The organism is Desulfobacula toluolica Tol2 (genome assembly GCF_000307105.1).
GTDB classification, from domain to species: Bacteria; Desulfobacterota; Desulfobacteria; order Desulfobacterales; family Desulfobacteraceae; genus Desulfobacula; species Desulfobacula toluolica.
Window position 1 is genome coordinate 3,528,601 of record NC_018645.1, and the last position, 56,825, is coordinate 3,585,425.

A 56,825-nucleotide genomic window follows, 5' to 3' on the forward strand; every position below is an offset into this window, starting at 1 on the left:
AAAATGCTATACGGACATGAGTTGGTACCATTGACAGATCCCTTGATTAAAAAACTTGTTCAAGAACAGGGGATGCCCGAAAAAGACTTAAAGGATTTACAAGCACAAGGGGCAAAATATTCCCCTGAACGAAATTCATTTTTCTTCCCCCCGGAAATGGAATGGTATGATTGAATTTTAAATGGCGTGGGAGTGTGCAAGCTCCCACACCAAACTTAACCACCTTAACGACACTAAGGAGGAAAAGCATGGACAATATAATATCAAAATTTGATTTTGAAAAGAAACTGTTTACCTGTGTGTGCGGGGATACCCGTCCTTTTGATGAAACAATTATTATTAAATGCCCTTGTTGCAACGAGTATATTTTTTCATGTGATAATTGCCAAAAAAATTATAAGGTGCCCCCTGAAATTTTACCGTTTGCAAAATCGCAATCCACAATGGATGCAGAAGATGAAATTTTAATCATTGAACCTTATGTTCCCCTACCCGCTTCCAAGGTTGCTTGATCAAAACATTTTAATTATCCAAACGGCAACGGACATTTCCAAAACCCGAGGCTTTTGCCCGGCTTGGAAATGTCCGTTGCCATTGTTAACTATTCAGGTTCCAACAACCGGATAAGATCGTGGTTCGTTCTTCACACGATCTATCCTTATTCGTTAGCCATTTTTATTATCCTCTATCAAATCGATTTGTTTGAGAACTAAACGGCCTAAAGCTGTAAGATCTCTATACGCAACCGAAGGTTTTCCAGTGAATTTATCAAATTCCGGAATTTTTGTGTTTCTATCAAGTCGGTAATGTGATCGAATTAAACCAATTCGCTCTAAATGTTCCCTATAGCTATTCTGCAATGCAGCTTTCTTAATTATTTTTTCATCTGTTGTCCCTAAAGTGACAGGTATCGGATCGAGAACATTCCTATGTTTATTGCGGTATTCTTCGTCACCACCCATTGTTGGAAAAAGATAGAACCTTAACCAAATGATTTCCTGATCGTTTAGCTCCTGAAGTAGCTTCAACACATACTTGGATTCAGAATATGTAATCAAATTTTCATCAAGGCCGTTCCTGACTACCGACGCTATTTGAGCTCTTCTCTCATCAGTAAGAGCTCTTGATGCCTGTACAAATCCTTCCTCAAATAAATCAATACATTCATCATTCCTTAGAAGATTTCTGAGTTTTTCAGTTGACAAATCTGATAGCTTATTATCCAGTTCCACGACGTATTTTGAAAGCCTATCAATTCGTTGATTTGGTATTAAATTGCCCACAAGTTCTGAAAGTAGAGGACCAGCAAATGGAACAGCACCAAGAATTGATTTTGCCGTAGATGAAAGAAAATCCGCTTTATTTTGATCAAGTTCATTTCCCATTGCGATCATCACCCTTTTTTCACAGTTAATGTTTTAGCTCACAGACTTGCCCTTGTGCATCGTCTGGGCTAATAGACACCCGGCGATTTTTCCGGGTGTCCTTGTTAAGCCCGAGATGTTATGTTACTTTTTTACTTTGTTCCTTTTTTAGTTGACTAGCCTTGTAATCAAGCTCATACAAAAAATTCATTAAATCTTCACTTACTTCAATGGCAAGCTTTAGATTTCGCCGATTTGGTGGGTTCAATTCATGGAGAGCTTCATTTCCCATGAATCGAAAGCTATGTAAATTTTCAACTATATTTTTCGGCAAAATCGATGTCAATGCATCAATTTTTTTTAGCAAATTTGATCCCGAGATTTTTTTATCGACACAAATACCTTCGATCAAAGCTCTCAATCCACCTGCGCAAAGAATAAGCAATTTATTATTATATGCATCAATGGATTCTTTATACAGGCCATTAAGTTTTTTGGGAAGATTACGAAAACTTTTTAGCGGAATATGTTGTTGTTTTCGTGAAGGATGGTATGTGTAGTCATATATTTGATTGTCATATTGGTCAACCATGTTATCCATTGTGTAGCAATACTCCAAAGTTCCCTGATCACATCCAGCACAAATCCAAAACCTATAAATAATATCTTCCCAATAAAGAAGGCGACCGTCATCTTCTTCATAGAATCTCGAAGAATGCTCACCTTTTAAAATATGGTTTGTCTCATTCTCACAACTATTGCAATATATTCTTTTTTTATCAGGTAGATTTCTTGATTTTTCTGACATGTTTTTCCTCTGATTAAACATAACAACTATGTTCTACAGTTTTTTTCTGTCTACTATTCAAATTAACAAACAAGATAACACTTCTGCTGGTATCAAAAATTTTTGAAAATCACAATGATGTCTTTCAAAAACAGTGAATTTCTAACAGTATAACATTCAATTAGTTATGATAAACTGAATTCCGGGATCTATAGCATATGGAAATTAACTTTACATAAAAAATCAAATTAAAAATTATCAAACAAATCAAGTTGGATCTCTTGCCTTGAATTGTTTTCATTATCCCGAAATTCAAAATCAAATATGCTGAGTTTTCCTCTCATTGGATAAAAATCAATCATGTTGGGTAATTGCAGGACAAACCCGTATTTACCATGAAACCAGGGAGACTCATGCTTTTTTACACAATCAATCATATTGACATGACCGATTATTCCACCTCTTTCATTTTTTGATTTTTCGATGACGGCTTGATATTCGGGCCGAAGTTCTAATATCAATTTTGCTCCCTGAAGGTCAAACCCCTTGCTTGCATGAATGTATAAAAGCCCCCGATAGTAAGTGAACCAATTCCGATTTTCAATATCTTTGATTCCTTCCACAATTAGGGATGCCCACGGCTGCTTAACACTTATCGCTTTCATAATATCTCCTTTATCTGTTTGTCCAGGTTTTCAAAACCTGGCCCCCGGAGGGATAAAAAAACACTTTCCCATTGAATTTTTCCTCCTGGGGTCGCGTTTTTTAAAAGGTCAAAAGCGGAGGGAAGTCAAGAAAACAAAACGGAGGGTCCGGAAAATATTTTTCATATGACGCTTTTCTTTTTTTAAATATTTTTTGTTGAACCGATAATTTTTGATTGGAATAAGGAAAAATATTTTTTGGAAACCGTTTTTTTTCTTTACTTCCTGTAGTGTTGACCTATACGCGATCGACCCCCAGGAGGATAAATCAAATCTTGCAATAATGTCCAGCTCTGCTTTACCTGTTTGTCCAGCTTTTCAAAAGCTGGCCCTCGGAGAGCCCCCGGAGGGACCCCCGGTAGGGCCGTCGGAGACTCTTCCAGGAGCGCAGCGAATGAATAACTCATCTCTGATGAGTACCCGTTATACAATTTTTAATTTTTTGTCTATTTTTAGGGGACCAAAATAAACTCTATAATCTTTATTAACAGGCTTTTCAATGTTTTAAAATCAAGGTTGAGTGCACCTATATTTTTTTAAGGTTGTTGCAGATCCGGGGAGGACCGGAGCGCACGGACGCGCTACTGCACGGCACGGCGCACCGGACCGGACCCGGATCTGATTTACGCCAGGAGGAAAAATAAAATTCTCTTGGAGAGCCCCCGGAATATACGTGCTTTTTTTAACTTGATTTATATAGAACAACTGTCACCTTTTCCTAAAGGTATATGAATGCAGCCTTTTGCGAATTTTGAAATTCAAATCTTTCCGTTGCATGTTTTTGTGCAAGTTGATTATTGCTGTTCATTTTGAGTGTTAAATTATAGAATATTTTATTTGTATTAAGATTAAAAATGATGTTAGTTAAAAACAGAACAACAAAAAGCTATTTGATAAAATTAAAAACCAGTTAAATTTTGATTTGTCAATAAAATAGCCTTTGCACACCCTCAAGGGGAGAATGACAAAAGGAAATTTGACTTTTTTTTATTGCGGTGATTGATTCTTGGCTCTATTGCTCATAAAATTTGTAATTTATTTCTGATTTGTTAATTTATGAAAAGTTCTAATATCCTAAAAACTATTAAAATTATTTTTTTAATTTCCTTCATTGGCCTTTTCTTGATTTATTCCTATCTGATATTTACCGGTAAAATGTTCGACTTAAAAATAGTAAAAGAGCTATTTGATAAACATACCATTGCCATTACGAACAATATCCCATTTTTGTATAAACGACCGGAAACAGCTATCAAATATCAACCGATAAAAATAAAGCCGTTGATTATCAATAAAAAACCAGCAAAAAGAAAAAACGAAAAGCTAATATATTCATGGGTAGATGAAGATGGAATAAAACATTTTTCAGATTTCCCTCCATCAAACCCAAATATAGATTTTGATTCCCAAGTTGCAATTGTTTCCCCAAAAAATAAAAATTATCTGAAAGAAAGGGTATTTCGATCAATAGCAAATGAAATTGAGACGCAAGCTCTAATACAAGGAAATTCAGTTTTGGTTCCAGTAAAATTGGGATATAGAGGAAAAGAAATATCGACCTGGTTGATATTCGACACTGGTGCAACAACAACTTCAATTCATAACGACATTGCTGATAAAATTGGCATTATCCCTTTTAGCCTTTCAAAATCAACTACTGCTGATGGTAGTGTAATAGACAAAAAGAATGCCCTTCTTGATTATATTGTGGTTGGTCCATATAGAATAGTAAATTTTCGAATATCAATAATTGATTATAAGGGCAATTCCGGCATTTCAAAGGGATTACTTGGAATGAATTTTTTGAAAAATGTTAATTATAAAATCAATTTCAAAAGAAAAACGATAAAATGGGCTAAAAAATAATTTTTTATAAAAATTTACATCTATCCCCTCTCATAGGTAGAAATTCCAAACAAAAGATTACCCATTGTTAACTTTTTGTTGACTTTTTACTTTAAAAGTGAAAAAGGTATCATAATGATAACTTTTTAGATTGGATCTCAAGTATAAAAATGCGAGAAGTTATAAATTTTATCGACATCCCAGAAGAATACAAACAAGCAATAGGCGCGCCTGACCCTGGGACTAGATTATACAGACAGTTCGGTCATGATAAAGAAAAAGAACTGTGGTGGGATGCAATTCTTTCAATAACAAAAGAACGAAATGTTGTTTCGCCGGGCGGAGCTTCTAGTTTTGTCGGAGTTTCAAGAACAGCGGTTCACAAAAGGATAAAAGAAGGGAGATTAACAGCTTTTGCTTTCCATACAGTTGAAGAAAACAAATTGTTGAAAAAGATCAATATTTCGTATGAACAATTGGCCGAATCAGGATGGCCTCAAATACTTTATATCCCCTGGAGTGAACTAAAGGATTGGCGAAATTATATCAATAGTAGAAAACAAAAAGCTTCATTACGCAAAAAAAATATGGATGCTGATCATACCGATGATAAATTTCTGAAAGGCAATTTAGCATGGAAGAACAAAAAAAGGAAAAATGATGGTTGACAGATAAAAATGCTCAAGGAGGTGCTGCAACACCTTCCTTGAGCAAAAATGTTCCAGAGAAAACAATGAAAGGTATCAGGCAATCATGTAACCCAGAACACTGTTTATAGTATATCTTTAAGCAGTTATTTGTCAACCAACCTCTTTGGAACATTGAATACATTAATCAGTATTTAATTTTCCAAGGAGGTTTTTTTATGGACAAACAAAAGTCCTCATTTAAAAAATGCCCCAATTCAATTGGTGCATTTTCTGGAATAACCATCGACGGTAAAAAAATAGTTGCCGGTACTCTCCCGTGTAATTCATGGCATTGCCCCAGCTGTCAAAAACGACTGAAAAAAAAATTATACAGACGAATTCTGCAAGGTGCCATTGGTGATGATCTCACCTCCCCTTATGCATTCAAATTTTTAACACTCACTTTCGGTGGAAAGGAAGCCAGGGCTCAGGCATCCACCCAACTTAAAGAACATAATGAAAATTTGATACTTGAGAGAAAAGAACCATTAACATTGAAAGAATACATTTACGATATAATGGTTCACAATTTCCATAAACTTATCCGAGCGTTGAAAAAAAAATATGGAAATTTTCATTATTTTCGTGTGGCTGAATTACACAAAGACGGCATTCCGCATTTTCATATACTATTTGCAGGAAATGCCATCATCCCAAAAGGGATATTAGCATCCATTGAAAATTTGTGGAGATCAAAATATGGCATGGGCTTTGTAAGAATCAACTGTGTAAAATTTAGAGATAAAAAACACGCTATCCGATATATGCTCAAGTATATCACTAAAGATATCCAAAAAATTGGGAAATGGAAAAGAATCTTCTCTGCAAGTAGGGGTTCACTCGTAAAAATTTTTAAAAATGATTGGCTGGCCGTTAATGTTCATGTTGGACATGTTACGGATAAAGGGATTGAAGAAATGATTCTTGATGAGGTTCGGATACGAGAGTCAATCATTCCTGATCTTAGCCCCCTCAGTAAATACGCTATTGATGCAATGAGACAAATGTATACCCGAATGATAGCATCTATATAAAAGGCTTAGGATCAAATATTGACTTACATGCCACCGAAATATAACAATCAATTAAATTCAACTTTAATTGGAGAGGTGTGCATGAAAGGATCAATTTTTTTTATGCCGGATCGTGGGAGGTGGGCCGTTTCCTGGTATCACAAAGAACCTGGACAAAAAAAAGGCAAATACTATACTATAACCCGGTATCAAGGCCAGTTCATGCCCTGCACCCATTATCAAATGAAAAGAGGGAAAGTTCGGCTTGATGAAAAAGGCCGGGCCATACCGGATAAAAGCAGGTGTCAGGGATATGCCATTGCAGGAAAACTCAGAGCTTTAATGCAAGGCAGATGGGAACAACATCAAAAAGGGATTTTGCAATTCCGGATGGATGAATTTACCGGCAAGGGATGGACAGACGTTTTAGAATTTTATGAAACCTGGATGAAAGAAAAGGTTGAACAGGAATGCAAAATAGCTACGATCAAGGGCTATTGGTCTTATTACCATAACTGGATATCACCCTACTTCAACAAACATCCAATACGATTACATGAAATCAAATCCGATATGCTTTTGTCCCTTCTCAATTTTATTAAGACAGGATTGAAAAAAAAGAACCCCAACGGAAACTATGGAAAAACTGCCCGGAATATCATGGGTGCATTTCGAACCTGTCTTGAATTTGCAGAAGAATGTGATCGCATTCCAAAAATTCCAACTTTTCCGAAGAAAAAATCTTATAACCTGAAAAAGAAACCTATTGAATGGCTAACTGATGAAGAATACTGGAAGGTCATTGAAAAAATACCGAAAATAAACTGCCCCCCTTTTCTTTGGCTTTATTATCATTTTAGACGGCCTGGTGAAGCTTGTGTTCTGAAAAAATCAGATTACGATATGGTCAATGATGCCTTTTGGGTTCAACGGGCATTGTCTGCCAGGGTTGAAACCAATTCGACCAAAACCGGTGAGGTCTTTTTGGTTCCCTGTGATCCTGATTTTAAGAGTATCACCAAAAGGCTGATCAATGAGAATCCCAAAACCCCTTACCTTTTTGTGAATCCCCGGGCCAGAAAAAAAGGCAAGCGGTATTCCCTGGAAAGTTTACGAAATATTTGGTATGCAGCCTGTGATAAAGCAGAAATTAAACGGATATGGGTTTACAAAGGAATGAAGCATACAAGCTGCACCAATTATCTAAATAAGGGTGGTACTGTCGGAGATCTGGAAATGATAACCGGCCAGACAAAAGAATCCCTTAAAAAGTATGCAGAAATCACCTTGCAACGTAAAAGGCGGGCTATGTCAAAAGGACGTGAGAATATCCTGGATATCAGGGAATTACATCAAAAAAATGTAGGTGTATTGTAAGTGTTTAAAATTATAGAAAATATAAGCAAAAGCAGCAAAAAACACCTACAAGCTAACCTCTTGAATTTACTACCTTTTCCTTCTATTATGGTGCTGGTTCGATTCCCATGCACTTCCGCCAATTCTTTTTTAAATTCCCCAAAATTTCAAAGTGTTAAACTACTGCCCTTTTGTGTGTATCTCTCTGTAAAACATCTACAGAACATCCACAAGCTATTTTGTCCAATATTACATACATACAATACTCATAAAAATACAATTCTATTTTAATCAGTTACAGGATATTAACGACTATTATCCAGGATAATCTCATATTTTCTCACTAATTGTATTGATTTGATTTTATTATTGCAATTTTACTGTCATTTCTTAAATATCGAATTTAATATTTAAGAAATGACAAGGATTTGTGAGTTATATCTATTGACAGCCATAATTTTGAAATATCATTGATATCAATAAAATCAAGAATCAGTCAGATATCAAAATCCGCGTGGCAATTATTTAAAACCTTTGTAAAACAAAGAAACCCGGCTCATAAGACCAGATTTTCTCTGTTTGAAATAAAACCACAAAACGAATCAACAGCGTACTATTCTTCAAAAAAATGGTTATTAAACATCACTCAACGATTTCCAAAATAACCCTTTTTTGTTCTTTTGCAGATGCACACGACAGAATAGTTCTCATAGCTTGGGCAGTTCTGCCCTTTTTCCCAATAACTTTTCCAAGATCTTCTTTTGCAACCCGCAACTCCAACACAAGGGTCTGCTGAGCCTTAATTTCCTGAACATCGACCTGATCAGAATTATCAACCAGCGCCTGAGCAATATACTTAATCAACTCTTTCATAATCCATTCTCCTTTTTTTCCTGTCCGATGATAGAAGAAAATATAATATGGGCTACTGCAAGTATTGCTATAATTATTGATTTTTTTGGGGAAATCATCCCAGAAAACTTTACGATATATGATATCACAGCGTATAATAATCTCAAGTATTTTTTATTTGTATTATTTATCAGCCCAATTTACAAGTATTTGTATTTTTTTTATCCTTAACCCAATTCAACCTGATATAAATAACAATTATAGACCAAACGATTTATTCACGAATCAAATGATCAATATCACCATGATAGATCGCAACAAATGATATGTTTTATCCATTTTGCTTGACATAAAAAAGAAATTCATTATTTTAGGATACATGTTTTATTTTTAATAATAGAATATTTTATTATCATGCCCGGTAAAATATTCTTTTTGATCAGGGTTAAATGAAGGAATACGCGGTGGTTACAGAAATTACATCATCTGATGCAGAACGTAAAATGCTGTCAGATGCAGGATATGCTAATCCGGCAATCAATTATTATCTTGAAAAAAAATATATGGGTCATATTGAGAATGCTGATCAGGTGTCCGAAAAAATAGGATCCTGTGGTGATACGATGAAGGTTTACCTTAAATTTGACGAACATGATCTCATTGATGATGTCCGGTATGAAATCACAGGTTGTGCCGGAGCAATATCTGCAGCAATGGCAGCTGTTGACCTGGTAAAGGGTAAAACAATTGATGAAGCATTAGCCATCAATGACGGAGATGTTTTTAAAGTCCTTGGAAATATTCCTGAAAAAAAACATCATTGTATTCAGCTTGCTGTTAAAACAATGCACAAGGGCATTCAAGAATACAAAACCATAAAAGCATTTTAAATAAAAACCAGGACAGATTGAGCTGCCACAACAAAACATGAAAGACATTTGATTCAAACAGGTTAGAAGTCTTTCGCATAAAATCACCCCTGAAATTATTTTATTCATTTCAGGGGTGATTCATAAAAGGAAAAAATTATTTTCAATCCTTTTCTGAAAAAAATTCTTAATTTCACTCTTATTTGTTGTTTTTTATTATTCGGATGCACAGGATCTTCTAAATTTAATATCAAAAATCTTGCCAAAACAAATATTGATCTGGTTTCTGAAATCCACATGAATCAGGTAATCAATCTTTTAAAAGCCCTGACTGAAAAACTTTACAAAAAAAACCCCAGTGAATTACAAAAAATTGAAGGCAGGACAATTGAGTCCAGCATAGACCGAATATTTAAATGTCCTAGTTATGAAAAACATAAGGAACTGGATTTCAAGGACAGTACAGATGCCATTTTACTGGGATTTGAACCCGAATTCAAAGGGGACCGGATCTTTGCAATGATGTATGGTTTATACACCATGATTCATAAATCCTATAATAATAAATGTGAACTTTTCATGCTGGATTATTTGAATGAACAAAATCTTTATAACAGTGCCAGAAATATTGAAATTTTTGTCTGGCGGCTTAAAACCCGTCATATGACTAACGGCCGATTGGTGATCCTGACCAACAGTTTTGAAGATGACGTCAAGAATCTAAGTTATGAACGTATTTTCGGAAAGCTTATTTCCCTTCAGGATACTATGGCATTAATAGTTGCCGGCAGGAGCGGCAGGGTTATAAAAGAAGTGATTCAAATAGCGGGGATGACATTTTTCCCCATCAGCATTTAAAATTCAGGGATTTAACATCTTTTCAAATCGCTGCAGCTGACTGTCATAATACTCTTTTTTATCTTTCGAACGCTTACGGGCTTCTTTTGCTGCGTTTACCGCGTTCGGGATATCATTATTCACAAACAATGCTTCTGCATAAGTGTCTAAGATAAAGGCTTCTCGTTTTTGTGCCAGGGCTTTTCCCGCATATTCCAGGGCTTTTTCTCTGTTCCTGTACTCTTCTTGCGGACAGGTTGCAAAAAGCCAGGACAAATTATTTAATGCATGAATATTTTCAGGATCAACCCTCAAAACATTTTCATATGAATCAATGGCTTTTTCATAGTTTTTTTTATTGTAATAATAATCACCGACAACCACATATAAATCAGAATTTTCAGGATCAAGGTCCATCTGCTGAAAAAGAATATTTTCAGCTATAAAATTGCTGAATGATTCCTTGGCCACACCGTAATTAATTGAATATCCAAACCCAAAAATTACCATAATCAGGATAAAATATCCGATAATCATTTTTTTAACATATGAGTGATGGGCTTGTATCAAAGCCGGGCTTGATTGACATTTTTCCAGAAATCTTACTCTTTGACCGATACTGTAATGGTGCCAGTTAGGTCTTTCAATGGATTGCCTTGAAAAGGATGCGATCTTATAGAAAGTTGAAATAAGAGGGGAAGCATCAGGGGTAAAGCGATAGACATGAAGATCTGCCTGACGTTCAAAATTTCTCATAAAAAACCCGAATACAAATCTGAAATACAAAACAAAAAATCCAATCAGTGTCGAAATGATCAGGATCGAATGAGCAGCCCCCTTTTCGATACCAATCATAGCAAACAGGTCGTATACCGGTTCCAATATATATAACAACAGCATAATAGGTTCAAAAAAAACAAAATTACAGGCAATAAATCCTAAAAAAAAGAAAAGGTAAAATAACATGTGATATTTTTGGACATGACCTATTTCATGCAGCATAACAGAATCCAGTTCATCATCATTCAATGAATTGAGTAATGCGGGTGTAACAAGAATATACCGAAACCGCCCGATAATTCCCATCACCCCGGCAGTGATCATTGTCCCGCCAAACAATTCCCATCTTAAAATTTGCGAATATTTTAACCCGGCTTTTTGACAGAGAGTTTCGATCCGGGTTCTTGCATATCCAGGCTCCAGGGGGTGACAATTCCATACCATCCTTATTAACACAGGGCCGAAAACAGCAATGGTGATAAGGAACAGGACAATGTAGCAGATTTCACCGGCAGGGGTCTGTAAGAACGTTTTAAAAGGCTGCCAAGGCAAAAAACCAAGAATATCTGCAATAAGTGACAGGCAGAACCAGGGCAGCAGAGCCGGCAATGAAAACGAAAGATTGGATAAAATAAAATTTTTTTTCGACACTTTGCTTGAAAAATATTTCTTTTGCACATGATATGCCGCATTCCAGATAATCATGAGATATAAAAGAAAAAGCCCCAGAAAAAGGATGGCTTCAAATGTTGGAACAGCATCAAAAAAAACTATCCCGCTGAAAATACGATTTAATTGAAATCCATAAATATTTATGGCAAAAATCACCAAAGCAATCACAGACAACCTTGAGGTATAAGTGTCTATGAGATGATCAATGTTTTCATAAGGATTTTCAACAGATTTTTTTTCCAGCCGTTTAAATGAAACAAAACAAATAAGCACAAATAATGCACTGACTGCAAGACCGTCAAAAAGATAAACAGGATCAAAAGTTTTGTCAGTATCAAACAGGTCAGAGGTTGTATATATGACCAAGGCAATAAGAAAATATAAAAAATTAGAAAACATTTAAATTATCCCCTGCGAGGCGAAAGTATTCAAAACAATCCAGAGTTTCACATCAAATTTAATTTTGTTGTCACATATGATATCCGATGCCTGTTTTCTGGACAACATCATAACCTCAATATCCTCGGATGCTTCATTGAAACTGTTTGTGGGATGGCCTTTGCATTCAACAAACATCATACTTACGGATTCATCCGTCATACCGGAAGATGAAAAAACAACAGGACTTTTTTTTAATATTTTTGTTGCTGTCAAACCGGTTTCTTCAAACAACTCTCTTTTTCCTGCCTGCTCAACAGACTCGTCCTTATCGACAAGTCCTGCAGGAAATCCATATTGATAACCGCCAATGGCAACCCTGAACTCTTTTATCACCACCAGTTTTTTTTCTTGTATGTGATACGGAACAATAACAACCGCATTTGGTTTTGTATAATCTTGTTCAAAGGGATTTAACCTCTCTGATCTTGATGCAAAAATCCATTGTTTTTCATGATTAACCCGATCATTGTAACAAATTGAAAAAAGATTCAGATATTTGCAATCCGTTATTTTTTTAACAGTATTTATTTTCATATTTACTCCTTGTTAAATAATAAGCATGCAAGAAATAAATACTACCCAATATGATTCGTTTTTACAATGGCACCGGCCAGATGGGATATATCATCTACAAGTTTGATGGAGATTTTTACACACATACGCATGTCGCCATACATAAACCCTATTTCTTTTAAATTAATATTATTTTTTATAATTACAAATTACATTTTTTTGCCCTGATCTGCTTAGCAAAACCAAATATCGCCCAATAAAATTCTTGAAAAATATTGCAGATATGCTAATAGTCCCAAAAGCTTTAGGAGCTTATTGCAGATAACTTCAATGGGCAGACTTACTCTTTCTCCCGGATTTGCCCATAACCAGATTTAACCACAACAAAAACTGAAAGTCACTGTGTGAGTTTTTTAAGCCAGAGTCTTCATTAGTTTTTTTGGTGTAAAATGAGGATAATTTAACAATGAACATATTAAAAGGAGACCTGATTCAATTGGCCCTGGCCGGACGATTTGATGTCATCATCCATGGCTGTAACTGCTTTTGTACTATGGGAGCGGGGATTGCAAAATTAATCAGAGATGATTTTCCCGAGGCATACCAGGCGGATCAGGAGACAAAAACAGGAGACAAAAAAAAGCTGGGGACATACTCTTTGGCTCACATTGCAAGAAACGGCAAACGCTTTACCATTGTTAACGGTTATACCCAATATGATTTTTCAGGCCCTGGCCCTCTGGTTGATTATGGTGCCGTCCAAAAACTCTTTGCCCGGATAAAAAAAGAGTTTCCCAATCAGAGAATCGGCTATCCAAAGATTGGTGCAGGACTGGCAAAAGGAGACTGGGATGTGATATCAGGTATTATTAACACGGAACTGAAAGAAGAAGATCACACACTGGTAGAATACAGCCATTAAAAAAATGAAGTTTGATTCAAAAAAAAAATTGATTCTTGAAAAAAATTAGTCTATTTGCTAAGCAAAAGACTTTTAAATTGTTTCAAACAAGAAGGAACCATATGATCAACGTAGGCATTGCAGGAGCATCAGGATATACAGGAGTTGAGCTTGTCAAACTGATTTCCAATCATCCAAAAGCAAAATTGTGTGCTGTCACTTCCAACAGCTATAAAGGCAAATCTTTAACAGATATTTTTCCTTCAATGAGAGGGTTTGAAAACCTTATTTGTGAAGACTTGGATATTAAATCACTTTCAAAAAAAATAGACGTCATATTTTTAGCACTACCGCACAAAGTCTCCATGCAACATGTACCCACAATGCTGGGAAATAACATAAGAGTTGTTGATTTATCCGCTGACTACAGATTTACAGATGTCGCAGCTTACGAGTCAGCCTACCAGACACATACCTCAAAAGACCTTTTAAAACAAAGCGTCTATGGTCTCAGCGAATTATACAGAGACAGAATCAAAACATCAAACCTTGTGGGCAATCCGGGCTGCTATCCCACAAGCATTCTCTTGCCACTGCTTCCTCTTTTAAAGGAGGGATTAATCCAGCCTGCCGGCATTATTTCAGATTCAAAATCAGGTGTAAGCGGTGCAGGACGTTCCCTGTCGCTTTCCGCTCATTTTTGTGAAGCCAATGAATCCTTCAATCCCTATAAAATTGGGAATCATCGGCATACACCGGAAATCAATGAAATTTTAAGCCTGCACTCACAGCAGCCGGTTTCCATAACCTTTGTGCCTCACCTTCTGCCCTTGACAAGAGGAATGATGTCAACAATTTATGCCCGGGTAACTGACACTGCAACCCAGGATAAAATAAGAAAAACCTATGACACCTATTATGGCGATGAACCTTTTGTAAGGCTTCTCAACAAAGGCATGTATCCTGCAATTTCTCATGTTAAAGGGACAAATTGCTGCGATATCGGCATTCACTTTGATGAAACAAGTCGCCAACTCATTATGGTTTCCGCCATTGACAACCTTTTAAAAGGAGCTGCCGGACAGGCGGTTCAAAATATGAACATCATGTTTGGCCTGGATGATGAAACTGGATTGAATCGGGTTCAAGGGCCTTTGTAATGATTATTGTGCTTGACATCTAAAAAAATTCTAACTAAGAAGGGCATAATGAGAAAGGCTATTAAAATATGGTTTCATTCCGGCGACACTTCTGATATCAGGGAATTTTCTATCCGCAAATCAATATTCGGGGGGCTGCTTCTCATTATACTTTCTACAATCGCAGGAGCAGCCTTCATTGGATACGACTACTGCCGATTGAAAAATATCTCATGGAACAACACTGTTTTAAATCACACCATCATAAAACAGGAAAATGAAATCAAAAGCCAGAGAAGTCAAATTCAGACCTTTGCAGGTGAAATAGAAATTTTAAAAAAACAGGTTTGCAATCTGTCTAAATTTGAAGATAAAGTAAGGCTTATAGCCGATATCAAGCAAACCAGTGATTCCAGCGGATTAATCGGTATCGGTGGCATCCCCGAAGATGAGCTTGACCCGGATATTCCGTTGGAGCAAAAACATACCAGCCTGATACGTGAAATGCACCGTCAGACCGACCAGACAAATCTGGCTGCCCAGAAACAAGCGCTTGATTTTGAAAATCTGATTAAATTGCTGGAACAAAAAAGAAACCTTCTGGCATCTACGCCTTCCATAAAACCGGTTGACGGATGGATCACTTCCAAATTCGGATATCGGACATCCCCTTTTACCGGACAAAAAGAATTTCATTCCGGAGTGGATATCTCAAACAGAAGCGGGACAAACATCGTTGCAACGGCTAACGGCAGAGTTTCCTATGCTGCCCACAAACTGTATATCGGCAATATGGTTATGATTGATCATGGTCATGGTCGGGTCACCAAATACGGGCATTTGAAAAAAATTCTGGTTAAACAGGGCCAGGAGATTAAACGAGGGGAGGTCATCGGTATTTTAGGCAATACAGGAAGAAGTACAGGTCCCCATGTACATTATGAAGTCCGACTTAATGGCACGCCTGTAAATCCCTTAAAATACTTTCTGAATTAGTCCATATTATTTTTATTCTTTATCAAAACACAAAATTAATTGAAATTTTTTGTTTTAATTTACCCGATTAATGCTTATATGTTTTCATATGAAACATATAAAAACATATTTTAATTATAGGTAACCCATTAAATGCTATTCAATTTTTTTACGAAAATATTTGGCTCCAATAATGACCGGATTTTAAAAAAGCTCCAACCGGTTGTCGAACAGATCAATCATCTTGAACCTCAAATGCAGCGGTTATCTGATGAACAGATTGCACTCAAAACAATCGAATTCAAACAAAGAGTGCAAGCCGGAGAAACACTGGATGATATTTTACCAGAAGCATTTGCCCTGGTCAGAGAAGCATCTGTCAGAACTCTTGGACTGCGCCACTTTGACGTTCAGCTGATTGGGGGTATTGCACTTCACAATGGAAGCATTGCTGAAATGAAAACCGGTGAAGGAAAGACATTGATGTCCACCCTTCCAGCCTATCTTAATGCCTTATCAGGAAAAGGGGTTCACATTGTTACGGTAAATGATTACCTGGCCAAAAGGGATGCCGAATGGATGGCTAATATCTATAATTTCCTGGGATTAAACGTGGGTGCAATTCTCCATGACATTGACGACCAGGAAAGAAAAACAGCCTATAGTGCGGACATCACCTATGGCACAAACAATGAATTCGGGTTTGATTATCTCAGGGATAACATGAAATTCGACAAAGACTCCCTTGCTCAAAAAGACCTTAATTTTGCCATTGTGGATGAGGTTGACAGCATTCTGATTGATGAAGCCAGAACACCGCTTATCATCTCAGGGCCGGGTGAAAAGTCAACCCATTTTTATACCCAGGTCAATACTATTATTCCATCCTTTCAAAAAGACATTGATTATACACTTGATGAAGAATCAAAAAGCGTTTCTTTAACAGAAGACGGAATTGCAAAGGGTGAAAAATTTCTCAAAGTGGACAATCTCTATGATCCTGCAAATATAGAACTTCTCCATCATTTGAACCAGGCCCTGAAAGCACACACAATTTTCAAACGGGATACGGATTATATTGTTAAAAATAATCAGGTTATCATTGTTGATGAATTTACAGGGCGGCTGATGACCGGAAGACGTTATAGTGAAGGACTTCACCAGGCACTCGAAGCAAAGGAAAACGTTAAAATTGAAAATGAAAACCAGACTCTTGCCTCCATCACCTTTCAAAATTTTTTCAGGATGTATGACAAACTATCGGGTATGACAGGTACGGCGGAAACCGAAGCTGCTGAATTTAAAAAAATATATAACCTTGATGTTCTGGTAATCCCAACCCACCAGGAAATGATACGCAAAGACTATCCTGATCTGATATATAAAACAAAAAAAGAAAAATATGCTGCTGCCATAGAAGAGATCATACGGCTTTCCAAAAAAGGTCAGCCTGTTCTTGTGGGAACTATTTCTATTGATATTTCAGAGGACATGAGCAAACAACTCAAAAAAAGAGGTATCAAACACACGGTATTAAATGCCAAGCATCATAAAGCAGAGGCCCAAATTGTTGCCAATGCAGGCCAAAAAGGTGCCGTAACCATTTCCACCAACATGGCTGGCCGCGGTACGGATATTGTTCTTGGAGAAGGAGTTAAAGAGCTTGGCGGACTCCATATTCTGGGAACATCACGCCATGAATCCAGACGCATCGACAACCAGCTTCGAGGCCGTTCCGGCAGACAGGGTGACCCGGGCTCCTCAAGATTCTATCTATCTTTGGAAGATGATATTTTAAGAATCTTCGGCGGAGACAGAATCCATGCAATTATGGACAAACTTGGCATTGAAGAAGGCGAGCATATTGAACATTCTTTTATCAGCAAAGCCATAGAAAATGCCCAGTCAAAGGTGGAGGGTCATAACTTTGAAATCAGAAAACACCTGCTTGAATATGATGATGTAATGAACCAGCAACGTGAGGTCATTTACCGGCAAAGACGCAAAGCATTGCTTGAAGAAGACTTAAAACCGGTTGTTTTGGAAATGATTGAAGACAAAGCTTATGATGTTGTTGATGAATTTGCCGTGGAAAAAACTCCTATCCGGCAATGGGATATTGAAGGCCTTGAAAACAGAATCAAACAATTGTTTAACATTAACCCTGAACTTAAAACTGCAGTTGATGATAATTTTACGGCACAACAACTGTCAGAAAATCTTTTTGAGCAATTAAAAGAAATATACAACCAAAGAGAAGCATCCATTGGAGAAGAGATCACAAGACAAATCGAACGGCATATCATTCTTCAAACCGTTGATACCCGGTGGAAAGAACATCTCTTGTCCATGGACCATCTAAAGGAGGGTATTGGGCTGCGCGGATATGCACAGCAGGATCCTTTACGGATTTACAGAAAAGAAGGCTTTGATATGTTCCAGGGTTTGATGGAAACGGTAAAAGAAGAAATAGTGGATATTTTATTCAAAATCCGGATATCAACTTCATCCCAGATAGAGGACATAAAAAAAAAAGAACAAGATGATCTTACTTTTTCCCATTCAGACGGGTCCAGCATACAACAACCCGTAAAAAGATCCTCTAGAAAAGTACAAAGAAATGACCCTTGCCCCTGCGGAAGCGGTAAAAAATATAAAAAATGTTGTATGCGTTAGGAGTTTAAAATTAATGACATCCACTGATTCCAGAACAAAAGAGGACGTTTCTTCCAGAACAAAAAAAGTCCCGCCGCCCATGTATAAGGTCATTCTCCATAATGATGATTATACAACAATGGAGTTTGTTGTGGAAATTCTTGTAAACGTTTTTGGAAAATCACTTGAAAAAGCAACGCAAATGATGCTTAATATACATAATAAGGGAAAGGAAATCTGTGGTATCTATCCAAGGCAAATCGCAGAAACCAAAGTAGAAACAGTTCACAACCTGGCAAGCAATAAAGGCTTTCCTTTAAAAAGCACTATGGAAAAGGAGTAGGTATGATAAGCAAAGAACTCAGTACAGCTCTCGGTTTTGCCGTACGGGAAGCAAAGAAAAGAAGGCATGAGTATGTATGTGTTGAACATGTTCTTTATGCAATCCTTAACCATGAAACAGGTGCCCAGACAATTGAAAAATGTGGTGGCAGTCCTGAACAGATAAAAGAAGAACTTGAAAAATTCTTTGATGAAAAATTAACAAAAATTGATTCCAAAGAAGAATATGTTTTACAGCAGACCATCGGGTTCCAGCGGATGATACAGCGGGCCATCAACCAGGCCAGATCCGCTGAAAAAACCGAAGTCAATTTAGGGGATATTCTTGCATCCATTTTCCAGGAAAAAGATTCCCATGCCGCTTTTTACCTCGAATCTGAAGGAATTACCCGCCTTGACGTTTTAAAATATATTTCGCATACGTCGGAACCTGTAAAAAAACCAACTCCGCCAATGGATCCTTCACAAAAAATATTCAAACCGACAGATATAAAACCTAAACGGCAAACAAAGAAAGATCCTTTGGAAATTTTCACAACAGATCTGTTGAAAAAGGCATTGGACAAAAAAATTGATCCCCTCATCGGAAGAGCCGATGAAACAGACAGGGTTATGCAGGTGCTTTGCCGCAGAAGAAAAAACAACCCTATCCTTGTTGGAGATCCCGGCGTTGGAAAAACCGCTATTGCAGAAGGACTTGCTTTGAAAATAAACAACAAGGAAGTGCCGGATCTGCTGGAAAATTGCGAATTGTTCTCCCTTGATATGGGAACTCTTCTGGCCGGAACAAAATACCGGGGTGATTTTGAACAAAGGCTCAAAGATGTTATCAATGCTCTTGAAGCAAAGGAAAACGCTTTACTGATCATTGATGAGATCCATACGGTGGTCGGTGCAGGTGCTACCACCAGCGGTTCAATGGATGCCTCAAACATTTTAAAACCGGCTCTTTCTTCCGGAGATATTAAATGCATCGGCACCACAACCTATGAAGAATATAAGAATCATTTTGAAAAAGACCGGGCTTTTTCAAGAAGATTTGAAAAAATTGAAGTACCGGAACCTTCCCTTGAGGAAACCACTCAAATATTGACCGGACTGAAAACTTTATACGAAGAACACCACGGCCTGACCTACCCGGCAGAAACCATTGAAGCTGCGGCCTATCTTTCTGACAAATATATCAATGACCGGTTCCTGCCGGACAAAGCCATTGATGTAATTGATGAAACAGGAGCCTATCTTCGGTTAAAAGGCAAGGGGCATCGAAAAATAGTCAGCCCCAAAGATATAGAAAACATTGTTGCAAAAATTGCCAAAGTGCCGGTCACAAGCGTTACATCGACAGACAAAGCCAACCTGGAATCCCTGCCCAAAAAACTGTTTAAAGTCATATTTGGACAAGATGATGCCATCCAAACCCTGACCACATCCATCAAACGGTCAAGAGCCGGATTGGCAGCCCCGGATCGTCCTATTGGCTCGTTCCTCTTCATGGGACCCACAGGCGTGGGTAAAACAGAAGTGGCAAAACAACTTGCCTATCAACTGGGGATAGAATTTTTAAGATTCGACATGAGCGAATACATGGAAAAACATGCTGTTTCCAGGCTGATCGGTGCCCCACCGGGATATATCGGATTTGATCAGGGCGGAATTTTGACTGACGGCATCAGAAAATCACCCCACTGTGTTCTTTTGCTGGATGAAATTGAAAAAGCCCATATGGATCTGTATAATATACTTTTACAGGTAATGGATTATGCAACCCTGACAGATAACAACGGCAAATCAGCAGATTTCAGGAATGTTATCATAATTATGACCTCTAATGCAGGTGCAAGGGAAATGAGTTCTAACGCCATTGGATTCGGCTCCCAGTTATCAGATATGGATTCAAAGGGATTAAAAGCTGTTGAAACAACATTCAGCCCTGAATTTAGAAACCGGCTTGACGGTATTGTCCAGTTTAATCATCTGTCCCTCAAGGTTATGGAAATGATTGTTGACAAGAACATGACAGAACTTAAATCCATGCTAAAAATTAAAAATATTACCTTGACTTATTCGGCAAAAGTTCGAACATTTCTTGCAAAAGAAGGCTATGATCCCAAGTTTGGTGCCAGACCTTTGGATAGACTTATCCAGACCAGAATAAAAGACAGACTCACAGATGAAATTCTTTTCGGCAGTCTGGAAAAAGGGGGTAAAATATCCATTGGTCTCAGAAATAACAAGCTGAATTTTACATATAAAAGCTGAATGCCCCTTTTCAGATTATCAAAAAAATTAGATTTTCCCCCGGCCTGGCTTGCAAGGTCTGACGGCCTTTTATGCATCGGGGGAGATCTTTCGACCAAAAGACTGCTGCTTGCCTATGAAAACGGAATATTTCCATGGTTTTCACAAGATGAACCTATTTTATGGTGGTCCCCTGATCCACGGCTTGTACTATTTCCCCAAGACATCAATATTTCAAAAAGCCTGAAAAAGAAAATAAAGAAAAATCTCTTTAATATCAGAGTTGACTCTGCATTTGAACAAACCATTACCGCCTGTGCAAAACCACGCAAACATGAACCCGAAGGCACCTGGCTTATAGATGAAATGATAGATGCTTATATAAAGCTTCACACACTGGGATATGCTCATTCCGTTGAAACCTTTCGAGAAGACAAATTAGTCGGCGGATTGTATGGTGTCTGCCTTGGCGGATCTTTTTTCGGTGAATCCATGTTTTCTTTTGAAAGTGATGCGTCCAAAATTGCTCTGGTTGCACTTGCAACCCATTTAAAAAAATTTTGTTTTGACCTGATTGACTGTCAGGTTACAACCAGTCACCTGCTTAGAATGGGAGCCACTGAAATTTCCAGAAATTCTTTCCTTGGTATCATCAATAAATCTGTTAAAAGAGAAGATATCAAAAACATCTGGAGTCCGGGTGCCTGTCTCACAGTACTTTAACGTATTGTCAAAAACTTGACAAAAAAGGTTTCAGTACCATTATGTGAGATATATTAGCCCCCAAAATAAGGAGCCCAAAGAAATGCTTTTAAAACTGTTTTTATGTTTTACCCTGATCCCAGTTATTGAACTTTATCTCTTAATAAAAGTCGGAACCGTCATTGGAGGGTTCAATACCATTTTACTGGTTATCCTGACAGGATTTTTAGGAGCCTGGTTTGCCAGAATAGAAGGCATGAATACCATGATTAAACTTAAGATGAACCTGCAACAGGGACTTATGCCGGCCGAAGAATTGGTTGATGCCGTTATTATATTCATTGCAGGTGTCGTACTGTTAACCCCCGGACTTATCACCGATGTGTTTGGATTACTCTTGTTATGGCCTGTGACACGAAATAAATTCAAACAAATGGCAAGAAAAAAATTCGATGAGATGCAATTGCAAAACAATATTAATATTACCCGTTTTCATTAATCCCGGGAGGAATCACCAATGTTTTTAAATCTGATTAACGACAGAAGAAGTATCCGAAAATTCAAAGACAAACCCGTTGAAAAAGAAAAAATAAACACACTGATTGAAGCTGCCTTGAGATCTCCTTCCTCAAGAAGCATAAACCCTTTGAAATTTATTGTTATTGACGATAAAATCCTGCTTGAAAAACTTTCCAAAGCAAAACCCCACGGTGCAGGATTTTTAAAAGAAGCTGCCCTTGGAATTCTGGTCTGCGGTGATGCATCCAAAAGTGATGTCTGGATTGAAGATGCATCCATTGCGTCTGTCTTTATCCATCTGGCAGCACATGACCTTGGCCTTGGCAGTTGCTGGATACAAATCAGAAAAAGAGATTATAACGATTCCAAAACTGCGGAGACTTATATCAAAGAACTTTTAAACCTTACACAAGATACGATATTGGTTGAATCCATCATTGCCATTGGTTATCCTGATGAAACAAAAAAAGGCCATGCAAAAGATTCCTTACAATTCCATAAAGTTTCTTTTAATACCTAAAAGTTGCAAGAGAAATTTAAATGTTTTTTATATTCAGTATGTTAATGATTTTTTTACTCACCGAGTTTTATAAAAAAACATTGTAAATACAACAGGATCAAACGAGCTTGCAATTTTTAAGTAATATTTGAAGCATAAAGGATTGAATGGAAATAAAAGATCAAATTCTGAAACTGGTTCAAAAAAAAAAAAGCGACCTGCCGACTCTTCCGGTTGTTATTGACAAAATTATCACGGTTGCATCAGATGAAAAAACAACAACCAGGGAACTTGCTGATATTATTTCATATGATCAGGGAATGACAAACAAATTATTAAAACTTTCCAACTCCATTTATTATGCACAAAAAACAAAAGTCGACACCATAAAAAGAGCCATCATAGTTATAGGATTTGATGAAATTGTCGGCATTGCTCTGGGCATGGGGATACTTTCCACTTTTACAGACAAATCAGGACTCAGTCTTGATATGAAAGCCTTGTGGATACATGGTATTGGTGTGGCTACAGTTTCTAAAGAAATTGCAAAAAAAACAAATCCCGAACTTTCAAAAAAAATTTTTATTCCTGCCCTTCTCCATGATATGGGAAAAGTTATGTTTTCCATATATTTCAGGGATGAGTACAGAAAAGTCCGGCAATTTGCCATGGAAAGAAAAAAACCGTTGTATTTTGCTGAAAACGCCTTATTCAAATTGGATCATGCAGTACTTTCAGCCCTGTTGATGAAACGATGGAATTTTCCCCAATCTATTCTGATGCCCTGCAGGTTCCATCATACCCCTGATTCTTCCCCTCCAAAATTCAAGCATCACGCTTTAATTATCAATCTGGCGGATTATCTGACGCAAAAGGCAGGGATAGGCCATAGCGGGAATCCTTTTCCAGTTGCAGTCAAAAATTCTATTCAAAAAGTCGGTATCAATCCATCAATAGCAAAGCTTATCATAGATCAAGTGAGACGAAAAGAAGATGAAATAAAAGAGTTCTTTAATATCACAACAGATTCGTAACACATTTAAATATCTCTAAATTTTCTCTCTCCGGGTGACTGTTTGCAGGCTTTGACAAACTCATGAAGACTTTCTTCCAGAACTTCAAACTCTATGGTTCCGCCAGCCTGGACTATTTTATCACCTCGTTGTTCAAATGCAGTCAATACATCTGTAATTGTAAGGCATTCTATATCGTAAGCAGGGACATACCCCTTGCCGTTCAAGACATTTGCTTCCAAAAGGATATGACAATCAATGAGCTTTGCCAATAATACTTTAACTATTTTTAATGGGATCTTTATCTCAGATGCAATTTCAATATCCAAAGCAGGTGTTTCTTTGTTGGCAAACCGTTTCACACAAAGGTGAACGATTCGCAAAACAAGTAATTTCTTTAACCGGATACTTATTTTGTCATAATCAATATCCCTGGTTTCCAGTGCTTCTGTATTTTCCCAGGAAAATGCAATTTCAGCCCCAAATAAAACAATTGCCCAAGAGGTCTGCAACCATATCAAAAAAAGAGGCAAGGCGGCAAAACTGCCATAAATAGCATTATAATTGGAAACTCCAACCTGGAATTTCAGATAGGTCATCTGAGCGACTTGAAATATAGTTCCCGCAATCATACCGCCAGCCAATGCCGCTTTAATCTCCACTTTCTTGTTGGGGATAAAAATATAAAAGAAAATAAATAATATCCAAATGGGGAAAAAAGGAAAAATATTAAACCCAAAGGAAACCAAGTTTTCGATATTTCCGGGAAGCTTTATATCGGACAAAAACTGTGCAAGATATGCGGTAATAAAGATGTTGGCGCTGCTTGAAAAAATAACCAGGATACCTGCTGTAATTGAAATGGCGATATAATCAGTAAATTTTCGAACCAATGATCTATCGTCATTTACCCACCAGATCTGATTAAATGCGTTTTCAATATGACCAATGAGTTTTATAAGCGAATAAAACAACAGGATAATTGCAAAAACAGCCATCAAGGAGCCTTTTGTCCTTTCCAGAAGATTGACTGAAAAAGCAAGAACATTCCGGATAACATCTTCATTACCCGCAAACAATTCAAGAACCTGTTTTTCCAAAAGCTCCTTAAACCCAAACCCTTTTGCAATACCAAATGCCATAGCCATCACAGGAACAATGGATAACAGCGTGAAAAGGGTCAAAGACGATGCCCGAAGATCACATCGATCCTTCCTAAACCCTTTGACAGCAAAACAAACAACCTTTATGATCTTGTCATAACTGAGCAAAATATTTTTTTTAAAATTATTCATCACCCTTTTTTTAATCTTTGAATTCCCTCTTTTGTTGAAACTTTTGGATAATATCCCAACTCTTTTTTGGCCCTTGAAATATCAAACCAATGAGATGTAGCCAGTTCCTTTGCAACAAAACGGGTCATTGGCGGTTCTTTTTTAATTTTAAACAGCGAATAGACAAATTCAAAAAAAGATCCTGCAATGTATGCCGACTTTGCAGAGACATGTCCTTTTACAGGTGGTAAGCCGGCAGAATCCAGAAAGGCATTGATCATTTCCCATTTTGAAATAGGCTCGTCCTGGCTGACAAAATAAACATTTCCCGACAACAAAGGATTTTCCAACAGCTTTTGAGATGCCAGGATATGAGCATCGGCTGCATTATCAACATAGATGGTATCGACCAGATCATCTGTTCGCCCTACCCTTTTTAATTTATCAGCCTTATTGACAATGCGCGGCAGCAGATGCTTATCTTCCGGCCCCCAAATCAGGTGAGGACGAATAATAATGGTATTCAACCCCTTTTTCACAGCCTTTATGACCAATTTTTCAGCCATGGCTTTGGTTTCAGGATAAGGTGCCAGATAATTTTTCGGGTATGGGACGCTTTCATCAACATTTTCCATATCATATTCATCAAATATCACACTTGGGGAACTGGTATAAATCAATTGTTTAATTTTATTTTCCAGACCAGCGGCGATAACATTTTGGGTTCCTGTCACATTTACCCGGAAAAAATCCTCAAAAGGCCCCCAAATTCCTGGTTTTGCCGCAACATGAAAAACAGCATCAATATTTTTGAAGGCTTTTACAAGGGCTTTTTTATCGGCTATATCTCCTTGTATCTGTCTAATGCCCATTTTTTCAAGATCAGGATAAAACTTGCGTGAAAAAGAAGTAAGATTTAATTTTTTATCCAATAATTTTTTAAGAATCGCTTTACCTAAGAAACCGCCACCACCAGTAACCATTATATTTTTTATTTGCATTCTCCACCTTTTTTTATTTGCCGCTGCTGCATATGAAAAATGAGTATTCTCAATGCCTGATGTTGTGACCAAGCTTTTCAGATGATTATAGCATATTTAATTTAGACACAACAAAAAAGTCCCTCTTATCAAAATTTCTGTTAATCTTCCCTTGACAAAAATAAAATTTTGAAGTAGTTAAAACAAACTTTTGCTGAGCGGGAATAACTCAGTGGTAGAGTGCGACCTTGCCAAGGTCGAAGTCGCGGGTTCAAATCCCGTTTCCCGCTCCATCTTTCATTTTATATAAAACCACTTCAATACACTGTAATAGTTAAGATTTTTAATCTTTGTTGCGGCAGACAATTTTACTATATATGTTATATATAAAATTCTTTGATAATACCAATAGTGACTTTTATTATTTGTTGTGGGCAAACCCGGGTAAAAGACCAAGTCTACTCATGGAAGTTTCTCAGAGCTAATCAATCAATAAAAGGCTTCAAAAACAAACAAAAAATCTTGAAAAACAAAAGGACAATTTTGTGACCGAGACCGTTTTATGCATTAAAAAAGAGCTGTTACCTGAATCATGGGTACAACAAAAAAGTGTCGTGCCATTGGATCTGGATCTGTTTATTAAAAAATGTTCTATTGCAGGATTTAAATTTATCGACCGTCCTGATGCTGAAAAATCGACCTCTTACAAGCAGATTATTCCCTATATCATCCTTCAGACCAGAGATTTAAAAAAAACTGCTGTTTATAATAGACAGGGAAGTGAACAAAGACTTCATGATCTCTGGTCCATTGGAATCGGGGGACATATCAATCCTGTTGACAGGGAAAAAGAAAACGACTCTTTTGAAAAAATCCTGATGTCAGGCATGGAACGCGAATTAAAAGAAGAACTTTATAAAAGGCCTGAAGGAGAGTTGCCCAGTTTTATCGGAGTAATCAGTGAAAACATTACAGATGTAGGCAAAGTTCATCTGGGTGCTGTTTTCAGGATACTTACAGATTCTCCTGAAAACTTTTTACCCGGACAAGAACTGTTTCAATTTTCATGGAAAAAAACAAAAACCCTTGACCGGTTAAATTTGGAATTATGGTCTACGCTCTCATTAGACCTTATATCTGCTCAATTAAGAATTTAACACCTTTAATACAAGGGAATCTTTATTCTTTAAAATCTTTGACCCCCTTGTAATCTTACACAGGCTTATACCATATTTTTCTGCAATTTTCCGCTGGGTCAGTCCATGGTGAAGATCCTTTAAAAGCTTCCACCGCAATGAAATATCATCCAGTTCGGCAGGCGTGAAAATATCCTCAAAAAAACGGTTTAACTCCTCAAGGTTATCGATTGATAATATTACTTTCAACAATTCTTGATCAACTGCCATCCATCACCTCGTCTGTGTGTTGTTTTTTATAAAAACCAACGTGTTATATTTTGTTCAAAAAAAACATACCAGTGTTACTCTTCAAATAATTGAACCTGATAAGTATAGACACTCAGGTCACCGCACTTCCATGCATTTGATGACAATCCGGCTTTCATACACAGCTGCGTTAAAAATGATTCAGGATCTTGAAGCTGCTGCCATACCTGGGGCAGGAAGGTTGCACTGTGATCCTGCTTTTTGATTATCACACCATCAATATCAGGCCTGAGCCTTGCAATCAGATCATCGGCATCCGTGTAATCAAGTTTTTCAGGGCGGGTCAGGATACTGACTTCAATGGTTGTATGCTTTAACTCTTCATAGGACAGCGGGCTGAATCTTGAATCATTAAAGGCTGCATGTTTTGCATTTTCCTTGACCCCTTTCCAAACTGTTTTAACCGGTTCAATATTACCGATACATCCTCTTAAATTCCCTTTTTTATGTAAAGTGACAAAAGTTCCACGGCTTTCTTCCAGGACTAAATTTGAAACCTTCATCTTCAACTCGTCATAATCTTCATTTTCTTTTCCAAACTCTCGTAGAATATTTTCTCTTGCAAGCTTTAAAAGCAATATCCCATCTTGTTTTGATAGTTTCTCCGTCATGTATTTTTCTCCATTTAACGAATCACAACATGCTTTCAAGAGCAGTATAATTCATGCTGAATGCATCGGCAACCGGTTTGCAGACAAGCTTGTCACTCACATAGTTCACCCCTTTTGCAAATCCGTGGTCTTTACAAACAGCCTTCCATCCATTATTAGCTATTTTCAATGCATACGGCAAAGTTGCATTGGTTAATGCAATGGTGGAGGTTAGCGGGACAGCGCCCGGCATATTGGCAACACTATAGTGGATAACCCCGTCGACTTCATAAACCGGATCACCATGGGTTGTCGGCCTGGAGGTTTCAAAACATCCGCCCTGATCAATGGCCACATCAACTATGACCGATCCTTTTTTCATGGTGGACAGCATCTGTTTTGTAATCAGCTTAGGAGCTTTGGCACCGGCAATAAGGACAGCCCCCACAACCAGATCTGATGTCTTTACAAGATCTTTGATAAGTGCAGGAGAAGACATTAAGGCCTGACAATTGGCCGGCATGATTTCCGACAGATAGCGCAGGCGGTCCAGGTTCATATCGAGAACGGTCACATTGGCACCCATACCGCAGGCGACCCGGGCCGCATGAATCCCAACCACCCCGCCGCCAATAATAAGAACGTTTGCCGGTGGAGTTCCGGTCACCCCTCCCAGAAGCAGTCCTCGCCCCCCAAAGGTTCTTTCAAGATATTTTGCACCCTGCTGGGTTGCAAGTCTTCCTGCCACTTCACTCATTGGTGCCAGCAGGGGTAATTTGCCATTACGGTCTTCAATGGTTTCATAGGCGATCCCGATTGACCCTGTTTTCAACAGAGCATGGGTCAGGTCTTTATCCGCAGCAAGATGCAGGTATGTAAAAACAATCTGCCATTTTTTAATGAGACTGAATTCAGATTCCTGGGGTTCTTTAACATGCATGACCATATCAGAAATACCGTAAATTTCTTCAGGAGTATCAAGAATGGCAGCTCCGGCTTTGATATAAAGGTGATCCTCAAAGCCGGAACCAAGACCGGCATTTTTTTCAACATAAACCTTATGTCCATTGGTTTTCATCATATCAACCCCGGACGGCGTCATACTCACACGATTTTCCTGGGGCTTGATCTCCTTGAGAATTCCTATAATCATCGGCTGTTACTCCTTGCTTAAATAAGTTTGAAAATAGGTGTCAACCAAATTTTGTGCAAGCCCGATATAGGTCTCAGGGGTCAATTGCTTCATTCGTTTTTTAAAATCCAGCGGCACCTTTTCAAGGTCGTCAACAAACTTCTCCAGATCTTTTTTCTCAATTTTCTTCCCTCGGGTAAGTTCTTTCAACCTCTCATAGGGATTTTCTTCTCCAAACACCCTCATGGCGGTCTGGAAAGGCTCTGCAAGAAGCTCTTGATTATTATCAAGATCTTTTTGGATCACTCCATCATTCAATTCTATCTTGGACAACCCTTTTAATGAATTTTTCACTCCAATGGCAAAATAGCCGAAGGCAGACCCAAGACTTCTTAAGACAGTGCTGTCACTCAGGTCTCTTTGAAATCTGGATTTTTGCAGTTTTACACACAAATGTTCCATCATTGATATGGCAATCCCCATGTTGCCTTCACTGTTTTCAAAATCAATGGGATTTACCTTATGGGGCATGGTGGAGGAACCGGTTTCACCTTTTTTTACGCGTTGTTTAAAATAACCCTGACTGATGTAACCCCACATATCCCGATCCATATCAATAACGATTGCCGCAACCCTGATCATGGCATGCAAAACAAATGCAATAGAATGATTCGGATTTACCTGGGTGGTAAAAAGGATAGGTGCAAGTTTCAAATGGTTTGAAATAAACCGTTGTGATGCCTCAATCCAGTTAATTTCAGGATATACAAAATGATGCGCATTATAATTTCCGGTTGCCCCGTTTATCTTTGCCTGAACCCGGCTTTGATCCATAACATCCGCTTCCTGTAACATCCGCCAGGCAAAATTGATAAATTCTTTGCCGACTGTTGTGGGGGTTGCCGGCTGACCATGGGTTCTTGCCATCATTGGAACTGACTTATATTGCAAAGCTTTTTGCTCAATATCGGCAATAAGCTGTCTTAACAGGTTTGTTGCAGCCTTTTTGCCTTTTTTCAGCATCAATGCATAGGAGGTATTATTGATATCATCTGATGTACATGCAAAATGAACCCACTCTTTGATATCTGAAAGACCCAAGAGATCCAGCTTATCCTTTATGAAATATTCAACTGCTTTTACATCATGGTTTGTCTTTTTTTCAATTTCTTTAACATTGCGAGCATCTTCCAGATCAAAATTCTGGGCAATCTTATCCAGTTTTTCAGTACTCAGGTCGTTAAATGGTGCGAGCTTCAAATCGGTTAAAATGAATTTAAGCCATTCAATTTCAACAAAGACCCGGTGCTTGATCAAACCATACTCAGAAAAAATATCTGCAATCTCTTTTGTCAATCCTGCATATCGACCATCTAAAGCCGTCAGTGCATTTATCATGAATTTTTCCACTCCATTACTAAAAATTAACCAATTAAAATCATTTGATTTTTATTACCAATTTTTTACACAAAACTCCGCCCAACATACTGTAATAATAAGAGTTTGATTTTTTATTTTGACAAATAAATCTGCCATGTATGTTTTTACATGTAAAGTCTTCAAAAATCCAAACAGTGACTTTCATGCTTTGTTGTGGGCAAACCAAACAAAAAAAAACCAGGTCTTGCCCATGGCAGTTATCCAAAATTTTCATCCTAATTTACATACCCCATAAAATAACAGACAATCTATCATTTAACAATCCATAAAGAAGACACAGCGCCTTGCAAACCAAATCACACACCCCCGGCTATAGAGCTTGATCACAAATTGATAAAATCATCCGGCATTGAATAAATTTTGCAATAAAAATCAAATCAACAAATAAAACCGGTTTAAATTTTAGAAACATGGTTTAAATTTAATTAAATATCCCAGGGTTACCTACTTGACAAGTACACAGGGAATAAAGTATTTTAGCAAACGATTTTGAATTGATACTTAAAATAAAAAGCTTAATTTTGTTGCAGGAGTAGAATTTATGGCATTAACCAAAACAATTATTGCTGAGAGAATACAAGAAGCACTGGATTTCCCCAGAACAACCACCTATGAAATCATGGAAGAGTTCCTTGAAATCATAAAAGAAACAATTGAAAACGGTGAAGATATTATGATCAGCGGTTTTGGGAAATTCTGTGTAAATGAGAAAAAAGCCAGAAAAGGCAGAAATCCGGCAACTGATGAAGAAATGACCCTCCCGGCCAGAAGAGTTGTCACCTTTAAATGTTCCGGCAAATTAAGAGATCTGATCAATCCTTAAGGCAACTTTCCTTTAGAAATGCTTTTTTCAGAATACGCTATCACCCTCATAATTCTTACGACACTGACAGGCAGTTATCTTATTAATAACATTGCAGATTTTCTAAATCTTGGAAATCTGAACCACCCCCTGCCAGAAGAGTTTAAAGACCATTATAACAACCAAAAATATATTGAGTCTCAAACCTATCTAAAGGCAAATACAAAATTTGGTTTTATCACCTCAAGCGTTGATCTGGCAGTAGTACTGCTGTTCTGGTTTTCAGGCGGATTTCAAGCCATTGATTCCTTTGTCAGGTCATTTCATTTTAACTCAATTATTACAGGACTTTTTTTTACCGGCATTCTTTTAACTTTGAAGCTGATACTATATCTTCCTTTCACTATTTATGCCACTTTTGTGATTGAAGAAAAATTTGGATTCAATAAAACCACACCCATCCTTTTTGTTACCGACCTTATGAAATCCATTGTTCTCTCAGCTGTCTTGGGAGGACTGCTGTTATCAGTCATTTTAGGCTTTTTGGAATTTGGAGGCAGATTTGCCTGGATCATGTGCTGGACAGCAAGTGCTGTATTTCTTCTTGCTGTTCAATATATTGTCCCCACATGGATCATGCCGTTGTTCAATAAATTCAGCCCATTGGAAGACGGCCCCCTGAAAGAGGCTATTATAAACTATGCAGAATCAATTGATTTTTCACTTTCCAATATTTTTGTCATGGATGGGTCCAAACGAAGCAGCAAATCCAATGCATTTTTTACAGGTTTTGGAAAAAACAAACGAATCGTTTTATTTGATACCCTGATCAAAGAGCAAACAATTGAAGAATTGGTTTCAATTCTTGCCCATGAAATGGGCCATTTTAAAAGAAAGCACATTGTCAAACGAATGCTTTTGGGCATTTTTCAAATGGGATTTATTTTTTATCTTATCTCCCTGTTTATCTCTCATGAAGGGTTGTTTCATGCTTTTTTCATGACAGATGTTTCCATTTATGCCGGTTTAATCTTTTTTGGAATGCTATACTCGCCCATAGATTTGTTCATATCAATATTTTTTCAAATTTCATCCAGAAAGGATGAATACGAAGCTGACCGCTTTGCAGCTGAAACGATTCAAGACACAAAGCCATTGATAAATGCTTTAAAAAAACTGGCTGCCCACAACCTTTCAAATTTAACCCCACATCCTTTTTATGTATTCTTAAATTATTCCCACCCCCCTGTGCTTGCAAGAATCTCCACTTTAAAAGCCTTATGATCTTTTATCAATCCGACATTCATAGTATTTTTTAAAAATTTTGTTGATTTGGATTGAATATTATGAAAGCTTATTATCCCTAACAAGGAAAAAATAGATCCTATGAAAAATCTTATTGTTACAGCGGATATTCATGGCAGCTACAGTTCATGGTTAACCATGAAAAATCTTTTAAAACCCACTGACGGACTTGCCGTTGCCGGTGATCTTTTTGACACAAAATACGGGAATTACACAAATATTGATTTCCAGCCAGGCTCAATAAAAAATGAGTTAACATCTTTTAAACACCATTTTTATTATGTCTATGGAAATTGTGATACCCCCTCTTTTTTCCCGGGAGTTGACACGAAAATGGAGTTTACCGTTTTCAATAAAAAAATTCTTCTTTATCATGGTCATCGTCCTCACCACTGTTCTGAAGATATCGACATTGTCATACAGGGTCATACCCACATTTTTTCTCTGAAAAAAAAGAATGGCCAAATATTCATGAACCCAGGCTCCATAACGCAGCCACGAAACGGCAGGTACACATATGGATTGATTGATAACACGTCAGCAAATCTGATTGAACTTAAAACAGGAAAAAAATTAATCACCATAAAATTTTAAATTGATCATCAAAAAAACAGGTTATTTTTTACCAACAAAATTAACCGGCTTAACCGGATCTATTTTATCTACCCTTTCGATACTCATCGGTTGGTATCTTTTATATTGTCCTGATGACATCTTTGCCTTCAATGTCATATAGTTTTGATACCCTTTGTATGGATTTGTCTTTTGAGCATATTTTTTCTTTTTATGTATACCTGTCTTTTTTTCTCCATCAGAGCCGACCTGATAAATGCTTTTAAAGACATCATCGAACCTGACCTTTTTACCACTGGTTTTCTTTACAGGTTTTTGTTTTTCAAATTTATTTTTAACGATTTTGCCATGATTTTTGTTGTTGAAAAAAATTATCAATCGTCCAATCAATTTTGATAAAAAAGAAAAGGTCACCTCTTTTTCATGTCTCTCGGATTGATCTTTAATTGTTTCATTATCATGATTTTTTTCAGTTGTTTTTTTAACATCTTCAGTATTTCTCAGCAGAGGAGCAATATACCGAAATGCAAGGTTGATCTCTTTCATTTTTGACTCTGCTGTTCGTTGTTGCCGGATTTTTTTTTCAGCCCTGTCAGGATGATACTTTTTTGCTAAATTCCGATAGGATTTTTTTGCATCTTCAAAAGAAACACCAGGTTTCAAATTTAAAATATGAAAAGCTGTTTTCTTGTCCATAATTTATTCTATTATGCTTCTCAAAACAACGTGTCAAGGTCATTTACATTGCTATTCAATTGCAAAACAACATTTGGAATGATACCATTGCCCGCATTATTTCTAAAAAAGGAGACTATATGGAAGACAAAACAAATATACCTGTTCGTATGGGTAAAAGCCCTGATTTTGATGCCTGGTTTACCTCTTTTTTCCTTAAAAACCATATAGACCCGTTTGCTTATCCGACAAAGGTTGGTTCAAGGGAACAAGTTGAATTTATGGTCTACCCTGAAAATGGAGAACGGTATTATCCTTGTTCCGACAAAATGTTTAATGCTATCATGTCAAGAAAATACCCTCCGCATCTAAAAAATCATTACGAGCAGGTGTTTGATAAAATAATTGCCCTGATTGATGAATTGATAGATTCTGAATATAACAAACAGTTTTTAAAAACCCTGGTCAAGATAAAATATGATGATGAAATCCAGACCGGTCTTCTGATTCCGTCCCGGCTTGAAAAAAGATTGTACACAATATTTTTAAGCCGTACTCACATCGAAAATCCGTATTCAGCTGAAAAAAGAGCAACCAATAAAAAAATAAAAAAATTTTTAAACTCAGAAACCTTTAAAAAGGCATTGAATCAGATTGGTGATTCCGTACAAACCATTGAAGACCTTACACTGGTTGAACTCAGGGAAAAAATAAAAGCAATTGAATTTCAAAGACTATTAACCCTTGTTGCACAAGATAATCTATGGACCCATGAAAATCCAAAAATTCCGCCCCTGGCCCAAATAAAAGAGATATTTAAGACTCCAATCAGAGGGAATGGTTTTTCTAAGTTGCTTCAAATATTGCAAGCAAAAAAACAAAAAATTTTATGGCTGGCTGATGAATCAGGTGAAATTATTGTAGATCTTACCATTATCAAATTTATGGCCGAACTTGGTCATGCGGTTATTTTTGCAGTAAAGGAAGCACCGTTTTTCAAAAAAGTCTGCCTGGCTGACACTAGGACAGATCCGATTCTTGCAAAAGAATTTGAAACCGCACATTTTATTCATGAAAAAACCATCAGCAAAAACAACCTGGTAAAACTTTTAAAACATGACAAAAACATCTATGTGGTATCTGATGGGACCAGTGAAGACTTAAACCTTCTGCTTGTCTCTACTACCTTTTCCAGGATATTTAAAGAGGTTGATTGTGTCGTATCACGGGGCGAAACCCAGAAAAAAAGGTTGATTGACTCTCACTTCCAATTCACCCAGGATATCATCAATATCAGTCTTGAAAAAAAGGCTTTAACAGTGACCTATAAACCCAGACACCCTGATTTTATACAATTTTCACACGAACAGCTGGAAGAGGTGGCAAATAAAATTATTGATGAAATGAAAACAGCCAGAAAAAAAGGGATGACAGTAATGTTTTACAGCGGCATCATCGGATCCATCCCCGGAAAAATTGATGTGGCAAAAAAAATAATGGGTACTTTTATTGACCATCTGTATCAACAGTCTGCCGATCTTTTTATCATCAACCCGTCAAAGTATTATGAGCCTGGAATGGATGCAGACGACCTGATGTATATGTGGGAAATCGTTCAAAGAAGCACATATATCGATATTTGGAGGTTCCAGACATCAGATGATATTTCCGAAAGCTTTTCATTGTTAAATAAAAAGGTTCCCCCGGAATGGATCGGTAAAGATTCAACCTATAGCACAGGCTGCACCAAAGAGATGAGAATTGCCAGGGATGTTCAAAAGAAAAATCCAGAGATGCAACTTATTGGACCGTCTTGGGATAAATTTATGCGCCGGAATGAATACGGGGTGGGATCCATGTATGACCAGAGACTTGCCGATTCATGAATTATAACCAGCCAATGCCTGTTTTTTATCTTTTTTCATAATCATCAATGGCAAGATGGAATGCAGCCAGTGCATGTGCTGCACAATGCGCTTCTTCTTTGGGCAGTGTCTTTAAATAGACGGTTATATCATTGGCTGCAATTTTTCTGGCCTTTTCAATAGTTTGACCGTTTGCAAATTTGATAACTGTGTTGGCACAGGCATGTGAAAACAAACATCCTTTAATATTATAAGATACCGATTGTATTACAGCGTTTTTGATCATCAGATAAAATTCAATTGTATCACCACATTCCCTGGTCTTTTTTCCATAACCGTTACAGGATGTAAGGGTTTCCTGATAGTCTCTTTTCATTGCCATTTCCAGAAATTCAAGGGAATGGTCATTCCAAAAATCAAATGTTTTGTCGCTTTTAGTATTCATTTTCTGTAATATCCCATAATTTTTATGGGATATTACATATTTTACACCAATGATGCAAGACCAATCACACGATTGCTCAATGTAACAATCGTTTTTCCTATCAGATCGCCACAGGAATATTCTGTGTCCACAGAAAACATATTTGATAAAGGCTATAAAAAATTTATAGTTTCAAAAAAGATTAATTTAATTGGTTTCAAGGTGATCAAATTTGGAAAAGCGCGAGGCAAAAAAAAGGATTCTGGTAAGTGCCCCAACCCCTTGTCATAATGGCGCGCCCGGCAGGATTCGAACCTGCGACCCCCTGATTCGTAGTCAGATACTCTATCCAGCTGAGCTACGGGCGCACAACATGGAGACAGTATATATCAGGCTTTTTGAAAGATTTCAAGTTTTTTGTTTTTCAAATTTTTCTTAGATTTTGGTCAAAAAAAACCCGGCCATTTGATTCTCTTAAAAATCATCTTTTGACCGGTCTACAGTATACCTGATAAAATTATGGACGGCCTCGGATCTGTCCGATTGAACGTATTTTCACATGATATTCGTCTGGACGAACGGATATGACCCGACATCCACTTTGGTTTTGTTATATTAATTTTTGGACAAAACAATTTAATTGATTTGACCTTAGGAAAAAAGATTTATATAAGTATTGGTTGAATTATGAATGATGAATATTATATGAATCTTGCCATCAAGGAGGCAATAAAAGCATCACAAATAGATGAAGTCCCTGTTGGTGCAGTCATTGTGGATAAAAACAAAGATGTTATCGGATATGGTTACAATTGTCCCATATCATCAAATGACCCCACAAGCCATGCTGAAATAAATGCCATACGCATGGCATCAAGGGTGATAAAAAATTACAGGCTGATTGACACAACTTTATACGTTACTATTGAACCTTGCATTATGTGTATGGGTGCTATTATTCATGCCAGAATCAAACGTGTTGTATTTGGAGCAAAAGATCCGAAATGGGGTGCGGCAAGATCATTATATACCATGGCAGATGATAAACGATTGAACCATCACCCTGAAATTGTATCAGGGATATATGAAGATAAAACTAAACAGCTCATTAAAAGTTTTTTTTTGAATAAAAGGAGTAAGTAGTGGGAAATACAGTAATTGTCGGCACGCAATGGGGAGATGAAGGAAAAGGCAAAATTGTTGATTTATTAAGCGAACATGCAGATTATGTTGTCCGGTTTCAGGGTGGAAACAACGCCGGCCATACAATGGTCGTCAAGGGCAAGGAAATTATCAGTCACCTCATCCCTTCCGGTATTATCCAGCAAAAAAAATGTTTCATCGGCAATGGTGTTGTTGTGGATCCTTTTGTTTTACTGGAGGAAATTGATTATTTGCTATCAAACAATATTGATGTGTCACCGGATATGCTTAAAATAAGTAACCGGGCTCATATCATAATGCCCTATCACCGCTTGATCGACAGTGCCAGAGAAGCCCAAAAAGGAGATCAAAAAATAGGAACAACCGGCAGGGGAATCGGCCCATGTTATGAGGATAAGGCTACCCGAAGAGGAATCAGATTTTGCGACCTTCTTGACTTTGATCTTTTCAAAGAAAAAGTTAAGACAATTCTTGAAGAAAAAAACTTTTATCTTGAACACTATTTTAAAACGGAAACCATAGATCCTGAAACTGTAATTGATCAATTTCAAAAGATTAAAGAGAGATTGCTTCCATATGTTGCAGATGTTTCCGTTATATTGTTTGATGGAATAAATAATAATAAAACAATATTATTTGAGGGCGCTCAGGGAACCCACCTTGATATTGAACACGGGACCTATCCGTTTGTGACATCTTCCTCGGTTGTGGCCGGCAATGCCGCCAACGGATCAGGTGTGGGGCCTGCAAATATCAATGAAATCATCGGGATTGTAAAAGCATATACAACACGCGTTGGTGCTGGTCCATTCCCAACCGAATTGTTTGATGACATTGGAGATAAAATCCAGAAAACCGGTTCGGAATTTGGTGCAACTACCGGCAGAAAGAGGCGCTGCGGCTGGCTGGATATGGTTGTGCTTCGGAATGCTGCCAGGTTAAACAGCCTGACAGGTCTTGCCATCACCAAGCTTGACGTTCTTGATGATCTTGATGAGATTAAAATTTGTACCGGGTATGAATATAACGGAACAATCATCAAAGATTTTCCGCCTGAAATCAAAATTTTACAGGAATGTACACAGGTATATGAAACTCATCCTGGCTGGAAACAGGACATTTCAGGCATTACATCATTTAATGATTTGCCCCAAAATGCAAAGAATTACCTTGCAAGGATTGAAGAACTCTCTAATGTTAAAATTAAAATTGTCTCGGTAGGACCGGGAAGGGAAGCAACAATTATAAAAGAAAGTATTTTCAATTAGACTTTTTTATTTTTTTTGTGTATAGTCTTTTGCGGCAGTCGGGATGTGGCTCAGTCTGGTAGAGCACAGCGTTCGGGACGCTGGGGCCGGAGGTTCGAATCCTCTCATCCCGACCAGCACCAATCAAGGGTTTTCACAATTCCTATCCAATCAAGATCTAAAAAAACATGTCACCTTGGTGACACCCTGGAAAAACAATCAGAATACAAATGCTCATCAGAATATAAATCGACATGAGCATCATAATAAAACACTCGACCAAAATCCTGGACAGCTCGATAATATTTTTTTACCCTGGCCAGGCGTAAAGACATTAAAAGTTTATTATAAGTTTCAGCCCGGACGATTCTCTGCATGTTGTCTAAAAAGATTTGATTTGACAGCTTAAAACCAGCCTCTGAATTAAAAACGGTAAAACACCAATCATGAATCATGCAGGCAGCTTTAATACTGACAAAATAAACAGTATCCGGAACCATAAAATCACCCAGGCCACCAGGACCACACCCATTGACCACCTCTGATCGAATTTCCTTTGATGTTTCCCAGAAAGACCTGGGAGCTGCTAAAGTGTAGCCGGCTAATTCCCCCATGACAATTGGATCAGAATCAATTGCATGTGGCAGGCTATCAGCAAAACTTTTTAAGTTCATTTTCAACAACCTTCCTTTTTACGGATAAAATATTTGTAATAATTTTTCATGGCCTCATCCACTTTCTTTTTGATTTTTTTACAAATTTATAGGTCATCTCTTGCCCCACCACTTTTTTTGAAAGTCCCAGGCTTTTGGCATTGTGATAAATACAAAAGTCACTGTAACAGTCAGAAAAGCTATCAAATCAGTCCAACCGTCGCATGTATTGGGTAATTTCCCATATACCCATGAAAAAAAGCCAACGACATATCCAATTACTTCCTTCCAATCAATTTCCATCAATCATCATCCTTGCCCCGGCCCTATCACCAAAACAGTTCCGGATGCCGGGAAAATATTTTTCATCTTCCTTATCACGAACATACTGTTCAAATTACCATTTCTGGCTGCCAGAGCCACTTGATCCCCTATCTTATATTCTTGAAAAGAATCATTGATTGAAACCTTCAGGCCGGATGTAGTTTGAACAGTTATTTTTGCACCTGAAACAGATGTTACTTTTCCGAACGAATAATCCTTGCCGGGATTTTTTAGATTAAATTGTTTTAGAGTGTCAACCATACCTATTCCTCAGCTAATCCTTTGTTAAATCAACGTATTCAACCGTTTCAACAGTATTCACTATGCTGTCCGGCGTACCAGATATGGTCAGATTCGTAATGGTTGTCAGAACGTTGATACCCCTTCGTGTTGACTGTATCTGTACCACATCCCCGATTTTTAGAGACGGGATGGGGTTTGCAATACTGATATCTCTAATTTTTGACGTATGGGTATGGGCGTTGATTTCATATGTTGCCCGGCGTTGAATCAGAGATTCAGATTGATATATACTGTTGCTGATTTCCGGCAGATCGGCAGATGGTGATACTTGAAAAATTTTAGTTTCATCGCCGGACTCCCCAGATACCTTGAGATGGTGATCCAAGGAGGCATTAAAAAATGTGAAACTGGAAGACCCACTTAAAATGACTGTGCTGCCGGTTCCATATGCTGCGCTGCCGGAAGCAATCCCCCCCGTTCCTGACTGCGCTGCAGATTCCGAATCATGCACAGTGACGCTGATATCTGACCCGCTGTCTGCCAACCCAATATACAGGGTATCATCCGCCTGGATATTCCAATCAACTATACTAAAGGACATAACCCACTCTCCGCTTTTTCACCCATCAGGCCCATGCGCCAGCCCCTTGTGGCGGTTCCATGGTATTCCCGCCCTTCAAGAGCCATCCGTTTTAAAACCTGTCGGGTTTTATAATTAATTTCCCAACTCACCACATGCCCCCGCCAAGCCCCGCAAAAGAAAAAAGATTCGATCCTGGCCTTGGCTTTTTTCCCGAATGCCTGACTGGCCTCCACAAAGAAATTGTACTTTTCAAACCCCTTCAGGATCAGGATTTTTTTATTGGGCAGTTTGATGCTCATTTCTCCGATGCCGGTCAATTTTTCCCCGTTTTCGGATGCCCACCCTGGGTCTGTCTCTCGGATATCCGGGGAGCTGTAGACTATACCGTCATTAAATGTAATCGTGTAATTCATAGCAGCTCCCTTATTTAGTTGAACACTTATCTTGAACTCGATTGAAAATCTTTTTAGAAATATTTCTACGCTTCTGAACTTTGGGATTGTCTGGATTGTTGTTGGTGCCTAACCAAGCCAATGGGGATTTTGAGAGCGCTCGCTTTACTCGATTAAAATGCTTTTCATAATTGCGCTCAGCGGTAAATAGGCCGGGTTTCTTTCCACCCATTTCTCTTTGAGCCATTCTCATAAAATGAGTCGAATCAAAAGTTATGAGAGCATCCATAGCGCATATCGCCATCCTTGCATCATTCACATCAGGCTTCCCACCTGATTTACATATTTCAATAATTTCACTGAGTGTTTTCATGCCCCCTCCTATGAGTACAGATAACGCAAAGTCAGTACCAAATCCGTTGAACTCCCCGGCGTATGGGTTCCATTCGTTACAAGCTGTTTGATATTGAAATACAGATTTTTTCCTGCTGATAAGGCTGCTGTATCCAGCTCAATCCTGGAATCCGTACCGGCCAACGGTGTTCCGGCCCAGGTTGCTGACCCTGGACTTGCGTTTGTGGTGGCAATGGCCCGGATGGATGAATTTGCAGGGGTTCCAGACCCTAAAAAGTTATCTTCTGCCGTGGCATGGGTATTGTCATCCCAGGCTTCAAGATAAGGGATACCTGCGGTTGCACCGTCAAAATAGATGGCGAATACATAGCGGTTGTCTCCCCCAGACTGTTCCCCTGCACTGGTTCCGGCCAAAAATACTTGGTCAAAAACTGATTCCGAATTGTCTTTAATAAAAGTTTTCTCCGATTCATTACTCCCTGAATCAGGAATAATACTCGGGTATCTTGTACCGGTTAAAGCGTCGCCATCTGTCTGCTGTTCAGAACACCATGCCAATGCATCATTTGTAAGGTCAATAACTACCCAATTTGAAGAAGATCCACCAGCACCACCTGTGGCGTTGCCAGTGTTCTCCCCATCATTTGCGGTATTGTTGAAAAGCCAGTATGTGTTCGGTTTTGTCATTTTTTATATTTCCTTAATTATGCTGTCCAGATTCATTGCATAAACCGCCTGAAAAGACGGAATTGTTCCGATCGCCATAAGGTCCATGCCTATATCTGTTATATTGTTTCCATCCCCCAGGGCGATATCCATTGCTGCATCCAAGGTGATAATTCCATCCGCAAGGGAAATATCCAGAAGAATGTTTTTTATATCTTCTTTTGCAAGTTGAATATTTAGAGGGGTGTCTTCAATCTCCTGGGAACCAATAAACAAATCCAGTTTATTGTTTTTTCTTGCCCATGCCGCCGCCTGGGCATCAATAGGCATATCAGTCATTGATTGAAAGTAGGCGGCAATATCAAGTTTTGCGTCTTCTTCTGTCCACTGCGCCACATGGATATCAAGGGGGGCATCGTTAAGTTTGGATTGCCACAATTCAATATCCATTGCCATATCTTCAAGGACGGTGGTGGCAATAAGGGTTAATATCTGATCGTCGGCACTATTACTGGCATTATGCTGATCAAAAGTACCATCATATATTTTTGTGCTATTTGATATTGCAGCATTATAAGTTGTATCAGTGATTGCATCAGTGCTTATATGAATTTTTACATTTTTAGCACCATAATCCGTGTCATTACCATTTGAATGCCCATTGTTTATCGTGATACCATCAAATGTCTGCTCAGAATTAAAAACAATAATAAGCCGTTGATTGGTTATGTTGTAATGCGATGACATCCATGACGTTTCATACCGATCATTGATCTTTGTCAGGGATGTATCGAATGCTCGCCAAGGATCAAAGGGGCCAGGACTACTGCTCGTAGCATATACAGAAAAAGCCGTGTTGATCATTGAAATTGGAGTTCCTGATAAAGTAAATTCTATAGATCTAATATTCAGATAATCACTACTTCCCCAATTATCAGCGATATCCAGGATAACCGATTTAGCTGTATACGACATCTAACCCCCTTTTCACAAAAGTACTTCATGGTCCGGGTTTTCCTCACAGATCAACCTGATCTTGTAACCTTTCTTCCCGTCGGCACACCCGCCGCAAACGGCCTGTTTATACATAAGTGCATTACAGGCAGGGCATTTGATTTGTGACCGTTTTAAACCCATGCTTGTTTTTTGTTTCGGTTTCCGCATTTTTTGTTTTGCTTTCATGCTTTCAACAGCTTTTTTAATATCTTCCTGTCTTTTTTTAAGAGACTGCACCCAATAAGCATTGTCTAAAAAATAAAATTCCTGGTTCTCAGGTTTTGTTTTTTGCGGGAACAAACCACTTGTCTGCAATTCCTGCCGTAAAGCATTCTCATCCTGGTATAACTCAAAAGCTTTCAGCACGTCAGTTTTATTAAACGCCTGCAGCATTGAAACTATTTGTTTCTCTGCGGTTTTCATATTTTCTCCTTCAACATTGCCACTCATAAATATCTTGATGTTCTGCTACCTCATAATAAGCATCAGCATCAGGAATAGGGCCGTATATATCAACTAAACATCCCGATTTTGCCGAAGTAAACGTACAGTTTTCACCTCTTGGATACACACCATTTGTGCGCCTTGAATCTCGTATTCTATATTTATACCTTCCTTCAATAATGTCTTTAACGCAGTCGGTTGAATAATGAGAATAACAGTCTGTTACTGGAAAATTTTCACGTTCTATAAAAACCCATTGTCCAACGGTTGCCCTAACATCAACGGAACAACAACCCACTGTAAATGTTTGTGTTCCACATGCGCCTTCCGGCATAGTGATTAATTTCGTAGTTCCATCGCTGCAAACATATTCAGCCGATTCACCGGGAGCAAGAACGTCAGGCCCAGAAACCATTTCACAGCCGCATTCTTCCTCTCGTACCTGCTCACAATGAGCCTCGCATTCAGCCATATGTTCTTCCTGTAGCCGGTTGAATTCTTCATAATACCCGGCTGAATAAGCATCGTATGCATCGCTTGCCTGCTCATGTAGCGTTTTTGAATAATCGTAAGTGTTCCCTTTTTCATGAATCTCTGAATCACATATCTCAGAGCAGGTACAGGCCTGGTCAGGGCAATCTGAGGCACTTGATACTCCGAACCGCATTTTTTCACGGTCATCTCCCATTAAATTATCATAAGAGGCCATTTTACTTAAAATCATGGCATCACAAGGAGTTATTGGGCCGGGTGTGAGATCTACTGGTGAGGTTGAGCTTCCTCCACCGCCTCCATCATCACCGCTACCCCCTACACTACCTCCATCATCAGTACCAAGTCCGGGGGCAACATCACCTTCACCTTCGCCGGGGAAAAGACTTCCGTCACCTTCGCCATCACCAGGGGCTGGTATTTCTTCTTCTCCCACACTGGGCAACCCAGGATCAGGAATAATCGGATACCATGGGTCAGGGTTAGGATCAGGTTCAGGCAAAGGCGTGGGAGGTTCATCAGGAATAGGGCCGTCTTCATCATCTATAATGTCACAATGATCAACGACAAATATTTTTTTCCTTCAACGACAATTAAAATTCCCGTTTCTCATTCCTTTATAACCTGCTGATTTTATATTTTTTTTCATTATTGACTTGATATTTTTTGTAACATTGATAATATCCCTCACGCCGGTCTGGAGGATAGGGCAACTGCTGGGAAGCAACCCGAGCGCCGTGACTGGTGACGAAGACATGGGGGGCAGTATGCTGTCCAATGTATTCTGCCCTTCCCCCCATGTTTTTGTCCTTCATGCGTTAAATCCCCGCGCCTTAGCGCGGAACAAATACCCCGTAGGGCCGCCGGAGGCATATTGTTTTTCTTCATTTTTCTGCTTGATACTTGAAACCCGCTTTAATCAATATATCCTCCAAAATTATCCCAACCTCACCTCTTTTTTTGAGCTCATCAAGCATCCACCGCTGGATGCGGGCATTCACATGAACACGCTTTAGATGTGACGGCAATTTCGGTTTTGGTTTTCCTCTATATCCTCCACGCATACCATCTCCTTTTTAAATAAAAAAACCCGAAAGCCTTGCCATTCAAAGATTATAGATAACCGTACAACGCTTTACAAAAAAAATATGTGATTTTCGCATAAAAAAATGGCCGTTTATTATTCATCTGTTTTTAAACAGGATTATTATAAAAACCGGTTCTGCCATGTGTTAGGCCATGTCGTGATAATATACGCCCAATAGTTCTCACAGAAGGTATTGGCTGGATATTCTCATTCTCCATTTCCTCCCTTATAACCCTGGCGCCACAGTGCAGGCCTCTATTGTATAAATGCAGCCGTATCATTTTGACAATTTCTACGAGTTCTTCCCTGGTATATGCTGTTTCCATATCGTGTTCGAACATTATCTTGCCTCCTTTTTGGCCTGCTCCATGCGATAGCTCTCAACATTCAATTCAAAGATAATGCTGTGATGAACAAGCCTGTCGATAGCCGCAGCCGTCGTCATCGGATCTTTAAAAATCTGTTCCCACTTGGAAAAGGGAAGATTGCTGGTGATCATCAGACTGCCTTGCTCATACCGGTCTGCCAGGAAGGTGAACAGCACCTCCATCTCTTCCCGGCTTTGCTGGACATATCCGATATCATCGATAATCACGGCATCAAACCTGGAGAGGCTTTTGAGCTTTTTTGTCAACTCAAGCTCCCTTTTGGCGATCAGCAGCTCCTGAACAAGCTGGCTGCATGAGATGAAAAGGACCTGCTTTCCTTTTGCAATCAATTCATGGCCAATGGCACACAACAGATGGGTTTTCCCGCTTCCCGGATTCCCAAAGGCCAAAATATTTTCAGATCGGCTTAAAAAAGAGCCGTCGATCAGTACATTCAAATGATTAGCGACCTTTATGGGAAGGCGTTTTTTATCAAAATTTTCAAAGGTCTTTGACGGTGGCAGCTTGGATGCCCTCAGGTTCCGTGCTATCCGGTTTTGCCACCGCACTTCACATTCAAGATTCAGCAGCTGTAAAAGATACTGTTCATACCCCCATGACTCCGCCCGGGCCTGATCTGCCATTTCTTCATAGCTGCGGCGCATGGTCGGCATGTGGAGACTCTTGAGATGGTTCATGATCTGGTCATGATCACTCATCATGCTGCCACCTCCTTGAGAAGTTTGTCATAAAGGGTTAAATCAACTGCCGGAATATGGATATCATCTGGTCCGGCAACAGGGGCATTGGATTCCATAAGGCGCTGAACCGCATCTTTGCTGATTTCATGGCTTTCGTTTATTAAAACCGTCAGAGCACTGTCTACAGCCACTTCACTGTCTTTTGCGGCAAGGTATAGAATCTTCAAATATCTTGAGGCAGCGCTTTGAACAGTATAGCGTTCTTTTAAATAGTCATAGGCAATCCGGAAACGGCTGGTGGGAAACATGGCATCACGATAGCGGTAGTTTTCAAACGCCCTCGGCTTTTTGACCAGGCTGTCAATGATATGCCGGTAATTGATTTTGTGCTTCCCCTCACCCCGTAACCGTGGCAAGGTGTCGATCTTTTTCTGTCCGTACCAGATTTCCAGACATTCCATGTAAAGACGAACCTGTATTTTTTCTCCTATGAGCCTGCTGTTCACTGAGTAGACATTGTGATTGACTCGTATGGTACTGCTGGGACCGACTTTTAAATCCAGTTTTTTACATGAGTCGATCCGGCGTTTGGGGAGCCGATGCAGGAGTTCCACTTCTTCTGCAAGGCGGCCTTTTCGGCCGGCATTCAGTTGCCCAAACAACCTGGACAGAAAACTCTCATACTCTTCCCGGTCTTTAAAATCCCGGTGACCTCTCAATAACAGGGCTTGTTCAACGGCTTTTTTGAACCGGTAATTGCGCTGCTCCACATCACCATTTTCATTGGGGCTGGACGGGTTCGTTTTAGAAGGAGTCAGACCGTAATGGTCGACAAGATCCTGATATCTGCGGGTGAACTCTTCCGGGTGGGTCTCCTTGTTGACAGCGGCAGCCAAGCGATCTGTGCGGTGATGATACGGTACACCGCCCAATTCCCATAAAGCATTTTGCAGGCCCTGGCTCAGGCTTTCAAAACTCTCGGAGAAACATATGGTACCGGTTTCCCAGTTGGAATAGGTTAAAACAAAATGATAAATCATGTGATCAAAAGGAACGCCGGATATGGTGATGCCCAGCTCATCCATATGGGTGAAGTCAGACTGGCATAATTCGCCCGGCTTATGAATTTGAGCGAAGAAAATTTCTTTACCCGGTCCTTCTGTTGCCCTCCAATGTTTTATCCTCCGTTGCAAGGTCCTCAACTGCCCATCGGCAAATCGGCTTGGCTGGTTTCTTTGAAGATCCTCAAAAATGGTTTTGGCTTCCAACCCCGGATTTATTGATAACATTCCTTTGATACCATCCCATACGTCTTCAAACGGGTCCTTACGTGTTCTCCAGTTATGCTCCTGTTTAAGTTCGCTTGGCAATTTGCCCATTTTACGGTACTTTCGAGCCGTTTTTTCATCCATACCTGCTTTCATTGCTGCTATCCCGAAATTTTTTTCAGTTTGAATCAACTTGAATAACCTCCTCACTTGCTGGTCCGTTACCATCCAAATCTCTCCTTTCATAAGATTTGGCGGCTTTTACCATTTTTTTGATTTATATTTCAGGAATTTTAATTGTCGTTCGGCGGGTATTATATATGACGCTGATCACAGGTCTATTGTTGATAGTCGCCCATGCTAAAACTTGGGCGCAATTCCCAAAACAAACGCCATTCCCGGACATTTTGGCGTTCAAAGAAGATCCGCAAGCACAAATATTTCCAAGCTTGATATCCATAGTGGCTGAGGCCCCAGCGCATTCAGCTGTAACACTTACATCAAAAGCCGTGTTACCTGCTGTAACAGTGTTTACAGCACAACCCTCAGTAATATATGAAATAACCAAGGTTTGATCACAATATGTAAATGGATCATGAACTGCAATTTCGTTACCTTCAAATACACATCCGGTTTTAGACTCATCCCAATAATTATTTTCATGAGCTGCGTCTGTATAAGCCCAGATTCCAACAACGCTTTTTATCAGAAATTCGACCGTCACTTTATGATAATTATCAGCATTATAAATTCCACCAGACATCAGATACTCACCTGTGGGGGTATCTGTACTGCCCAAAGTGATCCCGTCTTCACACGTCCAATGCACCATGGTGTTATCAGCTATGGCCCCGTCCTGGTCGGACACAAAAGCAAAAATAGTCCCGGTTGATATGCCATCAGCGGGCAGACAATCCGAATCATCCAGAACAGTTAATTCGACGGAAGTTGATGATTCACTGCCCGCCGAACTAATAAGGATTCTATTCCCCCACTCCGGGTATTCAATGCTTTCACTAATATCCGCAATATCAATATCAGTGACGGTGTGATCCGCAGCTGCAGGGTGAAAAACATTGTTTCTGATCACAAGTTCCCCGTCCGTATTGCACCCAACATACCCACCGGCAAAAGTTGCCAGTTCAGATATCACATCAATGGGATATGCGCTTTCGACCGCATACGATCCCGCATAAACTGTATAATCGTCCATCTCAAAGTTGATCGACAGCCCGCACAGGCCCGCCATTTCAGTCATTATGGCGTGGCAAGTTGTATCCAGTCCCCATTCTTTTGATACTTTGACTGCAAAAGGAGGCCCAGCTTTTGCTGTTTCAGACCTGCCCCACACTCCCTGGCTCAGTGTTGAATCTGGTGTGGCAGAAACAGGGGGTTGCTCGATATAAAACATACCCTGTGACACCCAGACATCACCGTTTTTAGTTTTTACTTCCACGCGCAATTGGGGGAAAATTAAAAAATCAAATTGATCATAAAATGAAGGATCTGCAGCCGATAATGTCAATTCTCTGGCATAAGCTCCTTTACTTTCCGTGATCTGAAAGCTTTCAATCTGTTCTTTGATTGAAACCCCGTCCAGCAATACATCCCAATCCAATGCCATCTATATCTCCTTGCTGATCACAATCAGATTAATTTCGTATGAAAAAATGGTGTAGTTATTATATGCGTACAGGATATTCCGCCAGGCCCTAAACCCTTTGGGATTCCTGCTGAACTGCACTTTCCAGCATTCGTACCCATCCGTGAAATACCACTGTCCGTCAATCGTTTCATATGCGGACTGCAGGGCGGTCACGGTTGCCTGGTTCAATGCCGCGGTATCTGAAAAGCTGATCAATCCATCCTGTACCGACACGCCGAAATCCTGAATCACCACACCCCCCAGGGTGCGGATCACAGATCCCCTGTCCTGTGCAGACCCGGCAGGATTATACTCTGAAAAAACAGGGTCTTGATCAAAGATAATCAATGTTGCCGGTACGGGACTTGAGCTGTCCGGGTTCAGGGTGGCTGAAATATCGGTTGAATATATCCTGAATTTACCGGGCATAGGTAAGCCTCATTCTTGACATTTCTTTTGCCATTTTTTTAATCGCCATACGGGAATCAGGATCAGTGATCTTGACCGGGGCTTCCATGTCCCCTGCCTGGAATCGGACAACAAGAGTTTCAGAAGGGGATTGTCCACCGTTGGCCATGGCCATACCACCGGTGGCAAACCTTTGAACCGGTATTTCAGGGAGTGATAAATTTGAAATTAACCCGCCGATTCTGGCTTTAACTACTCTCTGCATGTCAGGCAGGTTAAGGCGCATGGAGTTTAATTTGCTAAAAAATCCGGCACCGTACTTTGCAACGGCTTCCTTGCGGATAACGAACTCCCCGGCTTCCAGCAGTGCCTTTATCTTATCTCCGCCTCCATAACCAGGAAGACGTCCACCGCTGGCAAAACCGACAGGCCCGCCGGTCTGTTTTTCTTCAACTGTTTGTTTTACGGTTTTTTGGATGGTCGTAATGGTAATGGTTTTGGTTTCATCTCTGGTTAAATCATTTATCTCAGATTGAGCGTCTTCAAGATTCTCAAGGATGATCTCTACATTTGTTTCTCTCTTTTTTGTGATTTCATCCAATTGCTTTTGAATTGCCTTTGCGGTTTCTTCCCATTGCCCTTGTGAACTTTTGGCGTTATCTTTTTGTTCCGAATACAAATCAATCATGAAATTACCAACAGCTTTAACTCCATCTTTCGCGACCTCTTTCGTCGTGTCAAGACTTTTGACAATGATATCCTCACCATCTTTTGTTGAGCTTTTGATTTCTTCAGCAAGCCCGGCATAAAGGCCTTCAGCATCTTTTGCCAGAGTCTCTGCTAATTTATAATCACCATTTCTCAGGGCTTCTTTTGCTGCATAAAACTTTTCATCCGCCTGCAACCGTTCATCGTTCCACTGTTCTTCATCAGTCATGCCCTTCCGGTTCAGCTCCCGGAGCTTGTCTGCGGTGGACATGCGGGCGGTCTTGATTTTATCTTCCCACTCAATCACCTTTTTGGCATATTTTTCAGCCTCGGCTTTGGCGGTTTTATATGCTGCCTTGGCCTGCTTTTCAAAATCGTCCAGCTGCTCCTTTGTCGCCTTGACCGCTTCAGCCGGTTTTTTCATGGCATCCGCTGCCTGCTCACCGGCTGTTTTAACTTTTTTTAAATCGCTGTTGATTTCTTTTATGCGCTGATTCACGACCTTCAGCTCAGCTTTTGCGTCAATGGCTTCCTTTGTGGCAGTTCCCAAAAAGGTAGTTTTTTCAGATTTGGTCTGTAGCTGAACCTGCAGGGCCACCCAATAAGCCTTTGTCTTTGCAAGTTTCCTGCTCAGCTCTTCCAGTTCTTCCGGGGCCGTGCCTGTTATATCTTCCGGCAGTTTTACATCTTTGAATTCTTGAAACTTTTTCATGATCCTATCAGAAGAATCATACAGCCGGTTTTGTGCGTCCTTAGCTTCTTTCTGGGCATCACGCATTTCACGGAATGCCTGAACAGCCTTCCAGATCTCGACCCCGGTGTAAGCAATGTTAATAATAAGGCCAGCTTTCATCGCCAGGCTAGCCGCCTTAAACTGAGTTGTAAGAGATCCGACGGAAGCCCGTGTCAACGCAATATTACTCATACATTCTTTGAGCCCAAGCACAACCGTTGACAGCCCCATTTTCCACAGCAGAAATACGGCAGATCCTGCAGCCAAGGTCGAAAGCAAAATTTTGGTAGGCGTATCCGTTTCCGACACCGCATCCTTGAACAACCGGATGCCCTTTAACGCCGGAAGCAAACCCTTTGAGACTAAACCGCCAAGCTCAATGCCAAGCTCGCTGATTTCGTTCTTAAAAAGCTTGATCTGATTTTCCGGCGTGTCCTTCATCTTGTCAAAAGCGTCCTGCATGGAACCGGCTGACTTGGTCATACCGTCCGTTATTTCCTTGAGCCCGTCCAGATTCTGGGTCAGGGCCATAACGGCTGTTCTTGCTTCCACGTCCGGGATCAACATCCGCAATTGATCCATGGAAAGCGATTTTTTGCGAATGGCTTCCAGTGTCGGGATCAGTCCCTCCCAGGTGATTCCCAATTCTTCAAATTTCTTTTTGGCCTCGGGCGCGGGAGCGGCCATGGCCGTAATGGCACCCTTAAGGGCCGTGACCGCTTGCGGGGTTTTGATCCCGGCCTTGGTCATGGTGGCAATGCTTGTCGCCACATCCTGGAATTTCACACCTGCCGACCGTGCCGTGGGCAGCACGTCACCGATGTGTTGAGCCAGTTCGGGAAAGGTTGTCACACCGGACTTTACGGTCTGGAACAAAATGTCATATACATCATCAAGTTCACCAATTGATTTGCCGTAAGCGTTGATCACGCTGACACCGACATTAACAGCAGTCTTGGTGTCGGTAACACCGGCAACAGCAGCCTTGGCAGACAACTCAAGAACAGTGGTTGATTTTTCAAGTGCAACCCCTGCCGAAATGATATCATATTCAGCAGCGGCCAGTTCAGACGCGGTCTGGGGAATCCTTGTGGACAGGGTCAAGATCTCTTTTGACAATGCGGCATGGCGATCCTTTGACACGTCCAATAAGGTATTCACCTCCGCCATACGCTGGGAAAATCCGCTGAAGCCGGTGAATGACTTGACAAAGGTGAAACCGATACCGGCCAGGGCGGCAAGGCCTGCGGATGCCGTTGAAAGAGAGCCCGACCAGCTGTTGGTTTCATTCTTGAGTTCTCTGATTCTTTTTTTGAGCTGCAGCTTGGCCTCGGATAGTTCTTTTGCGGTAAGCTTGCCGGATTTCTTCAGCAGGTTATAAGCCTCACCCGTCTGTTTGATTTCGCTCTGAATATCTTTATATGGTCTTACATTCAACATACCCTTTGCGGCGTCGATCTTTGCCGCCTTTGAAAATTCCTGCCGGGTTTGGGATAAGGACTGTTTAAGCTTTTTTTGCTCGGCACTTAAATTTTCAGTATTAATCCCGGCTTCTTTCAGGGACCTCCGCAATTTTTGCAAGGATTGATGATTCTGTTGAAAAGCCTTTTTTAATGTACCCGCCTCTTTTTTTGCCTTATTGAACCGGTTGGAAAGGTCTTTTGTCGGCTGATCTGCAGCCTTGATCTCTTTTGCAAGTTTGGATACCTCTGCCTGGGCCGCAACCCAGGCCGCTTTACTTTCCTGGACATCCTTTTTCAGTTTTTTAAAGGACTCGATTTTACCCAGGGCGGACAAATCTTTTTCAAGCTTTTGTACCTCGGCAGACCCTTCGGTTTTCGTCTTGATTTTTATATCAATATCGTGACTCATGAATCATCCCTTTTACACGCCTTGACCGCTTCATTCACCGCTGCCTCAAAAAAACTCCAGCCGTATTCCCAAACTTGATGATGCCCCAGCATGATTAATTTACAGCAGGCGGAGTCGAGGCTTTTTCTTTCAAAACCGCTTCCCCTATTTTGGCCATTCTGCTCATCATGTTGGCAAAAAAAGGGTTGAGATTTTCAACCCCGTCAATAACCTGTTTCAGTTCGGAAGGTGAAAAATCCTCTTCCAGCTTTTTAACGGAAATGCCGGTACTTCCCGCAATCGCAACCGGCGGAAGGCTGTCCGGGAAAAGCAGGTCAATGGTAGTTATCTTTTCCTTTTCCATTTCATCCATCATATCCCGGATCTGGGCCACGCTCAGCTCCTTGATTGTGATATCCCTTTCACCGATTGTAATCGTTTTTGTCCGCTGCATTACGCTTCACTCCTATCCAATAATCTCAGTTTTAAAATACTCCTGCCCGGACGGCTGAGTGGTGTCCGCCAGGACGGTGGCATTGACGCCCAGGATTGCCGCACCGGACCCGATAAGCGGAAAATCTCCGTTCAGATTGATCTGAACTTTATGAAATGTCCACCGCATTCGTGGGCCCTGGTCATTCTTGTCGGATGCGAAAATCAGTTTTTTCTGAACACTACTAGCCGACATGGCCCAGGTGTATTTTGTGTTTACTGCCTCATGATCATATGACGCCACGTCCTCATCTGCTATGGAGCCAGTGGACAGCTTGCGGATATACCCGTAATCCGGGTCAAGGGAATAATCCGTACCTTGTACCCGCCGGATTGCACCGGTTGAATCAGTTACAACCACATCCTCTAATGTTTCAATGCCGGAAGGCGTGATGTAATTGGTATCCTGGGTTTCATACACCTGCTCGCCGGTCTGAAATGTACCGGATACGTTGACTAACTCGACATATCCGGACCCCACAAAGGCAATCTTACCGGTTGCCGCCGATGTGCCGCCGGTCACGGTATCGCCAACGGCCAGGCTACCGGTAATGACTCCGGTCAGCTTGGTGGAAAACACGTTCATATGACCCAGCTCGATGAACAGATCAGCCGCTAATGTCGGGTTCGCTTGATATACATAACTTGCAGATTGATTCAAAGCATTGAAGCTGCCTGACAACAGCGCCATTTTTAAGTTTTCATTGGTCATTTCCCGCAAACCGAAACTAAGAGATGCTTCCCGCTCTGATTCGACTTCCAGGATCGTTGCCCTGGATGCGTGCAAATTGGTTTTCATTTTGTCCGTTGATACGGACAGGTTAAAATTCAAGTTCTCAAGATCACCAAGCAAGTCAAAAGATGACCCGCCCACTGCACCGGCATAAGTCCTGCCGGTGCCGTTATACCTAACGTTGTTTGCACTGGGTGCTAATGGCATATTAATTTCCTTTTTTTATGTAGTTATCCCGGTAACCCGCGCCGACTTGATTTTAAAATTTTAATGGGTATGACTGATCCGCTGATAAACAATGGGTAAGTACTGATCGATCCTGATTCCCCATTGCTGTCAAGGCTGGCAATTCTGGCCCGGTAAAGGGCATCCTCGGCCAGTTCCCGCAGGGTTTCCGCCTTGATAAATCCGGCCATGGTTCTGCAATTGCCGTTGGTGATAATCTCTTCATCAATCACCCCCACGCCTATCTCCAATTCCCAGGAAATCTCCCGGGCAGAATCCCCCCTGACCTGCCGGATGGATGTTACTGCAACAACCGGATAATCCGTTTCCGGCTCCGGCGGGTTTTTTTCATCAATATCGATGCAAACCGTCTGAGTTTTCCCAAAGGTCTGTTGACACCAGGCCGTTAATGTTGCATCGGACGATAATGCGGTTTTAATCTGTTCGATCAGTTCAACTGTGGTCATCAATGATATTCCTTTGTTAAAACATTCAAGTCGCTTTCTTTTTTCACTGCGCGCCCGCTTAAATACCGGTTCAGGCTGCGGAAAAATTTACGTTCAATATTGCCCATGATATTATCTTTTTCCTGTTCGAAAATCGGTTCAATGACAGGTCTTGCAGGTGTTTTCAGGGTGGTGGTCGATTTTTTAACAGGAAACCCCAGGGCAAATAACATCTTACGCATCCGGGGCGTGATCCGGGTCTCATAACCCTTGGCATGCATCCGGGCCAGCCTCACCATGGAATCTGAAACACCTGCCGACTGCATAAAGCCTATATTGACCATCTGCATATCCTCATCATACTCATAGCGCACAGCCCCGGCCAGCTTGGAAAGTGGAGCCTTTTTCTTTGACAGCATGACCTCCTTGTACTGCCGGACACGCTTTTTACTGCCTTTCCTGCCTTTCCAGACCATCCTGTAATTCTTGACACTGCCCCTTTTGGCTCTTGCCAGCACGCCGGTATGGGGATTAAGCTCATCCCAGCCTCCGTCAACACCGCCGCCCCGGATTGCCTCCTGAATCAAACCCTTCAAACGATACCCTTCGGACTTCAAAGCCGAAGCCGTTGCCCGTTCCGCATACTGAGGAAACGCTTTCAGCAATGCGGAAATATTTTCAATAGCCAGTTCTCCGCGCTCATCAAGATGTATTTCAAGCATCGTATACCTCCGTCACAGTCCAGACCGCCCCGTCAATTTCAATGGTATCCAGGTAATGGGGCTCCGGCACATCCGATGCCTTAACCTCAACCGTGGCCAAATCCCTTGTTCTGCCACGATCAAAAGCAGACCGCACATCCCTCTGGCAGATCACGTTCCAGGTATAGTCATCCCCTTTTTTGCCATGACTGTTGTTTTCCTGTACCCCGTATTCGACCAGGGCGGCAATGGACACTCCCAAGCCCGTTGCTTTTGGCGTGTAAACCACGGTTTTGGCAAACTCATCCGTATTGAAAAACGCAGCATCCAGATCCACCTGCAGCTGATCCTTGAAAGCACTCATGAAAACCTCCTTTCCAGCCCAGGGGCAGCCGGTATATCAGGCATGGCCTTGTTCCTTTCCTCCCACCACATCAAGGACAGGTTCCCCGGCATTTTTTTCAATGAGTTCATCCACGATTTCTTCCGGCCATTCATGATCCGAATCAGGCGGATAATGCTTGCCCCCATAAACCACTGTCCGGGTAAGAAGTATCTTTTTTTTTGCCATAATCCCCTCCTGTAATCTAACGGGTAAATTAATCCACCACCGTAACTTCAATGACGGCTTCAGGCTGCCAGGGCACCGGCAGCGGCCTTGACTCGGCAAGTACCCAGAGAGCGGACGGATCTTCTTTCATCCATGCTTTTGAAAAAAGTTCTCCCACCACCTGGGCCCCGGCCTTAAGATCAAGAATGAGACCGAATTCAATGGTAAACCGTGCCTGGGTGGCAATCAGATAAATCTTGTTGGCCGGAATCAAACTCTGATCCACACCGCTGTCATCTTCATAGGCAGACCCGTAACTGTAAACGTCAATTCCACCCAGGTTGCCCATGTAATTGGACGTGGCCTTCCAGGTAAACTCTCCTGCGGAAATCCGACGGACATCAAAGGCCTTATCCTCTTCCAGGCGATCTCCCAGGGATGCTGCAGCGTCCGTTCCGCAAATCATGATGGTCGGACCGAACCCCAGGGCATTGATGATCATCTGAGCCCAGGTTTTAATCTGCTTTCTGGGTTTGGATGCAGTATCAGACCACTTGTCCGTGCCTGCAAGAACAATCTTATGAGCTGCAGGCATAAGATAATCCACCTGAAAAGCAACATTATCCTGGGTGACGGACATGGTGCCGGTCAAAGCCTGGGCACACATCCATTCGGTCCGGTTGAAAATCTGGTTTTTCAAATTCTTCTGTTCCGTGGCAATTTTCTTTTTCTTTGCCGTCATGATGTCGGTAATTCCGCCGGCATAATAAATCTGACCCGGCCCTTTCTGGCCCAGAAGATCCTTTGCAGGCATGGGGTGTTTGAGCCGGATTCTGGGTGTTTTTACCATTTTGGCCTGCCGGGTGGTCCCCTTGACGATCTTGCCGCCTTCAAGATCCGTGACAAACGGAGCCAGCTTTTTGCCACCTTTTTCAATATCAACTTCAATGGTGTCCGACTCGTTGGTATTTCTCTGATTGAACACCAGGTCCTGAAGCATCCTGGGCGGTGTTATAATCTGCTCAATGGTTCTTGTCTGAACTCTCCAGTCAAGATCGGGTATGTCTAAACTCATTTTAATATCTCCTGAATATCGGTTAAGATTTTATTTCACGTAAATGCCCAAGGCTTTCAGCTC

The 56,825-nt window shown here is 40.1% G+C and carries 64 protein-coding genes and 3 tRNA genes (2 of these 67 only partly in view); 28 read left to right on the plus strand and 39 right to left on the minus strand.

Features of this window, described 5'->3' with window-relative positions:
- Positions 1-174, plus strand: the 3' portion of a protein-coding gene (locus tag TOL2_RS15945; RefSeq protein ID WP_014958352.1) for a hypothetical protein. It extends 81 nt beyond the left edge of the window; the window shows 174 of its 255 coding nt (coding positions 82-255); the start codon falls outside the window, past its left edge; the stop codon is at positions 172-174.
- A 74-nt stretch (positions 175-248) separates the two neighbouring features.
- Positions 249-512, plus strand: coding sequence for a hypothetical protein (locus tag TOL2_RS15950; RefSeq protein ID WP_014958353.1), 264 nt, complete (start codon positions 249-251; stop codon positions 510-512).
- A 153-nt stretch (positions 513-665) separates the two neighbouring features.
- Here the strand turns inward: TOL2_RS15950 and TOL2_RS15955 are convergent, their stop codons facing one another.
- The 3 genes from TOL2_RS15955 to TOL2_RS15965 form a co-directional block, all read right to left on the minus strand.
- Complete coding sequence (locus TOL2_RS15955; protein ID WP_014958354.1) at positions 666-1,385, minus strand: hypothetical protein; 720 nt, start codon at positions 1,383-1,385, stop codon at positions 666-668.
- A gap of 118 nt (positions 1,386-1,503) precedes the next feature.
- Positions 1,504-2,172 carry a DUF4145 domain-containing protein gene (locus tag TOL2_RS15960; RefSeq protein WP_014958355.1) on the minus strand — a complete coding sequence of 223 codons (669 nt, stop codon included), beginning with the start codon at positions 2,170-2,172 and terminating at the stop codon, positions 1,504-1,506.
- A 227-nt stretch (positions 2,173-2,399) separates the two neighbouring features.
- A complete protein-coding gene (locus TOL2_RS15965) occupies positions 2,400-2,816 on the minus strand; it encodes an ASCH domain-containing protein (RefSeq protein WP_014958356.1) in 417 nt (138 codons plus the stop codon).
- Between the two features lie 1,194 nt (positions 2,817-4,010).
- On the opposite strand from TOL2_RS15965, the gene TOL2_RS15970 reads away from it, so the two are divergent.
- The 4 genes from TOL2_RS15970 (at position 4,011) to TOL2_RS15985 (ending at position 7,779) form a co-directional block, all read left to right on the plus strand.
- Positions 4,011-4,721, plus strand: coding sequence for an aspartyl protease family protein (locus tag TOL2_RS15970; RefSeq protein WP_158406128.1), 711 nt, complete (start codon positions 4,011-4,013; stop codon positions 4,719-4,721).
- A 149-nt stretch (positions 4,722-4,870) separates the two neighbouring features.
- The gene (locus TOL2_RS15975) at positions 4,871-5,368 is read left to right on the plus strand and encodes a hypothetical protein (protein WP_014958358.1); all 498 of its coding nucleotides are present in this window, start codon (positions 4,871-4,873) and stop codon (positions 5,366-5,368) included.
- Between the two features lie 197 nt (positions 5,369-5,565).
- Positions 5,566-6,423 (plus strand): rolling circle replication-associated protein, encoded by an 858-nt coding sequence (locus TOL2_RS15980; RefSeq protein ID WP_014958359.1) that lies wholly within the window; start codon positions 5,566-5,568, stop codon positions 6,421-6,423.
- Positions 6,424-6,504: 81 nt separating this feature from the next.
- Positions 6,505-7,779 (plus strand): tyrosine-type recombinase/integrase, encoded by a 1,275-nt coding sequence (locus tag TOL2_RS15985; RefSeq protein WP_014958360.1) that lies wholly within the window; start codon positions 6,505-6,507, stop codon positions 7,777-7,779.
- 621 nt (positions 7,780-8,400) lie between these two features.
- On the opposite strand, the gene TOL2_RS15990 is transcribed toward TOL2_RS15985, so the two are convergent.
- Positions 8,401-8,631, minus strand: a complete 231-nt coding sequence (locus TOL2_RS15990; RefSeq protein WP_014958361.1) for a KH domain-containing protein — start codon at positions 8,629-8,631, stop codon at positions 8,401-8,403.
- A gap of 443 nt (positions 8,632-9,074) precedes the next feature.
- Here TOL2_RS15990 and TOL2_RS15995 point away from each other — a divergent pair, with 443 nt between their 5' ends.
- On the plus strand, positions 9,075-9,500 hold the full coding sequence (locus tag TOL2_RS15995) for an iron-sulfur cluster assembly scaffold protein (protein WP_014958362.1): 426 nt from the start codon (positions 9,075-9,077) through the stop codon (positions 9,498-9,500).
- A gap of 276 nt (positions 9,501-9,776) precedes the next feature.
- Positions 9,777-10,337 (plus strand): hypothetical protein, encoded by a 561-nt coding sequence (locus TOL2_RS16000; RefSeq protein ID WP_014958363.1) that lies wholly within the window; start codon positions 9,777-9,779, stop codon positions 10,335-10,337.
- Positions 10,338-10,340: 3 nt separating this feature from the next.
- Here the strand turns inward: TOL2_RS16000 and TOL2_RS16005 are convergent, their stop codons facing one another.
- Positions 10,341-12,167, minus strand: coding sequence for a M48 family metallopeptidase (locus TOL2_RS16005; protein ID WP_014958364.1), 1,827 nt, complete (start codon positions 12,165-12,167; stop codon positions 10,341-10,343).
- Positions 12,168-12,743, minus strand: coding sequence for an NUDIX hydrolase (locus TOL2_RS16010; protein ID WP_014958365.1), 576 nt, complete (start codon positions 12,741-12,743; stop codon positions 12,168-12,170).
- A 445-nt stretch (positions 12,744-13,188) separates the two neighbouring features.
- Here TOL2_RS16010 and TOL2_RS16015 point away from each other — a divergent pair, with 445 nt between their 5' ends.
- The 10 genes from TOL2_RS16015 to TOL2_RS16060 all read left to right on the plus strand — a co-directional run bounded on the left by TOL2_RS16015 (position 13,189) and on the right by TOL2_RS16060 (position 23,729).
- Positions 13,189-13,644 (plus strand): macro domain-containing protein, encoded by a 456-nt coding sequence (locus TOL2_RS16015; protein WP_014958366.1) that lies wholly within the window; start codon positions 13,189-13,191, stop codon positions 13,642-13,644.
- A gap of 101 nt (positions 13,645-13,745) precedes the next feature.
- Entirely contained in the window at positions 13,746-14,783 is a 1,038-nt protein-coding gene (argC, locus tag TOL2_RS16020; RefSeq protein WP_014958367.1) for an N-acetyl-gamma-glutamyl-phosphate reductase, read from the plus strand.
- 48 nt (positions 14,784-14,831) lie between these two features.
- Positions 14,832-15,758 carry a M23 family metallopeptidase gene (locus tag TOL2_RS16025; RefSeq protein WP_014958368.1) on the plus strand — a complete coding sequence of 309 codons (927 nt, stop codon included), beginning with the start codon at positions 14,832-14,834 and terminating at the stop codon, positions 15,756-15,758.
- Between the two features lie 132 nt (positions 15,759-15,890).
- The gene (gene secA, locus TOL2_RS16030; RefSeq protein WP_014958369.1) at positions 15,891-18,413 is read left to right on the plus strand and encodes a preprotein translocase subunit SecA; all 2,523 of its coding nucleotides are present in this window, start codon (positions 15,891-15,893) and stop codon (positions 18,411-18,413) included.
- Between the two features lie 13 nt (positions 18,414-18,426).
- A complete protein-coding gene (clpS, locus tag TOL2_RS16035; RefSeq protein WP_014958370.1) occupies positions 18,427-18,735 on the plus strand; it encodes an ATP-dependent Clp protease adapter ClpS in 309 nt (102 codons plus the stop codon).
- A 2-nt stretch (positions 18,736-18,737) separates the two neighbouring features.
- Positions 18,738-20,996 (plus strand): ATP-dependent Clp protease ATP-binding subunit ClpA, encoded by a 2,259-nt coding sequence (gene clpA / locus TOL2_RS16040; protein WP_014958371.1) that lies wholly within the window; start codon positions 18,738-18,740, stop codon positions 20,994-20,996.
- The gene (aat, locus tag TOL2_RS16045) at positions 20,997-21,698 is read left to right on the plus strand and encodes a leucyl/phenylalanyl-tRNA--protein transferase (RefSeq protein WP_014958372.1); all 702 of its coding nucleotides are present in this window, start codon (positions 20,997-20,999) and stop codon (positions 21,696-21,698) included.
- Positions 21,699-21,780: 82 nt separating this feature from the next.
- Positions 21,781-22,176: an FxsA family protein gene (locus TOL2_RS16050; RefSeq protein ID WP_014958373.1), complete on the plus strand. Its 396-nt coding sequence runs from the start codon at positions 21,781-21,783 to the stop codon at positions 22,174-22,176.
- 18 nt (positions 22,177-22,194) lie between these two features.
- Positions 22,195-22,716: a nitroreductase family protein gene (locus TOL2_RS16055; protein ID WP_014958374.1), complete on the plus strand. Its 522-nt coding sequence runs from the start codon at positions 22,195-22,197 to the stop codon at positions 22,714-22,716.
- 146 nt (positions 22,717-22,862) lie between these two features.
- Complete coding sequence (locus TOL2_RS16060; RefSeq protein WP_014958375.1) at positions 22,863-23,729, plus strand: HDOD domain-containing protein; 867 nt, start codon at positions 22,863-22,865, stop codon at positions 23,727-23,729.
- A gap of 5 nt (positions 23,730-23,734) precedes the next feature.
- Here the strand turns inward: TOL2_RS16060 and TOL2_RS16065 are convergent, their stop codons facing one another.
- Both TOL2_RS16065 and TOL2_RS16070 read right to left on the minus strand, forming a co-directional pair.
- Complete coding sequence (locus TOL2_RS16065) at positions 23,735-25,003, minus strand: YihY/virulence factor BrkB family protein (RefSeq protein ID WP_148278132.1); 1,269 nt, start codon at positions 25,001-25,003, stop codon at positions 23,735-23,737.
- The gene (locus TOL2_RS16070) at positions 25,003-25,983 is read right to left on the minus strand and encodes an NAD-dependent epimerase/dehydratase family protein (RefSeq protein ID WP_148278133.1); all 981 of its coding nucleotides are present in this window, start codon (positions 25,981-25,983) and stop codon (positions 25,003-25,005) included. Before TOL2_RS16070 ends, TOL2_RS16065 begins: the two co-directional genes overlap by 1 nt.
- 197 nt (positions 25,984-26,180) lie before the next feature.
- On the opposite strand from TOL2_RS16070, the gene TOL2_RS16075 reads away from it, so the two are divergent.
- Positions 26,181-26,255, plus strand: a tRNA-Gly gene (locus tag TOL2_RS16075).
- Positions 26,256-26,507: 252 nt separating this feature from the next.
- Complete coding sequence (locus TOL2_RS16080) at positions 26,508-27,119, plus strand: phosphoesterase (protein WP_014958378.1); 612 nt, start codon at positions 26,508-26,510, stop codon at positions 27,117-27,119.
- On the opposite strand, the gene TOL2_RS16085 is transcribed toward TOL2_RS16080, so the two are convergent.
- From TOL2_RS16085 to purB, 4 genes are all read right to left on the minus strand, one after another.
- The gene (locus TOL2_RS16085; RefSeq protein WP_014958379.1) at positions 27,108-27,368 is read right to left on the minus strand and encodes a YerC/YecD family TrpR-related protein; all 261 of its coding nucleotides are present in this window, start codon (positions 27,366-27,368) and stop codon (positions 27,108-27,110) included. The two genes, TOL2_RS16080 and TOL2_RS16085, sit on opposite strands and share 12 nt — an antisense overlap.
- A gap of 74 nt (positions 27,369-27,442) precedes the next feature.
- Positions 27,443-28,018, minus strand: a complete 576-nt coding sequence (amrA, locus tag TOL2_RS16090; RefSeq protein WP_014958380.1) for an AmmeMemoRadiSam system protein A — start codon at positions 28,016-28,018, stop codon at positions 27,443-27,445.
- A 22-nt stretch (positions 28,019-28,040) separates the two neighbouring features.
- Positions 28,041-29,150, minus strand: coding sequence for an alanine dehydrogenase (gene ald / locus TOL2_RS16095; RefSeq protein WP_014958381.1), 1,110 nt, complete (start codon positions 29,148-29,150; stop codon positions 28,041-28,043).
- 6 nt (positions 29,151-29,156) lie between these two features.
- On the minus strand, positions 29,157-30,527 hold the full coding sequence (gene purB / locus TOL2_RS16100; protein ID WP_014958382.1) for an adenylosuccinate lyase: 1,371 nt from the start codon (positions 30,525-30,527) through the stop codon (positions 29,157-29,159).
- A 583-nt stretch (positions 30,528-31,110) separates the two neighbouring features.
- Here purB and TOL2_RS16110 point away from each other — a divergent pair.
- From TOL2_RS16110 to TOL2_RS16120, 3 genes are all read left to right on the plus strand, one after another.
- Entirely contained in the window at positions 31,111-31,392 is a 282-nt protein-coding gene (locus TOL2_RS16110) for an integration host factor subunit alpha (RefSeq protein WP_014958384.1), read from the plus strand.
- An 18-nt stretch (positions 31,393-31,410) separates the two neighbouring features.
- Positions 31,411-32,655, plus strand: a complete 1,245-nt coding sequence (locus TOL2_RS16115) for a M48 family metallopeptidase (protein ID WP_014958385.1) — start codon at positions 31,411-31,413, stop codon at positions 32,653-32,655.
- 102 nt (positions 32,656-32,757) lie between these two features.
- Complete coding sequence (locus tag TOL2_RS16120) at positions 32,758-33,270, plus strand: metallophosphoesterase family protein (protein WP_014958386.1); 513 nt, start codon at positions 32,758-32,760, stop codon at positions 33,268-33,270.
- Between the two features lie 21 nt (positions 33,271-33,291).
- Here TOL2_RS16120 and TOL2_RS23775 read toward each other — a convergent pair whose 3' ends face one another.
- Complete coding sequence (locus TOL2_RS23775) at positions 33,292-33,945, minus strand: J domain-containing protein (RefSeq protein ID WP_014958387.1); 654 nt, start codon at positions 33,943-33,945, stop codon at positions 33,292-33,294.
- Between the two features lie 119 nt (positions 33,946-34,064).
- On the opposite strand from TOL2_RS23775, the gene TOL2_RS16130 reads away from it, so the two are divergent.
- Entirely contained in the window at positions 34,065-35,810 is a 1,746-nt protein-coding gene (locus tag TOL2_RS16130; RefSeq protein WP_014958388.1) for an ARMT1-like domain-containing protein, read from the plus strand.
- 25 nt (positions 35,811-35,835) lie between these two features.
- Here the strand turns inward: TOL2_RS16130 and TOL2_RS16135 are convergent, their stop codons facing one another.
- Together TOL2_RS16135 and TOL2_RS16140 are read right to left on the minus strand one after the other, a co-directional pair.
- Positions 35,836-36,234 carry an iron-sulfur cluster assembly scaffold protein gene (locus TOL2_RS16135; protein ID WP_014958389.1) on the minus strand — a complete coding sequence of 133 codons (399 nt, stop codon included), beginning with the start codon at positions 36,232-36,234 and terminating at the stop codon, positions 35,836-35,838.
- Between the two features lie 270 nt (positions 36,235-36,504).
- Positions 36,505-36,581, minus strand: a tRNA-Arg gene (locus tag TOL2_RS16140).
- Positions 36,582-36,900: 319 nt separating this feature from the next.
- Here TOL2_RS16140 and tadA point away from each other — a divergent pair.
- The 3 genes from tadA (at position 36,901) to TOL2_RS16155 (ending at position 38,761) form a co-directional block, all read left to right on the plus strand.
- Positions 36,901-37,356 (plus strand): tRNA adenosine(34) deaminase TadA, encoded by a 456-nt coding sequence (tadA, locus tag TOL2_RS16145; protein WP_014958390.1) that lies wholly within the window; start codon positions 36,901-36,903, stop codon positions 37,354-37,356.
- Positions 37,356-38,645 (plus strand): adenylosuccinate synthase, encoded by a 1,290-nt coding sequence (locus TOL2_RS16150; protein WP_014958391.1) that lies wholly within the window; start codon positions 37,356-37,358, stop codon positions 38,643-38,645. Before tadA ends, TOL2_RS16150 begins: the two co-directional genes overlap by 1 nt.
- Before the next feature lie 39 nt (positions 38,646-38,684).
- Positions 38,685-38,761: transfer RNA gene (locus tag TOL2_RS16155), tRNA-Pro, on the plus strand.
- A 54-nt stretch (positions 38,762-38,815) separates the two neighbouring features.
- Here TOL2_RS16155 and TOL2_RS23780 read toward each other — a convergent pair.
- The 10 genes from TOL2_RS23780 to TOL2_RS16205 all read right to left on the minus strand — a co-directional run bounded on the left by TOL2_RS23780 (position 38,816) and on the right by TOL2_RS16205 (position 44,207).
- Complete coding sequence (locus TOL2_RS23780) at positions 38,816-39,298, minus strand: hypothetical protein (RefSeq protein ID WP_014958392.1); 483 nt, start codon at positions 39,296-39,298, stop codon at positions 38,816-38,818.
- A 93-nt stretch (positions 39,299-39,391) separates the two neighbouring features.
- On the minus strand, positions 39,392-39,580 hold the full coding sequence (locus TOL2_RS16165) for a hypothetical protein (protein ID WP_041279570.1): 189 nt from the start codon (positions 39,578-39,580) through the stop codon (positions 39,392-39,394).
- A 6-nt stretch (positions 39,581-39,586) separates the two neighbouring features.
- On the minus strand, positions 39,587-39,862 hold the full coding sequence (locus TOL2_RS16170) for a hypothetical protein (RefSeq protein ID WP_014958393.1): 276 nt from the start codon (positions 39,860-39,862) through the stop codon (positions 39,587-39,589).
- Between the two features lie 13 nt (positions 39,863-39,875).
- Complete coding sequence (locus TOL2_RS16175) at positions 39,876-40,445, minus strand: hypothetical protein (protein WP_041279571.1); 570 nt, start codon at positions 40,443-40,445, stop codon at positions 39,876-39,878.
- Complete coding sequence (locus TOL2_RS16180) at positions 40,430-40,840, minus strand: hypothetical protein (RefSeq protein WP_014958395.1); 411 nt, start codon at positions 40,838-40,840, stop codon at positions 40,430-40,432. The genes TOL2_RS16175 and TOL2_RS16180 overlap by 16 nt, the downstream gene beginning before the upstream one ends.
- 10 nt (positions 40,841-40,850) lie before the next feature.
- Positions 40,851-41,192, minus strand: coding sequence for a hypothetical protein (locus TOL2_RS16185; RefSeq protein WP_041279572.1), 342 nt, complete (start codon positions 41,190-41,192; stop codon positions 40,851-40,853).
- An 8-nt stretch (positions 41,193-41,200) separates the two neighbouring features.
- On the minus strand, positions 41,201-41,860 hold the full coding sequence (locus tag TOL2_RS16190; RefSeq protein WP_014958396.1) for a hypothetical protein: 660 nt from the start codon (positions 41,858-41,860) through the stop codon (positions 41,201-41,203).
- Between the two features lie 3 nt (positions 41,861-41,863).
- Positions 41,864-42,814, minus strand: a complete 951-nt coding sequence (locus TOL2_RS16195; protein ID WP_148278134.1) for a hypothetical protein — start codon at positions 42,812-42,814, stop codon at positions 41,864-41,866.
- Between the two features lie 12 nt (positions 42,815-42,826).
- On the minus strand, positions 42,827-43,258 hold the full coding sequence (locus TOL2_RS16200) for a hypothetical protein (RefSeq protein ID WP_014958398.1): 432 nt from the start codon (positions 43,256-43,258) through the stop codon (positions 42,827-42,829).
- A gap of 10 nt (positions 43,259-43,268) precedes the next feature.
- Positions 43,269-44,207, minus strand: a complete 939-nt coding sequence (locus TOL2_RS16205) for a hypothetical protein (RefSeq protein ID WP_148278135.1) — start codon at positions 44,205-44,207, stop codon at positions 43,269-43,271.
- A 238-nt stretch (positions 44,208-44,445) separates the two neighbouring features.
- On the opposite strand from TOL2_RS16205, the gene TOL2_RS24970 reads away from it, so the two are divergent.
- Positions 44,446-44,787, plus strand: coding sequence for a hypothetical protein (locus TOL2_RS24970; RefSeq protein ID WP_158406074.1), 342 nt, complete (start codon positions 44,446-44,448; stop codon positions 44,785-44,787).
- 178 nt (positions 44,788-44,965) lie between these two features.
- Here the strand turns inward: TOL2_RS24970 and TOL2_RS16220 are convergent, their stop codons facing one another.
- From TOL2_RS16220 to TOL2_RS16280, 14 genes are all read right to left on the minus strand, one after another.
- Positions 44,966-45,199, minus strand: coding sequence for a hypothetical protein (locus TOL2_RS16220; RefSeq protein ID WP_041279361.1), 234 nt, complete (start codon positions 45,197-45,199; stop codon positions 44,966-44,968).
- Complete coding sequence (gene istB, locus TOL2_RS16225) at positions 45,199-45,948, minus strand: IS21-like element helper ATPase IstB (RefSeq protein ID WP_014956934.1); 750 nt, start codon at positions 45,946-45,948, stop codon at positions 45,199-45,201. The genes TOL2_RS16220 and istB overlap by 1 nt, the downstream gene beginning before the upstream one ends.
- Positions 45,945-47,384 (minus strand): IS21 family transposase, encoded by a 1,440-nt coding sequence (istA, locus tag TOL2_RS16230; RefSeq protein ID WP_083863884.1) that lies wholly within the window; start codon positions 47,382-47,384, stop codon positions 45,945-45,947. Before istA ends, istB begins: the two co-directional genes overlap by 4 nt.
- Before the next feature lie 88 nt (positions 47,385-47,472).
- Positions 47,473-48,819 carry a hypothetical protein gene (locus tag TOL2_RS16235; RefSeq protein ID WP_014958401.1) on the minus strand — a complete coding sequence of 449 codons (1,347 nt, stop codon included), beginning with the start codon at positions 48,817-48,819 and terminating at the stop codon, positions 47,473-47,475.
- Entirely contained in the window at positions 48,820-49,269 is a 450-nt protein-coding gene (locus TOL2_RS16240) for a hypothetical protein (RefSeq protein ID WP_014958402.1), read from the minus strand. It lies immediately after the preceding gene.
- Complete coding sequence (locus TOL2_RS16245; RefSeq protein WP_014958403.1) at positions 49,259-52,561, minus strand: phage tail tape measure protein; 3,303 nt, start codon at positions 52,559-52,561, stop codon at positions 49,259-49,261. Before TOL2_RS16245 ends, TOL2_RS16240 begins: the two co-directional genes overlap by 11 nt.
- Positions 52,562-52,655: 94 nt before the next feature.
- A complete protein-coding gene (locus tag TOL2_RS16250; RefSeq protein WP_014958404.1) occupies positions 52,656-52,994 on the minus strand; it encodes a hypothetical protein in 339 nt (112 codons plus the stop codon).
- 12 nt (positions 52,995-53,006) lie between these two features.
- A complete protein-coding gene (locus TOL2_RS16255) occupies positions 53,007-53,972 on the minus strand; it encodes a hypothetical protein (RefSeq protein WP_014958405.1) in 966 nt (321 codons plus the stop codon).
- Between the two features lie 23 nt (positions 53,973-53,995).
- Positions 53,996-54,457, minus strand: a complete 462-nt coding sequence (locus TOL2_RS16260; RefSeq protein ID WP_014958406.1) for a hypothetical protein — start codon at positions 54,455-54,457, stop codon at positions 53,996-53,998.
- Positions 54,457-55,158, minus strand: a complete 702-nt coding sequence (locus TOL2_RS16265; RefSeq protein WP_014958407.1) for a hypothetical protein — start codon at positions 55,156-55,158, stop codon at positions 54,457-54,459. The genes TOL2_RS16260 and TOL2_RS16265 overlap by 1 nt, the downstream gene beginning before the upstream one ends.
- Positions 55,151-55,501 carry a head-tail joining protein gene (locus TOL2_RS16270; RefSeq protein ID WP_014958408.1) on the minus strand — a complete coding sequence of 117 codons (351 nt, stop codon included), beginning with the start codon at positions 55,499-55,501 and terminating at the stop codon, positions 55,151-55,153. Before TOL2_RS16270 ends, TOL2_RS16265 begins: the two co-directional genes overlap by 8 nt.
- A 36-nt stretch (positions 55,502-55,537) precedes the next feature.
- The gene (locus tag TOL2_RS24975; protein WP_158406129.1) at positions 55,538-55,708 is read right to left on the minus strand and encodes a hypothetical protein; all 171 of its coding nucleotides are present in this window, start codon (positions 55,706-55,708) and stop codon (positions 55,538-55,540) included.
- A gap of 28 nt (positions 55,709-55,736) precedes the next feature.
- The gene (locus tag TOL2_RS16275; protein WP_014958409.1) at positions 55,737-56,762 is read right to left on the minus strand and encodes a major capsid protein; all 1,026 of its coding nucleotides are present in this window, start codon (positions 56,760-56,762) and stop codon (positions 55,737-55,739) included.
- A 30-nt stretch (positions 56,763-56,792) separates the two neighbouring features.
- Positions 56,793-56,825: the final stretch of a head decoration protein gene (locus TOL2_RS16280; RefSeq protein WP_014958410.1), read on the minus strand. It continues 327 nt past the right edge of the window; 33 of the gene's 360 nt are visible here — the last part of the coding sequence; its start codon lies beyond the right edge, outside the window; it ends in the stop codon at positions 56,793-56,795.

What these genes read in the sequence shown, in the direction of transcription:
- TOL2_RS15985 (WP_014958360.1), top strand. Translation starts at nt 6,505, where the DNA reads ATGAAAGGATCAATTTTTTTTATGCCGGATCGTGGGAGGTGGGCCGTT.
- TOL2_RS16055 (WP_014958374.1), top strand. Translation starts at nt 22,195, where the DNA reads ATGTTTTTAAATCTGATTAACGACAGAAGAAGTATCCGAAAATTCAAA.
- TOL2_RS16060 (WP_014958375.1), top strand. Translation starts at nt 22,863, where the DNA reads ATGGAAATAAAAGATCAAATTCTGAAACTGGTTCAAAAAAAAAAAAGC.
- TOL2_RS15950 (WP_014958353.1), top strand. Translation starts at nt 249, where the DNA reads ATGGACAATATAATATCAAAATTTGATTTTGAAAAGAAACTGTTTACC.
- TOL2_RS16015 (WP_014958366.1), top strand. Translation starts at nt 13,189, where the DNA reads ATGAACATATTAAAAGGAGACCTGATTCAATTGGCCCTGGCCGGACGA.
- TOL2_RS16065 (WP_148278132.1), bottom strand. Translation starts at nt 25,003, where the DNA reads ATGAATAATTTTAAAAAAAATATTTTGCTCAGTTATGACAAGATCATA.
- TOL2_RS16005 (WP_014958364.1), bottom strand. Translation starts at nt 12,167, where the DNA reads ATGTTTTCTAATTTTTTATATTTTCTTATTGCCTTGGTCATATATACA.
- istB (WP_014956934.1), bottom strand. Translation starts at nt 45,948, where the DNA reads ATGATGAGTGATCATGACCAGATCATGAACCATCTCAAGAGTCTCCAC.
- TOL2_RS15975 (WP_014958358.1), top strand. Translation starts at nt 4,871, where the DNA reads ATGCGAGAAGTTATAAATTTTATCGACATCCCAGAAGAATACAAACAA.
- TOL2_RS15965 (WP_014958356.1), bottom strand. Translation starts at nt 2,816, where the DNA reads ATGAAAGCGATAAGTGTTAAGCAGCCGTGGGCATCCCTAATTGTGGAA.
- TOL2_RS15970 (WP_158406128.1), top strand. Translation starts at nt 4,011, where the DNA reads ATGTTCGACTTAAAAATAGTAAAAGAGCTATTTGATAAACATACCATT.
- TOL2_RS16240 (WP_014958402.1), bottom strand. Translation starts at nt 49,269, where the DNA reads ATGCCCGGTAAATTCAGGATATATTCAACCGATATTTCAGCCACCCTG.
- TOL2_RS15955 (WP_014958354.1), bottom strand. Translation starts at nt 1,385, where the DNA reads ATGGGAAATGAACTTGATCAAAATAAAGCGGATTTTCTTTCATCTACG.
- TOL2_RS16000 (WP_014958363.1), top strand. Translation starts at nt 9,777, where the DNA reads ATGAATCAGGTAATCAATCTTTTAAAAGCCCTGACTGAAAAACTTTAC.
- clpS (WP_014958370.1), top strand. Translation starts at nt 18,427, where the DNA reads ATGACATCCACTGATTCCAGAACAAAAGAGGACGTTTCTTCCAGAACA.
- TOL2_RS16265 (WP_014958407.1), bottom strand. Translation starts at nt 55,158, where the DNA reads ATGCTTGAAATACATCTTGATGAGCGCGGAGAACTGGCTATTGAAAAT.
- argC (WP_014958367.1), top strand. Translation starts at nt 13,746, where the DNA reads ATGATCAACGTAGGCATTGCAGGAGCATCAGGATATACAGGAGTTGAG.
- TOL2_RS24975 (WP_158406129.1), bottom strand. Translation starts at nt 55,708, where the DNA reads ATGGCAAAAAAAAAGATACTTCTTACCCGGACAGTGGTTTATGGGGGC.
- TOL2_RS16025 (WP_014958368.1), top strand. Translation starts at nt 14,832, where the DNA reads ATGAGAAAGGCTATTAAAATATGGTTTCATTCCGGCGACACTTCTGAT.
- TOL2_RS16260 (WP_014958406.1), bottom strand. Translation starts at nt 54,457, where the DNA reads ATGACCACAGTTGAACTGATCGAACAGATTAAAACCGCATTATCGTCC.
- TOL2_RS16120 (WP_014958386.1), top strand. Translation starts at nt 32,758, where the DNA reads ATGAAAAATCTTATTGTTACAGCGGATATTCATGGCAGCTACAGTTCA.
- TOL2_RS16235 (WP_014958401.1), bottom strand. Translation starts at nt 48,819, where the DNA reads ATGGCATTGGATTGGGATGTATTGCTGGACGGGGTTTCAATCAAAGAA.
- TOL2_RS16010 (WP_014958365.1), bottom strand. Translation starts at nt 12,743, where the DNA reads ATGAAAATAAATACTGTTAAAAAAATAACGGATTGCAAATATCTGAAT.
- TOL2_RS16275 (WP_014958409.1), bottom strand. Translation starts at nt 56,762, where the DNA reads ATGAGTTTAGACATACCCGATCTTGACTGGAGAGTTCAGACAAGAACC.
- TOL2_RS16170 (WP_014958393.1), bottom strand. Translation starts at nt 39,862, where the DNA reads ATGGTTGACACTCTAAAACAATTTAATCTAAAAAATCCCGGCAAGGAT.
- TOL2_RS23775 (WP_014958387.1), bottom strand. Translation starts at nt 33,945, where the DNA reads ATGGACAAGAAAACAGCTTTTCATATTTTAAATTTGAAACCTGGTGTT.
- secA (WP_014958369.1), top strand. Translation starts at nt 15,891, where the DNA reads ATGCTATTCAATTTTTTTACGAAAATATTTGGCTCCAATAATGACCGG.
- TOL2_RS16220 (WP_041279361.1), bottom strand. Translation starts at nt 45,199, where the DNA reads ATGTTCGAACACGATATGGAAACAGCATATACCAGGGAAGAACTCGTA.
- TOL2_RS16185 (WP_041279572.1), bottom strand. Translation starts at nt 41,192, where the DNA reads ATGAAAACACTCAGTGAAATTATTGAAATATGTAAATCAGGTGGGAAG.
- TOL2_RS16115 (WP_014958385.1), top strand. Translation starts at nt 31,411, where the DNA reads ATGCTTTTTTCAGAATACGCTATCACCCTCATAATTCTTACGACACTG.
- amrA (WP_014958380.1), bottom strand. Translation starts at nt 28,018, where the DNA reads ATGACGGAGAAACTATCAAAACAAGATGGGATATTGCTTTTAAAGCTT.
- TOL2_RS23780 (WP_014958392.1), bottom strand. Translation starts at nt 39,298, where the DNA reads ATGAACTTAAAAAGTTTTGCTGATAGCCTGCCACATGCAATTGATTCT.
- purB (WP_014958382.1), bottom strand. Translation starts at nt 30,527, where the DNA reads ATGATAAATGCACTGACGGCTTTAGATGGTCGATATGCAGGATTGACA.
- TOL2_RS16130 (WP_014958388.1), top strand. Translation starts at nt 34,065, where the DNA reads ATGGAAGACAAAACAAATATACCTGTTCGTATGGGTAAAAGCCCTGAT.
- TOL2_RS16050 (WP_014958373.1), top strand. Translation starts at nt 21,781, where the DNA reads ATGCTTTTAAAACTGTTTTTATGTTTTACCCTGATCCCAGTTATTGAA.
- TOL2_RS16255 (WP_014958405.1), bottom strand. Translation starts at nt 53,972, where the DNA reads ATGCCATTAGCACCCAGTGCAAACAACGTTAGGTATAACGGCACCGGC.
- TOL2_RS15990 (WP_014958361.1), bottom strand. Translation starts at nt 8,631, where the DNA reads ATGAAAGAGTTGATTAAGTATATTGCTCAGGCGCTGGTTGATAATTCT.
- TOL2_RS16195 (WP_148278134.1), bottom strand. Translation starts at nt 42,814, where the DNA reads ATGTCGTATACAGCTAAATCGGTTATCCTGGATATCGCTGATAATTGG.
- tadA (WP_014958390.1), top strand. Translation starts at nt 36,901, where the DNA reads ATGAATGATGAATATTATATGAATCTTGCCATCAAGGAGGCAATAAAA.
- TOL2_RS16175 (WP_041279571.1), bottom strand. Translation starts at nt 40,445, where the DNA reads ATGTCCTTTAGTATAGTTGATTGGAATATCCAGGCGGATGATACCCTG.
- TOL2_RS15960 (WP_014958355.1), bottom strand. Translation starts at nt 2,172, where the DNA reads ATGTCAGAAAAATCAAGAAATCTACCTGATAAAAAAAGAATATATTGC.
- TOL2_RS15980 (WP_014958359.1), top strand. Translation starts at nt 5,566, where the DNA reads ATGGACAAACAAAAGTCCTCATTTAAAAAATGCCCCAATTCAATTGGT.
- ald (WP_014958381.1), bottom strand. Translation starts at nt 29,150, where the DNA reads ATGATTATAGGAATTCTCAAGGAGATCAAGCCCCAGGAAAATCGTGTG.
- TOL2_RS16245 (WP_014958403.1), bottom strand. Translation starts at nt 52,561, where the DNA reads ATGAGTCACGATATTGATATAAAAATCAAGACGAAAACCGAAGGGTCT.
- TOL2_RS16135 (WP_014958389.1), bottom strand. Translation starts at nt 36,234, where the DNA reads ATGAATACTAAAAGCGACAAAACATTTGATTTTTGGAATGACCATTCC.
- TOL2_RS16180 (WP_014958395.1), bottom strand. Translation starts at nt 40,840, where the DNA reads ATGAATTACACGATTACATTTAATGACGGTATAGTCTACAGCTCCCCG.
- clpA (WP_014958371.1), top strand. Translation starts at nt 18,738, where the DNA reads ATGATAAGCAAAGAACTCAGTACAGCTCTCGGTTTTGCCGTACGGGAA.
- TOL2_RS16250 (WP_014958404.1), bottom strand. Translation starts at nt 52,994, where the DNA reads ATGCAGCGGACAAAAACGATTACAATCGGTGAAAGGGATATCACAATC.
- TOL2_RS16165 (WP_041279570.1), bottom strand. Translation starts at nt 39,580, where the DNA reads ATGGAAATTGATTGGAAGGAAGTAATTGGATATGTCGTTGGCTTTTTT.
- TOL2_RS16200 (WP_014958398.1), bottom strand. Translation starts at nt 43,258, where the DNA reads ATGAAAACCGCAGAGAAACAAATAGTTTCAATGCTGCAGGCGTTTAAT.
- TOL2_RS16085 (WP_014958379.1), bottom strand. Translation starts at nt 27,368, where the DNA reads ATGGCAGTTGATCAAGAATTGTTGAAAGTAATATTATCAATCGATAAC.
- aat (WP_014958372.1), top strand. Translation starts at nt 20,997, where the DNA reads ATGCCCCTTTTCAGATTATCAAAAAAATTAGATTTTCCCCCGGCCTGG.
- TOL2_RS16270 (WP_014958408.1), bottom strand. Translation starts at nt 55,501, where the DNA reads ATGAGTGCTTTCAAGGATCAGCTGCAGGTGGATCTGGATGCTGCGTTT.
- TOL2_RS16070 (WP_148278133.1), bottom strand. Translation starts at nt 25,983, where the DNA reads ATGCAAATAAAAAATATAATGGTTACTGGTGGTGGCGGTTTCTTAGGT.
- TOL2_RS16190 (WP_014958396.1), bottom strand. Translation starts at nt 41,860, where the DNA reads ATGACAAAACCGAACACATACTGGCTTTTCAACAATACCGCAAATGAT.
- TOL2_RS16110 (WP_014958384.1), top strand. Translation starts at nt 31,111, where the DNA reads ATGGCATTAACCAAAACAATTATTGCTGAGAGAATACAAGAAGCACTG.